The following is a 53,482-nucleotide window of genomic DNA, read 5'->3' as shown; positions in this document are numbered from 1 at the left end:
ATCACCGGCATGTTGGTCGTGATCTGTCGATCCACCGGGTAGCCTTCGATGGTCTGGGCGCTGCTGGCGAACACCAGGCGCCGGCAGCCGGCGTTGACGGCGGCCTCGAACAGGTAGGTGGTGGCGAGGATATTGTTGGGCAACAGTTGCTCGAAACTGGCGCTGGCATGGGGGATGCCGGCCAGGTGGACGACGACGTCGATGCCCGGCAGGAGACGGCCAATGGTCTGCGGGTCGTCAAGATCCAGGCGCACGAAGCGGTGGGGCGCCGGGATCTCGAAGTCCGGTTCGACGCGGTCGGTCAGGGTGAAGCGGTAGCGCTCCTGCGAGCCCTGGAAGAATACCTTGCCGATCCGGCCACAGGCGCCGGTCAGCAATACGTTGAGTCCATCCATGTCCAATCTCCGGTGGCTAGGTAATGCTGTGGCCCAGGCTAGGGGGTGCCGTTGCGTCCGTGCAGGCGAAAGCCCGGACGCAGGCTGAGGCGCTCGTAGTAGGCGTCTATGGCGGGGAAGTCCGGGTGCTCCATGGGGGTCATCTTCCAACGGTTGACCGAGAGCCCGAGGACGATGTCCGCCAGGCTCGGGTGCTCCCCGAGGACATAGGCTGCGGAGCGCTGCAGCTGTTGTTCGAGTATCGCCATCTTGGCGTTCCAGGCCTGCAGGCTGGCGTCGATGCGCCGAGAGTCCTGGTAGTCCGCATGCCGGCGCACCAGGCCCATGAAGGCGTAGCTCCAGGCCGGGTTGAGTTCGCAGGCCTGCCAGTCCATCCACTGTTCCACCAGGGCCCGGGCCCGTGGGGCGATCGGCAACAGGCCGCTGCCGGGGTGCAGGTTGGCCAGGTAGCGGCAGATGCTGTTGGACTCCCACAGGGCGCCGGCGTTATCGATCAGCACCGGAACCTGGGCATTGGGGTTGAGGGCGAGGAACTCGGGAGTGTGGGTCGATTGGAAGCCGCTGCCCCAATCTTCCTGTTGGTAGGAAAGGCCGAGCTCCTCGCAGGTCCACAAGACTTTTCTGACGTTGATGGACGAGGCTTTGCCGAGAATTCTGTAGGGGGTTCCCATGACGCTTCCTTGTTCGTGGCTCAGGCGGGCCATGGGAATCTATCAGTGTGCCCGGTCCTCGGCGATGGCCAATGTGCCTCCGGATGTTTGTCCGCGCTTCAGGCCGGGTCGGGCAAGGCCGAGGCCGGCAGGCCGAAGACCCGGTCGAACAGCCAGTTGAAGACGAAGGTGTAGCAAGGGATGAACAGGATCAGCGCCAGGTCCAGGAGAAAGGCCTGTACCAGGCTGATGCCCATCCACCAGGCAATCAGCGGGATCAGGAACACGATCAGGGTCAGTTGAAAGCCCACGGCGTGGGCGATGCGTCGCTTGACGGTGCGGGTGCGTGACAGCTGGCGGCTTTCCCAGCGTTCGAACAGGCTGGTGTAGATGAAGTTCCAGGTCACCGCGATGCTGGTGATCACCACCGCCAGCGGGCCGGTGCTGCTGGGCGAGGTGCCGGACAGCAGGGCCAGGCCGAGGGCCGAGAAGGTCATGCCGAACACCTCGAACAGGGATACGTAGAGCAGTTTGCGTTTCACGCCTTGCATGGGAATTCCTCGGTATTGAATGCAGGTGGCCAGGGCTGGGCTGGCACGGGGCGCGAAAGATAGCTTCAATGTGCATGACAGAAAAAGTCGGAAGCTTTCAGTTTTACTGATAGGTTGAGCCCATGAATTTTTCCAGCGACAGCATCCAGTTGTTTCTTGCCGTGCTTGAGCGCGGTTCCTTTTCTGCGGCGGCCCGCGCCCTGGGCAAGGTGCCCTCGGCGGTGAGCATGGGCATTGCCAACCTTGAGGCCGAACTGGGGTACGCCCTGTTCGATCGCCGTCATCGCGAGCCGGTGCCGACGCCCCTGGCCCTGTCGCTCGCGCCCCATGCCCGGCTGATTGCCGATCAGCTCAAGCAGTTGCAGGTGCATGCCATCGAGCTGTCCCTGGGGCTGGAGAGCACACTGTCGATCGCGGTGGTGGATGACATCGACAAGCAGCGGTTGCTGGCGGCCATCAAGCTGCTGGCCGAGCGCTATCCGTTGCTGGATGTGGAAGTGCTCAGCGCTCCTCAGGATGACGTGCTGCAACTGCTGCACAGCGGACGGGTCAGTGTCGGCGTGGCCTTCGCCGGCCTGAGCGTGAACGCCCTGGAATACTTCCAGTACGCCGGCAGCGAACGGATCATCGCCTGTATTTCACCCCGGCATCCGCTGTTTTTGGCCAGTGATGGGGCGCTGTATCTGGAGGAGTTGATCCGGGTTCGCCAGGTGGTGGTGGCCAGCCGCGACCTGCCCATCAGCGATACCCGGCCCCTGGTGGGCGAGTCGCTGTGGCGCACCGACAGCCTGGCCATGGCCCTGCACATGGTGGAGGCCGGGATCGGCTGGGGCAATTTCCCGCTGTCGGTGATCCAGCCGCTGCTGGCGGCAGGTCGCTTGCAGCGCCTGAAGTTCAAGAACCTCGACAACGGCCTGTCGCTGCCGGTGCATGCGGTGTGGCTCAAGAGCCGGCCGCTGCAGAAGGGCGCCCTGGCCCTGGTGCAACTGCTCAGTGGCGAAGATCCGGCGCTGGGGCCGCTGCCCGGCCCCGGGTTCTAGGCCAGGGCCTGCTGGCGCAACCAGCGCAGCAGCAGACCGGCCGCCGAGTCGTCGCTGATCGCTTGGGCCGAGAGCAGGTAGTAGGCACTGCCGTCGGCGACGAAGCCGAATGGGGCGCACAGCAGTCCGTCGCGCAGATCGTCGCGCACCAGTTGCCAGGGGGCGATGGCCAGCCCCAAGCCCGCCACCGCGGCTTGCAGGCTGAAATAGAAATGCTCGAAGACCTGCTCCGAAGACGCCTGAGGCCGCGGCATCGGGTGCAACTGCAGCCAGTGTTCCCAGGCTTGCGGCCGGGTTGCGCTGTGCAGGCGCGGGGCGTGGTCCGCGAGAACTGCCTGCTCGTTGGACTGCGGCGCCCAGTCAGGCTGTTTGTCCGGACGGCACACGGGGCCAATGGCTTCGTCGAACAGCCAGTGGGCCTGGGTCTGCTCGCTCCAGGCGAAATCATTGCGGCGGATCGCCAGGTCGATGCCGGCGTTGAACGAGAAGGGCCCGCCGCCAGCCAGCAACTGGATGGCTATGTCGGGGTGGGCGGCCTGGAACGCCGGCAGGCGCGGAATCAGCCAGCGCATCAGCAGGGTCGGTTCACAGGACAGCACCAGCGGTGCCCCGGGGGGCGGAGCCCGCAAGCGGCGGCTGGTGTTCTCGATCAGGTCCAGGGCCTGGGTCACGCTGTGCAGCAGTTCGGCCCCGGCCGAAGTGAGAAACACCCGGTGACTGCGTCGCTCGAACAGGGCAGTGCCCAGGTCGTCTTCCAGGCTGCGCACGGCGCGGCTGATGGCGCCGTGGGTCAGGTGCAGGGCTGCGCCGGCCAGGGTGAAGCTCTCCAGGCGAGCGGCCGCTTCGAAGCAGCGCAGGGCGCCTAGGGGCGGCAGGCGTCGGCGCGAGGTCTGTGAGTTTTTATCACCAAGAGTGTCAGTTTTCATCGTTGGCCTTACCCCGGAAGATCCCCATACAGTAGCGCCGGATTGTATAACCAAGGCGTTGGCAACGTGACAGAACTGTTAGTCGTAATCACCATTACCATTCTCGCGGTACTCAGCCCCGGGGCCGATTTTGCCCTGGTCACCCGTAACAGCCTGATGCTCTCGCGCCGTCACGGCGTGCTGACTGCAGTGGGGATCGGGCTCGGGGTCATGCTGCACATCGGCTACAGCCTGCTGGGGGTGGGGCTGCTGTTGCAGCAGTCGCCGCTGTGGTTCACCGGGCTGAAGCTGGCCGGGGCGCTGTATCTGATCTACCTGGGCATCCGCTTATTGCGCAGTCCCGCCCAGGGACCGCAGGACGTGGCGGGGTGTGGCCAGGTGTCGTCGTGGGCGGCCTTGCGCAGCGGTTTCCTGACCAATGCGCTGAATCCGAAGACGATGATCTTCGTCCTCAGCCTGTTCATGCAGGTGATCCAGCCGGGCACGGGGGTGGTGGTGCAGATCGGCTACGGGGCGATCATCGTCCTGGCCCACCTTCTGTGGTTCGTGGCCGTGGCGCTGTTTTTTTCGGCACCGGCCATTGCCGACCGGCTATTGGGCTACAAGCGCCGTATCGATCAGCTGTTCGGGGTGCTGTTGATCGGGTTCGGGCTGTTGCTCAGTGTGCTTGGCGTGCAGCCCTGATGCCTCAGGTGCTTTCCCGGATCCGCAGTTCGAACCCCATGTCCACCACGGGCTCGGTCACGCTGTTACCGGCCAGCAGGGTCAGCATCTGCTCGGCGGCGCGGCGGCCGATGGCTTCCCTGGGGGTGCTGATGCTGCTCAGGCGCGGCACCATGTGCTCCGAGGACGGCAGGTCGTTGAACCCCAGCACCGCCACTTGCTCCGGGATCTTGATCCCGCAGCGCATGGCTTCGAGCAAGGCGCCCTGGGCCAGGTCGTCGTTGCCGAAGAAGATGGCGTCCACTTGCGGCTGGCTTTGCATCAGTTGCAGGAACAGCTCGCCGCCCAGGCCGACGGAAGACGGGCGCGGGGTCAGCAGTTCCAGGTCGGGGTTGTACAGCCCGGCTTCCTGCAGGGCGCGGCGGAAGCCTTCGCCCCGCAGCAGGGTGCGCTGATCCAACTGCGCGCCGACGTAGGCCAGGTGCTTGCGGCCGCGGGAAATCAGGTGCCGGGCGGCAGTCTCGCCAGCGTTCAACTGGGAGAAACCCACGCAGTTGAGCCCGGCGCCGGAGTCCAGATCCATCATGTAGACGCAGGGAATGTTGTTGGCCTCGATCATCCGCCGGGAGCTTTCGGTACGGTCGAAACCGGTCAGCAGCAGCCCGCGCGGCTGGTAGGTCATGTAGTTGCGCAGCAGGTTTTCTTCTTCGTCCCGGGAATAGTGGTAGTTGCCGATCAGCACTTCGAAGCCCTTGGGCCGCAGGACCTGATGAATGGCTTCCAGGGTTTCGATGAACAGCAGGTTGGACAGCGACGGCACCAGCACCACCACCGACTGGCTCTGGGCCGAGGCCAGGGCGCGGGCGGCGGAGTTGACCACGTAGTTCAGCTCCTGCGCGGCCTTCTGCACTTTTTCCACCAGCTCGGTGGCCACGCTGCTGACGCCGCGCAGCGCCCGGGAGGCGGTGATCGGACTGACACCGGCCAGTCGCGCCACTTCGTTGAGGGTAGGGCGCCCCGTGGTACGGGAGCTTTTATCGTTTTTATGAGGGGTCATCAGACGGCTTGCCAAACAAAATTCAAGTCACTAAGGTAGCGCTGTCCTGAAACAGCTGCAATGCGTGAGCGAGGTGTGCCTGACCCTCGCTCTTTGGTTTGGCGGACTATATACGCGGCAACCCACAAAAATGACAAGAAGGCGTCGGCAGACACTGTTTTTGTACTAGAACTAGAACTAGCGAAGGTAGCGCTGTCTGCGCGCTGAGGTGTTACATGAGTCAACCAATTACCGCCCTGGTCATCATGGGTGTTGCCGGCTGTGGCAAATCCAGCGTCAGCCAGGCCCTGTGCCAGCGCAGCGGCGCCACGGCCATTGAAGGCGATACGTTCCACCCTGCCGCCAATATCGCCAAGATGAGTGCCGGCATTCCCCTCGACGACGACGACCGTGCCGGCTGGCTCGACAGCCTGTGCGAGGAGTTGCGCCGCACCCTGGCCGCCGGCCAGCGCCCGGTGCTGACCTGTTCGGCGTTGAAGCGCAAATACCGTGAACGCCTGCGCGCCGCCACCCCCGGCCTGGGTTTCATCTTTCTCGAACTGACGCCGGCAGTGGCCGCCGATCGCGTGGCACACCGGCCAGGGCATTTCATGCCTTCGACCCTGATCGACAGTCAGTTCGCCACCCTCGAATCCCCCGTGGGGGAGCCGCTCACCCTGGCCCTGGATGCCAGCACCCTGAGCGTCCAGCGCCTGGCCGAACTGGCCAATCAATGGTGGCTGGAGCATGGCCTTGAACCTTCGCGCTAAGCGTCGGTTCGAAATAGGTAGCGCTATCCCACTCGGCCCTTGTTTTTAACGCTTTAATAAAAACAACAAACCGGAGGCAATTCCATGTTTGGCATGTCCCAAGAGACCTATCTGCTGGTTGATGCAGTGGTCACCATCATCGGCCTGATCGTCTTGATCACCCGATTCAAGCTGCATCCCTTTATTGCCCTGACCATCGCCGCGGGCTTCCTCGGCCTGACCTCGGGCATGCCAGTGGACAAGATCATCAAGGCGTTCCAGGACGGCTTTGGTGGCGTGCTCGGTTTTGTCGGCATCATCCTGGCGCTGGGCACCATGCTCGGCAAGATGATGGCCGAGTCCGGCGGCGCCGATCAGATCGCCCAGACCCTGATCCGCTCGTTCGGCAAGGAGCGGGTGCAGTGGGCGATGATGTTCGCCGCCTTCCTGGTGGGCATCCCGCTGTTCTTCGAGATCGGCTTCGTGCTGCTGATTCCGCTGGTGTTCATCGTCGCCCGGCGCACCGGGGTGTCGCTGATCAAGATCGGCATTCCGCTCCTGGCCGGCCTGTCGGCGGTGCACGGCCTGGTGCCGCCGCATCCGGGGCCGCTGCTGGCCATCGGCGTGTTCGGCGCCGACATTGGTAAGACCATTCTCTACGGCCTGATCGTTGCCCTGCCGACCGCCATCATTGCCGGTCCGATCTACGGCACCTTCATTGCCAAGTACATCCCGGGCCACCCGTCCCAGGAGCTGGTGGACCAGCTGGCCCGTGAAAACACCTCGCAGAACCTGCCCAGCTTCAGCGTGACCTTGCTGACCGTGCTGCTGCCGGTGTTCCTGATGCTGCTCAAGACCTTCGCCGACGTGGCGCTGCCGGACGGGCATTTCTTCCGCATCTGGATGGACATGATCGGCCACCCGATCAGTGCCTTGCTCCTGGCCCTGCTGCTGTCGCTCTACACCTTCGGCTACAAGCAGGGCATCGGTTCCAAGCAGATCCTCGGCCTGCTCGACGCCAGCCTGGCGCCTACCGCGGCGATCATCCTGATCATCGGCGCCGGCGGCGGTTTCAAGCAGATGCTGGTGACCAGCGGCGTGGGTGACGTGATCGGCCACATGGCGGTCAACGCGCAGATCTCGCCGATCCTCCTGGCCTGGCTGGTGGCGGCGGTGATTCGCATCGCCACCGGCTCGGCCACCGTGGCGACCATTACCGGTGCGGGCATCGTGGTGCCGGTGGTGGGGATGATCCCCGGGGTCAACCGCGAGCTGCTGGTGCTGGCCACCGGTGCCGGCTCCTTGATCCTGTCCCACGTCAACGACGCCGGTTTCTGGCTGGTCAAGCAGTACTTCAACATGACCGTGGCCGAAACCTTCAAGACCTGGACGGCGATGGAAACCATCCTCTCGGTGGTGGGCCTGATCTTTATCCTGCTGTTGTCGTTGGTGGTTTAAACGGCGGGGTTGACCCCTGTCGCCGCTGTCGAGCCTGGGCGAGGCTGGGCAAAGGCCCGAAGCTGGATAGGCATCTGAATCGCCGCGAGTGCTACGCACTCGTTCGCAGCCTGCGGCAGCGGCTACAGTACAGCCACAAAAAAACCGCATCGCTGCGGTTTTTTTGTGGCTGAAAGGCTCTCAGCTTTTCTGCACCAGGCCATCGGCGCGGAACATGCTGCGAATGCCGCGCACCGCCTGGCGAATCCGGTCCTGGTTCTCGATCAGGGCGAAGCGCACGTGATCGTCGCCGTACTCACCGAAACCCACTCCCGGCGACACGCAGACCTTGGCCTCGGCCAGCAGCTTCTTGGCGAACTCCAGGGAGCCCAGGTGTGCATAGGCTTCGGGAATCTTGGCCCAGACATACATCGAGGCCTTGGGGTTCTCCACCATCCAGCCCAGCTCATGCAGGCCCTTGACCAGCACATTGCGTCGTTGCCGGTACTGCTCGGCGATGTCTTTCACGCACTGCTGGTCGCCTTCCAGGGCGGCGATCGCCGCCACTTGCAGCGGGGTGAAGGTGCCGTAGTCGTGGTAGCTCTTGATCCGCGCCAGGGCACTGACCAGCTCCGGGTTGCCGACCATGAAGCCGATGCGCCAGCCGGCCATGTTGTAGCTCTTGGACAGGGTGAAGAACTCCACCGCGATGTCCTTGGCCCCCGGCACCTGCATGATCGATGGGGCTTTCCAGCCGTCGTAGACGATGTCGGCGTAGGCCAGGTCGTGGATCACCAGCACGTCGTACTGCTTGGCCAGGGCGATCACTCGCTCGAAGAAATCCAGCTCCACGCATTGGGCAGTGGGGTTGGAGGGGAAGCCCAGGATCATCATCTTCGGCTTGGGGATCGAACCGCGAATGGCCCGCTCCAGTTCGGCGAAGAAGTCCACGCCGGGCACCAGTGGCACCGAGCGCACCTGGGCGCCGGCAATCACCGCGCCGTAGATGTGGATCGGGTAGCTGGGGTTGGGCACCAGCACGGTGTCGCCCTGGTCCAGGGTGGCCAGCATCAGGTGCGCCAGGCCTTCCTTGGAACCGATGGTGACGATGGCTTCGCTTTCCGGGTCGATGTCGACCTCGTAGCGATCCTTGTACCAGCGGGAAATCGCCCGGCGCAGCCGTGGAATGCCTTTGGAGGTGGAGTAGCCGTGGGTGTCCTCACGCTGGGCAACGGTCACCAGCTTTTCGACGATATGCGGCGGAGTCGCGCCGTCGGGGTTGCCCATGCTCAAGTCGATGATGTCTTCGCCGCGCCGACGCGCAGCCATCTTCAGCTCGGCAGTGATATTGAAAACGTAAGGGGGGAGACGATCGATGCGCGCAAAGCGGCGCGGCGAACCTTGTTCGGCCATTGTTGCCTCGAAAAGACGTAAGCGCCCGGAACCGTCCGAGCGACGTTGGCCACTGCGGTGGCCTGCGGGGCAGACGATAAGGGCGGCGCCGGCGGCTTGTCCAGAGGGGCGGAAAATTATTTTCGCAGCGTCGGGGGGATTTGCGGGGGGCGATGATTTGCCGCTATAACGTGCACGCTTTTTGCCTGCAAGGGCTGCGGCCCAGGTCGGCCAGGGCGATTTTCCAACGCTCGGCGGACCAGGACAGCCCTTCGAACCACCGCATCAAACGGGATGAATGATGGAGTTTACCAGCGGCTTCTTGCTGAGCCTTTCGCTGTGCCTGGACATTGGCGTGGCCAATATCGCGATGATCACCCTGGCCATGCAGCGCGGCTATTTCCAGGGCTTTTGCCTGGGCCTGGGGACCTGCGTCGGTGACCTGATCTATGCGCTGCTGGCGCTGGCCGGGATGACCGTGCTGCTGCAGTACGAAAGCGTGCGCTGGGTGCTGTGGATCGGCGGTTCGGCGCTGCTGGTGTATTTCGCCGCGAAGATGATTTACGCCGCGCTGCACCACAGCGCGGTACTGGCCACGGCCGGGGAGGCGGACAAGGGCTCGCCGCGCAAGGAGTTCCTGCGCGGGATCTTCCTGGCCATGTCCTCCCCCAGCGCGATCCTCTGGTTCGCCGCCGTGGGCGGCACCCTGATTGCCCGATCCGGGGGCGGCGGGATCGCCAATTCCGGGCTATTCCTCGCCGGATTCTTTTGTGCCGGGCTGCTCTGGACCCTGGGCCTGTGCCTGGCCGCGACCCAGGGCGGCAAGCTCCTGGGGGACAAGCTGCTGCGCTACTCCTACCTGGCATCTGCGGCGATCTTCTGCTATTTCGCGGTGTACGTGATCCTATCCGGCTACCAGGAGTTTATCGTCGGCGCCGGCGTGAGCGACCTTCCGGCACTCTGATCCAGGCCCTGACGATTGGCTTCTATACTGGATCCGAACCCATCATTTCTGCGGCAGGAGTGGCATTCATGGATGAGCAAAAACAGGGCGCAGGTCCCGAACCGCGCTTCGAAAGAGAGCGTTTTCTGCTGATCGCCGGCTTCAGCGAGCGGTTTACCCCTGGCACCGGCCAGGACATCGGCCAGCTGTGGCAGCGTTTCATCCCCCACATCGGCCGGGTGCCGGGGCAGGTGGATGAGGTGACCTACGGCGTCTGCTGCAACCCCGACGGCCAGGGCAGCTTCGAATACCTGGCGGGGGTCGAGATCAGCAAGCTCGACGATCTGCCCGAGCGTTATCGCTGGATCGAAGTGCAGCCGCAGAACTACGCGGTGTTCGAGCATGGCGGATCCCTGCAGGAGCTGCCCCAGACCTTCAACTACATCTGGAACACCTGGTTGCCCCAGTCCGGCCGCGAGGCCGCCAATGCGCCGGAGTTCGAGCGCTACAGCGCCGATTTCAACCCCGAGACCGGCAGCGGCGTGGTGGAGGTCTGGCTGCCGCTCAAAAGTGAATGATCCCCTCGGGGGCGCGGTCCGGCCCCCGATTTTCCCCGCCTGCCGCGCAATCTATACGCCGTCTTAATACCGCCCCCTGCAATCAGTGCCCGACCTTGATACGCCCTCACCTAACCTGCGTGGCGCAGAGGAGAGCGGCGCACGGCCAGTGGCCGACTCCCTGCCGGCGCCCGTTGCCGGGTGCCTGACCGGCTGCCTCCGGCGCCGCCATGGGCGGTGTCGGCGCGGCCTCAATGAATTAAGGGGAAAAGCCTTGCTGACACTGGAATTCATCTACGGCGCCAGCGGTTTTTGCGCCGTGCTGCTGTTTGTCTACCTGGGTTACGCGCTGATCCGTGCCGAGAAATTCTGATGACCGCACCCAACGCTACCCCGGCATTTTCATTCGCCCGTCCGGGCATTCTCGAGAAAGGAAACCAGCCATGTACGACCTGATCTTCGTGGGCCTGTCCCTGGGGTTCTTTGTACTGACGGCCCTGGTCATCGTCGCCATGGGCAAGATTTGAACGGAGCATCGACATGTTGAGTACTGTGCTGGAATACGCGGTGATCCTCGGGGTAATGACCGGGCTCGCCGTACTCATGGGCAAATGGCTGGCCCGGGTCTTCAGCGGCCGCGGTCACGCCTTGCCCGAGCGGGCCACCTACCGCCTGCTGGGGATCGACCCCGGCGAAACCATGGGCTGGGCCCGCTATGGCTCGGCGCTGTTGCTGTCCAACGCGGCGATGATGCTCCTGGGCTACCTGGTGCTGCGCCTGCAAAGCGTCATGCCCCTCAACCCCCTGGGGCTGGCAGCGCAGACCCCGGACCTGGCGTTCAACACCGCCGCGTCCTTTATCACCAACACCAACTGGCAGGCGTACTCCGGGGAAAGCAGCCTGTCGAACTTCAGCCAGATGGCGGTGATCACCTTCCTGATGTTCGTCGGCGCCACCGCCGGTGTTGTCGCCGCGGCCGGTTTCATTCGCGGCCTGAGCCGTTCCAGCTCGGCGGATATCGGCAACTACTGGGTCGACTTCACCCGCACCCTGTACCGGGTGATGCTGCCTTTGTGCCTGGTCATGGCCCTGGTCTATGTCTGGCAGGGCATGCCCCAGACCCTCAACTCCCAGGCCCTGGCCACCACCCTGGAAGGCGCCCAGCAGCAGTTGATCGTCGGCGCCGTGGCCAGCTTCGAGTCGATCAAGCACATCGGCACCAACGGTGGCGGCTTCTTCAGCATGAACGCCGCCCACCCGTTCGAGAACCCGACCCCGCTGACCAACGTCCTGCACATCCTCAGCATGTTGCTGATCCCTTCGGCGCTGACCTACGCCTTCGGCAGCATGCTGCTGCGGCGGCGTCAGGGCTGGGTGTTCTTCGGCACCTTCCTGGTGATGTTCGTCGGCTTCCTGGCCATCGTCTTCACCGCGGAGCAGGGCGGCAATCCGCTGCTGACCCAGGTCGGTGTCGACCAGCAACTGTCGGCGACCCAGAGCGGCGGCAACATGGAAGGCAAGGAGCTGCGCTTCGGCATCGCCGACACCGCGCTGTTCGTCACCACCACCACCGGCGCCACCACCGGTTCGGTGAACGCCATGCACGACTCGCTGACCCCCATGGGCGGCTTCGTGCCCCTGGCGCAGATGATGCTCAACTGCGTGTTCGGCGGTGACGGCGTGGGCTTTATCAACCTGATCCAGTACGCCCTGCTGACGGTGTTCCTGGTGGGCATGATGATCGGCCGCAGCCCGGAATTCCTCGGCAAGAAGATCGAGGCCCGGGAGATCAAGCTGGTGATGCTCTCGGTGCTCGCGCACCCGATCTGCATCTTGGGTTTCACCGCCCTGGCAGCGTTGTGGCCGGACACCCTGAACAGCCTCAACAACCTTGGCCCCCATGGTTTCAGCGAGGTGCTCTACGCCTACGCCTCGGGCACCGCCAACAACGGTTCGGCATTTGCCGGGCTCAACGCCAACACGCCGTTCTTCAACACCACCATCGGCCTGGCGATGCTCATGGGGCGCTTCTTCACCATGCTGCCGATGCTGGCCGTGGCCGGTTCCCTGGCGGCGAAAAAGAACATCCCGGCCGGTGCCGGCACCATTCCCACCGCCACGCCGCTGTTCATGTTCCTGGTGGTGTTCGTGGTGCTGGTGGTCGGTGGCCTGACTTTCCTGCCGGCCCTCGCGCTCGGCCCGCTGGTGGAGCAACTGCAGTTGCTGGCCGGCCAGACCTACAAGTAAGGGGTTGTGATGACTACGCAAATGCAAACCCAAGGCACCACTGTGGTGCTGTTCAAGGGCCTGTTGCGCCCGGTGCTGGTGGCGGCAGTGTTCTTCATGCTGCTGACCGGGCTGGCCTATCCGCTGGCGACCACGGTGCTGGCCAACCTGCTGTTCCCGTTCCAGGCCCAGGGCAGCCTGGTGCAGCGTGACGGCCTGGTGGTGGGCTCAAAGCTGATCGGCCAGTCCTTCAGTCGCCCGGAGTATTTCCAGGGTCGCCCGAGCATGACCCTGGGCAGCGATCCGCTGGACCCGAGCAAGAGCGTGCCCCAGCCCTACAACGCCGGGGCCAGTGGTGCCAGCAACCTGGGCCCCACCAGCCAGAAGCTGGTGGACAGCGTGACCGCGCGGGTCAGCGCCTACCGCCAGCTCAACGGCCTGGCGGCGGACATTCCGGTGCCGGTGGACGCGGTGACCGCTTCGGCTTCCGGCCTGGACCCGCACATCTCCCTGGCCAACGCCCAACTGCAACTGAACCGGGTGGCCCGCCTGCGCAACCTGCCGCTGGCCGAGCTGCAGGCGCTGCTGCAGGCCCACAGCGAAAGCCGCACCTTCGGCCTGCTGGGCGAGCCCCGGGTCAATGTGCTGCAACTCAATCTCGCGCTGGATGCCCTGGCACCCGTGCCTGCCTCGCCCCTTGCGGTCAGTGAGTAAGAGATACCGATCATGAGTAAGAACCCTCGTATAGCGTTGTTCGACCGTGGGCTGCTGTCCACGGCGTGCCTGGATGCGGTGAAGAAGCTGCTGCCCCAGGCGCAGTGGAAGAACCCGGTGATGTTCGTGGTCTACCTGGGCAGCATCCTCACCACCCTGCTGTGGTTCCAGTCCCTGGGCGGCGAGGGCGAGGCCTCCAGCGGCTTCATCCTCAGCATCACCCTGTGGCTGTGGTTCACCGTGCTGTTCGCCAACTTCGCCGAAGCCCTGGCCGAGGGCCGCAGCCGGGCCCAGGCCGCCAGCCTCAAGGGCATGAAGCGCCAGACCCTGGCCAAACTGTTGCAGCAGCCCAGGCATGGCGCCGCCTGGCTGCCGATGGCCGCCAGCGAGCTGCGCAAGGACATGGTGGTGCTGATCGAGGCCGGCGACCTGGTGCCTTTGGATGGCGAGGTCATCGAAGGCGTGGCCACGGTGGACGAGAGCGCCATTACCGGTGAATCGGCGCCGGTGATCCGCGAGGCCGGGGGCGACTTTTCCTCGGTCACCGGCGGCACCAAGGTGCTGTCCGACTGGCTGGTGGTGCGCATCAGCGTTAACCCCGGCGAGTCGTTCCTGGACCGCATGATCTCCATGGTGGAATCGGCCAAGCGCCAGAAAACCCCCAACGAGGTGGCCCTGACCATTCTCCTGGTGGGGCTGACCCTGCTGTTCCTGCTGGTGATCGTGACCCTGAGCCCGTACTCGATCTTCGCCGTGGCCATGAGCGGCACCGGCAGTGTGATCAGCGCCACGGTGATGGTGGCGTTGCTGGTGTGCCTGATCCCCACCACCATCGGCGGCCTGCTCTCGGCCATCGGCGTGGCGGGCATGAGCCGGATGATGTCGGCCAACGTCATCGCCACTTCCGGGCGCGCTGTGGAAGCCGCTGGTGACGTCGACGTGCTGCTGCTGGACAAGACCGGCACCATCACCCTGGGCAACCGTCAGGCCAGCGCCTTCCTGCCGGCCCCGGGAATCAAGGACAGCGAGCTGGCGGACGCCGCGCAACTGGCTTCCCTGGCCGACGAAACCCCGGAAGGCCGCAGCATCGTAGTGCTGGCCAAGCAGAAGTTCGACATCCGTGGCCGCGATATCGAGGCCCTGGGCGCCAGCTTCGTGCAGTTCAGCGCGCAGACCCGCATGAGTGGCGTCGACCTGCCGGAGGGGCGCAGCATCCGCAAGGGCGCGGCCGATGCCATTCGCCGGCACATCGAAGCCCTGGGGGGCAGCTTCCCGCCAGCCTTGCAGGCCAAGGTGGATGAAGTCTCGCGGCGCGGCAGCACGCCGCTGGTGGTCAGCGACGGCGCCCAGGCCCTGGGCGTGGTGGAACTCAAGGACGTGGTCAAGGGCGGGATGAAGGAGCGCTTTGCCGAACTGCGGCGCATGGGCATCAAGACCGTGATGATCACCGGCGACAACCGCCTGACCGCAGCGGCGATTGCCGTGGAGGCCGGGGTCGATGACTTCCTCGCCGAGGCCCGTCCCGAAGACAAGCTGCAACTGATCCGCGACTACCAGGCCAAGGGCAAGCTGGTGGCCATGACCGGCGACGGCACCAACGACGCCCCGGCCCTGGCCCAGGCCGACGTGGCCGTGGCGATGAACAGCGGCACCCAGGCGGCAAAGGAAGCCGGCAACATGGTCGACCTGGACAGCAACCCGACCAAGCTGATCGAGGTGGTGGAAGTCGGCAAGCAGATGCTCATGACCCGCGGCGCCCTGACCACCTTCAGCGTGGCCAACGACGTGGCCAAGTATTTTGCTATCGTACCGGCCGCGTTCGTCGCCACTTACCCGCAGTTGGCGGCGCTGAACGTGATGCACCTCAACAGCCCGAACTCGGCGATTCTCAGTGCGGTGATCTTCAACGCGCTGATCATCGTGTTCCTCATCCCCCTGGCGCTCAAGGGGGTGAAGTACCGATCCATCGGTGCGGCGGCCCTGCTTAACCGCAACCTGCTGATCTATGGCCTGGGCGGGGTGCTGGTGCCCTTTGCCGGGATCAAGCTGATCGACATGCTGCTGGCCGGGCTTGGCCTGGTCTGAGGCAAGGACTGACAATGCGGCGCTCCCCGGAGCGCCGCATTGTTCATTTAAGGAAGCTCATGACTGTGCTCGATGCGAGTTCCCCGCCCCGCGACGGGCGTCCCGACCCCGACGCGCTGCTGGAAAAGCTGCAGCAGGATGAACAGGCCGCCCAGCGCGGCAAGCTGCGGATCTATTTTGGTTCCAACGCCGGGGTCGGCAAGACCTGCGCCATGCTCACCGCCGCCCGCAGCGAAGTGGCCCTGGGCCGCGACGTGGTGGCCGGGGTGGTGGAAACCCATGGCCGGCGGGAAACCGCCGAGCTGCTGCAAGGCCTGGAAGTGCTGGAGCGTCACCGCCTGATGCACCGCGACTACGCCTTGCCCGAATTCGACCTGGACGCCGCCCTGGCGCGGCGTCCCGCGGTGCTGCTGGTGGACGAGCTGGCCCACAGCAACGTCCCCGGTTCGCGCCACCCCAAACGCTGGCAGGACGTGGAAGAACTGCTGCGGGCCGGGATCGATGTCTGGACCACCCTCAACGTCCAGCACCTGGAAAGCCTCAACGACATCGTCAGCGGCATCATCGGCATCCGCGTGCGCGAGACGGTGCCCGATCACCTGTTCGACGAAGCCCACGAAGTGCTGGTGATCGACCTGCCGCCGGATGACCTGCTGCGCCGCCTCAAGGACGGCAAGGTCTACATGGGGCCCCAGGCCGAGCGGGCTTCACGGCATTTCTTTCGCAAGGGCAACCTGTTGGCCCTGCGCGAACTGACCCTGCGCCGCACCGCCGACCGGGTCGATGCGCAGATGCGCGACTACCGCCGCGAACGCTCGATCAATGCCCTGTGGCCGGCCCGCGAGCGCCTGCTGGTGGGGGTGGCCGGTGATCCGGCGGACGAACGCCTGGTGCGTGAGGCCGCGCGCCTGGCGCAGAAGCTCGAAGCCGACTGGATGGTGGTGCACGTGGCCTCGGCGCAGCGCCGCGGCCACGGCTCCAGCCGTTATGCGGCGGCGATGAAGACCCTGGCCCTGGCCGCCGAGTTCGGCGCCGAAACCGCGACGCTGCCCGGCCTGGACGTGGCCGAGGCGCTGGTGGCCTGTGCCCGCGAGCACAATGCCAATCGCCTGGTGCTGGGCCATTACCCGCGCAAGGTCTGGCAGTTCTGGCACCAGTCGGTGAGCGACCGGATCAGCCGCCAGCATCCGGAGATCGATCAGATCGTGATCGCCAACGGCCCCTTGAGCCGACGCCCGGTGCCTGCGGACAAGCCCGAGGCCGGGCTGCCACCGAGCCGCGCGCCGGCCTACCTGTGGGCCAGCCTTGCCTGTTTTGCCGCCACCGCGGTGGCGGCGCTGCTGCTCCAGGTGTTCGACCCGGCCAACGTGGTCATGCTGTTCCTGCTCACCGTGGTGCTGGTGGCGCTGCGCTTTGGGCGCGGCCCGGGCGTCTGGGCGGCGATGCTGGCGGTGTTGTGCTTCGACTTCTTCTTCGTCCAGCCGGTGTGGTCGTTCACGGTCAACGACACCCAGTACTTCTTCACCTTCGCCCTGATGCTCGGCATTGCCCTGATCACCGGCCAGCTCACCGCGCGCCTGCGCCATCAGGCGCGCACCGCTGCCGAGGGCGAGCGCCGCGCCACTTCCCTGGCCGGGCTGGCCCGGGAGTTGTCGGCGGCGCTGACCGAGGAGCAGATCTGCGCCGTGGCCCTGCGCACCTTCAGCGGGGTGTTCGAGGCCCGGGTCGGGCTGGCGCTGCCGGACGCTGACAATCGCGTGCGCGCCCTGAGCGCCAATGTCCTGACCATCGACGAAAGCATCGCCCAGTGGGCCTATGACCACGCCCAGCCGGCGGGGCGCGGCACCGACACCCTGGCAGCCGCCAAGGGCTGCTACCTGCCGCTCAAGGCGCCGATGCGGGTGCGCGGGGTGCTGGTGCTGGAACTGGCGGATGCCGAACGCCTGGCCGAACCGGAGGAGCGGCGCCTGCTGGAGGCGTGCATGAGCCAGCTGGCGATTGCCCTGGAGCGCGTGCATTACGTCGAAGTGGCCCAGAGCACCGTGGTGCAGATGGAGGGCGAGCGCATGCGCAACACGTTGCTGGCGGCGATCTCCCACGACCTGCGCACGCCCCTGACCACCATCATCGGCGCCGCCGACGCCGCCTTGCCCCACGCCACCGAGGGCCCGCTCAAGCCCCTGCTGGCGGGTATCCACGATCAGGCCTCGTCCATGCAGCGCCTGATCGAGAACCTGCTGGACATGGCGCGCATGCAGGAGCGTGGCGTGCGCCTCAAGCGCCAGTGGAACTCCCTGGAGGAAATTGTCGGCAGCGCCCTGCGCCAGTTGCGCGAGCCGTTGGCCAAGCATCAGTTGCGGGTCGTCATGGCGCCGCAGTTGCCCCTGGTGGAAGTGGACGCGCTGCTGCTGGAACGGGTGCTGGTGAACCTGCTGGACAACGCCGCCAAGTACACTCCGGCCGGCACCCTGGTGCAGATCAGTGCCCGTCAGGTCGACCAGCAGATCATTTTGCAGGTCAGCGATTCCGGCCCCGGCTGCCCCAAGGGCAGTTCCCCGGACAGCCTGTTCGAAGCCTTCAGCCGCGGCCAGCAGGAGTCCGCCGTGGCCGGCATCGGCCTGGGCCTGGCCCTGGCCAAACGCATCGTCGAAGCCCATGGCGGGCGGATCGAGGCCCAGCCTCACGCCGACGCCGGGCTGAGTTTTGTCATCACCTTGCCGGCGGGACAACCGCCTTCCCTGGAAGCCCTATGAGCAGCCCACGCATCCTGATCGTCGAGGACGAAGCCAATATCCGCCGCTTTGTCGGCATTGCCCTGGAGGACGAAGGCTTCCAGGTGTTCGAGGCCGACAGCGTCAAGCGCGCGCTGATCCATGCCGCCAGCCGTCAGCCGGACCTGGTGATCGTCGACCTGGGCCTGCCGGACGGCGACGGTAAGCAACTGATCAGCGAGCTGCGCGGCTGGCTGGCGGTGCCGATCCTGGTGCTTTCGGCCCGGGATCGGGAAGACGAGAAAGTCGCCGCCCTGGACGCCGGGGCCGACGACTACCTGGTCAAGCCGTTCGGCGTGCCGGAGCTGCTGGCGCGGATTCGCGCGCAGTTGCGCCGTCATGGCCAGAGCGGCGCGGCAGCGGCCACCAGCAAGGTGAACTTCGGGGTGATCGAGGTCGACCTGGCGACCCATGAAGTGCGCCGTGAAGGGCAGTTGGTGCACCTGACGCCAATCGAATACCGCCTGCTCTGTGCGCTGATCCGCGGCCAGAGCCGGGTCCTGACCCATCGCCAGCTGCTGCTGGAGGTCTGGGGCCTGGATTACGTCGACCGCGCCCATTACCTGCGGGTGCACATGGCCCATCTACGGCAGAAGCTGGAGGCCGATCCGGCGCAGCCCCAGCATCTGATCACCGAGTTGCAGGTGGGTTATCGCCTGGTGGGGCTCTGATCCCGGCGCGTGGCGCCGCTCAGGGATTTCTCGCCGCGGCGCCGCTCATGCACAAAGTCGATGTACAGGGTGATGCAGCCGAAGGTGGCGATGCCGAACAGCAGAAAAAGGCCGATCTGGATGTTGCTCATGGGGAAGGTCCTGTGGGCAAGACGCGGCACGACCGGCTCGACAGGGCCGGCCAGCAGGCGTCGGGGAGCTGATAGATAATCCCTGGGCGGCCTGCTTGCCAGGGTTTATATGAAAGCTTTACGGCGTCCCCGATGATCCCTATGCCCTGCATACGCCAGGCTCGGCGCGGCGCCACTCTTGCTAGAATCCGCCACCCTTCACCGACTTCAGGTTGCCGCCCCATGACCGCTTCGAACCCGCTGATCCGCACCGTACTGCCCACCGACCTGGACCGTTGCTTCGCCATCGAAACCCTGGCCTACGAAGGCGACGAAGCCGCGACCCGGGAAAAGATCGCCACCCGCATCGCCACCTGGCCCGAGGGTTTTATCGTCGCCGAGGTGGACGGCGTGGTGGCCGGCTTCATCAACGCCGGCGCCACCTTCGAGGTGCAGATGGCCGATGAAGCCTTCAAGGAACTGATCGGCCACGACCCGGCCGGTTCCGAAGTGGTGATCATGTCGGTGGTGGTGCACCCGGACTTCCAGGGCCTGGGCCTGTCCCGGCAATTGCTGAACGCCTTCATCGCGCGCATGGGCCAGATGGGCAAGGCGCGTATCCACCTGATGTGCAAGGAACGCCACGTGGCGTTGTACCAGCGCTTCGGTTTTGTCTACGTCAAGGCTTCGGCGTCGGACCACGGCGGCATGGCCTGGCATGAGATGGTGCTGAGTCTTGCGCGCTGATGCAGTGAAACCGTCGGTTTGATGAAGAGAAACGCCGCGGATCTGGATCGTTCCTGGCCCACTCGGGTCACTCAGAACGCCAGCACCATCCGCCGCTCATAGCCGACCCGGCCCTTGCAGGCCTCGCCGTTCTCCACCCAGCCCAGCTTGCGGTACAGCCTGAGGGCTGGCTGGTTGTCGCCGTCCACCGCCAGGTTCAAGCCCTTGAGCCCGGGCCACTGTTGGCGCGCGGCGGCGGGAATGGCTTGCAGGCAGGCCTGGCCGAAGCCTTGACCCTGGAACCGCTGGTCCACTTGCAGGGCGTGCAGGCTGGCGCTGTCGGCGTCGGCCCAGGCCGGCAGGCAGGGCGGGCGCTTGAGCAGCACAAAGGCCACCGGCCGCTCGTCGCTGAGCAGGGCAAAGCCCTTGATCGCCCCCTGGGGCGCATTGACCAGGGAGTGCAGCGCGCCATGAATGTCCCCGCTAAACGCCTTCTGTCCGGGCCGCACTTCAAGCTCCAGCAAGCGCGCATGCTGGTGGCTGTCGAGCTGTTCATAAGGCACGAGGCGTGTGGTCACGGGCAGGGCGATCCGGTCGGGAGGAGGGGGCGGATTCTAGCGATTTTGTGCAACGGGTAAATTTTTTTCTGTGGCTTGTCGATTGCGCGAATGGCCAGGCGACTAAGGGTGAACCGAACAGCCAGGGCCCGGTGTGCCGGGGCTGTTCACCGCGGTTGATTTCACTCACGAGGAGTTTGGCCATGCTCAATCCATCCAACGAAGCGCAGGTGCGCAGCCTGATCGACCACTGGCAGCAAGCGGTGCTGGCCCGGGATATCGAGCGCATCGTCAGCTATTACGCCGATGACATCACCTCCTTCGATGCGGTCGGGGCCTTGCAGTTCAAGGGCAAGGCCGCCTATCGCGCGCACTGGGAGGCGTGCATGCAGGTTTGCCCCGGCCCGGGCATTTTCGAGTTCCACCAACTGCAGGTGCGGGCCGACGAAGACTTGGCCTTCGCCCACTGGCTGGCCCATTGCGGCGGCACCGACGCCGAGGGCGTGACCAAGGCCTGCTGGATGCGCGTCAGCGCCGCCTATCAACGTCGCGACGGCCAGTGGCAGGTGGTGCATGAGCACTGGTCGGCGCCGTTCGACATGCTCACCGGGACCACCCGGTTCGACCTGCAACCCTGAACAGCGAGCGGTTCGCCAAAGTGCAAAACAGCGACCATAGTTGCTCAGCCCGAGTCCGGAGGTGCCCATGAAATACCTATGCCTGGTCTACAGCGACGAGCGCTTGCTGCACAGCCTGCCCGACAGTCCCGAGGACGCCGAGTGCCTGGCCTATGCCGAGTCGGTGCAGGGCAGTGGGCGGATGCTCGCCGCCGAGGCGCTGCAATCGGTGCAGTGCGCCACCACGGTGCGCATGCGCGGCGGCAAGCTGTCGATCACCGACGGCCCGTTCGCCGAAACCAAGGAACAGCTGGCCGGTTTCTACCTGATCGAGGCCCGGGACCTGAATGAAGCGATCCAGGTCGCCGGGCATATTCCGGCCGCCCGGGTCGGCAGCGTCGAAGTGCGTCCGGTACGTGAATTGAAGCCCTGAACACCCCCTGAACAGGAGTTTTTCGATGACATTCCCAACCGCGGGCCGCAGGTCCGCCGAGCATGAATTGTCGATCAGCCGCTTGATCGACGCACCGCGCAATACGGTATTTCGCGCCTGGACCGAGCCGGCCTTGCTGGTCCAGTGGTGGGGGCCCCATGGCATGACCACCCCGGAGTGCGAAATGGACCTGTGGGTCGGCGGCCAGTTTCGTACCCTGATGCGCGCTCCGGACGGCAGCGAGTACCCGACCATGGGGGTGTTCCTGGAGATCGACGCCCCGTCGCGGCTGGTGTTTACCGATGCCTACCTGCCGGGCTGGATTCCTTCGGGCAAGCCGTTCATGACGGCGCAAGTGACCTTCGAGGAGCAGGGCAACAAGACCCTCTACACCGCCCGTGCCATGCACTGGAGCGAAGCCGACCGCAAGGCTCACGAAGCCATGGGCTTTCATGACGGTTGGGGGCAGAGCCTGGAGCGCCTGGTGGCGCTGGTGACCCAGGGCCTGCCGGACTGATGGCCGAGCAAGACCGGGAGGCGCTGGCGGGGCTGGTGGCGCAGGTCTATCGCGAGCAGTCGCGGCGGATCCTCGCCACCCTGATCCGCCTGCTGGGGGATTTCGACCTGGCCGAGGAGGCGCTGCACGAGGCTTTCTTCGTGGCTGTCGAACGCTGGCAGGCCGATGGCGTGCCCGACAACCCCCGGGCCTGGCTGGTGTCGGTCGGCCGCTTCAAGGCGATTGACGCCCTGCGCCGACGAGCGCGCTTCGCGGCCTCCCAGGCGGCGCTGCTCAGCCAGTTGGAACAGCTCGAACAGGACGACTGGAGCGTCGAGGATGTGCAGGATGACCGCCTGCGGCTGATCTTCACCTGCTGCCACCCGGCATTGGCGGCGGATGCCCAGGTGCCATTGACCCTGCGCGAGATCTGCGACCTGAGCACCGAGGAAATCGCCCGGGCCTTCCTGGTCACCCCGGCCACCATCGCCCAGCGCATCGTGCGCGCCAAGGCGAAGATCCGCGACGCCGGGATTCCCTATCAGGTGCCGCAACTGAGTGAGTTGCCCGAGCGCCTGGAGAGCGTGCTGCGGGTGATCTACCTGGTATTCAACGAGGGTTACTCGGCCTCCATGGGCGCCGAGCTGACCCGAGACGAGCTGACCCGCGAAGCCATTCGCCTGGGCTACCTGTTGCTGGAGCTGTTGCCCGAGGCGGAGGTGATGGGCCTGCTGGCGCTGATGCTGTTGCACGAGTCACGGCGCACGGCGCGGATCTCTGCCACTGGCGAGTTGATCCTGCTGGACCAGCAGGACCGTTCGTTGTGGCAGCAGGACTTGATCGCGGACGGTTGCGCCCTGGTGGAGCGCGGCCTGCGCAGCGGGCACGCGGGGCCTTATTGCCTGCAGGCAGCGATTGCCGCGGTGCATGCCGAAGCCGCGAGTGCGGAACAGACCGATTGGGCGCAGATCGTCGGTCTGTATGACATCCTGCTGCGTTTGCAGCCTTCGCCGGTGATCCGCCTCAACCGTGCCGTGGCCCTGGCCAAGCGCGATGGACCGGCTGCGGGGCTGGAGCAAGTGGAGGCCATCCTGCAGCGTGGCGACTTGCAGGATTACCACCTGGCCCATGCCGCGCGGGCCGATTTCTGCCGGCAACTGGGGCATATCGCCGCCGCGCGCGAGTCCTACCAGCACGCCTTGGCCCTGGCCCGGCAAGGCCCCGAGCGACGCTTTCTCGAACAGCGCCTGGCCGAGCTCGGCTCCCGCTAGAGGCTGGCGATTCAGGGCGCCTGGCGGGGGGCGGCCAGGAGCCGGTGAACGCGGTCATTGCAGCATCCGCGCCAGCAACCAGCTGCCCGCCGGACCCGGTGGGTGCAGGCGTGACCAGAGCGCGTCCACCGCCACGGTGCGTGGCCAGCCACGGACCTGCAGCTCCTGCAACCTGTCTGCGCCGAACCCTTCCACCAGCCAGCGCGGCAGGGGCGCCCAGCCAAAGCCGCCCTGGGCCATCTCCAGCAGCATCAGGTAGCTGGGGGCCGACCAGACCCGGCCCTGGCTCCGGCTCTCGTAAGGGTTGAGCACGGTCGCCAGGCGCAGTTCCCGGTGCTGGCGCAGGGCTTGTTCGTCGACCTGATCCCGCTCTGCCAGGGGATGGTTGCGCGACACGTAGAGCGACATTTCACCCCGTTCATCCAGGGTCTTGTGCTCCAGGTCCGCCGGGTAATCGTCCTGCTGCTCGGCAAAGGCGATGTGCGCCCGGCCGCTTTGCACCAGGGCGATCAGGTCTTCGCACTCGGCGATCAGGCATTCCAGCTCCAGGTCCGGATAACGCTGCTCGAAGGCGCTGAGGCAGCTTTCGAAACGATCCGACTGGTAGGTGTCGGACAGGGCAATGGTGAGTTTCGCCTCGACCCCTCGGGACAGTTGGCTGGCGGTCATTTCCAGGCGGCTGGTGGCGGCGAGAATCTCTTCGGCGCGCTGCAGCAGCACGTGCCCGGCCGGTGTCAGCCCGGGCTTGCGGCTGCTGCGATCGAACAGCTGGACATCCAGGTCGATCTCCAGGCTCGCCACCGCCGCGCTGATGGTGGACTGGCTCTTGCCCAGCTTGCGTGCGGCAGCGGAAAAGGAGCCCTGGGTGGCGGCCTGGACGAACGCCAGCAGCACTTCATGTGAGGCCATGAACTATCGCCTTGATCGATGGTTATTGATTATCAAGTATCGGCCTGCTCCTGGATGATCGCCAGCACCTTTACTTCAGGAGTACGGCAATGAGCCTGCCTAAATCCCTTACCGAACGTATTTTCCAGGCGGTCGCCTTTGAGCTGCTGGCGGTGTCGATCTGTACTCCGCTGCTGTCCTGGATCATGGACAAGCCCATGGTCGACATGGGCCTGGTGACCCTCGCCATCGGCCTTCTGGCCCTGGGCTGGAACGTGCTGTTCAACGGTCTGTTCGATCGTTTGCTCAAGCGTCTGGAGCTTGAACACACCGCCAGGACCCGGGTCCTGCATGCCTTGCTGTTCGAAGGCGGGCTGGTGGCCTTCTGTGTGCCGCTGATTGCCTGGTGGCTGGATATCAGCCTGTTGCAGGCCTTGCTCCTCGACATCGGCGTGTTGTTGTTCTTCCTGCCCTACACCTACCTCTACCACTGGGCCTACGACGTGCTGCGGGGCAAGTGGCTGCAAACGCGCCTGGCCCATTGAACGGGAGGGCGTCCCGGGATTGACCGCCTTCGGTGGCGGGCGGCGAAAATCTCCGGGGCGCCTATCATGGCGTAGACACCGGCGGCGACGCAGCAGACAAAACTGGACACTGTCCTGATGTTTTTCTGAAAATATGCGCCAGCAGGTTCGAGTCACTGAACCTGCCGCCCTCCCGACTATCTGAAGACCATGACTATTTCCCGCAACTGGATCATCTGCGAGCACTGCGATTCGCTGTACGAATCGGTGCCGCTCGGCAAGGGCCAGGCCGCCCAGTGCTCGCGCTGCGGCGCGCTGCTGGCCCGCGCCCGTCACCTGAGCGTGCAGCAGCTGTTCGCCCTGTCGATCACCGCCGGGGTGTTATTCGTCTTCGCCAACCTGTTTCCGGTGATCAAGATCAGCCTCGAAGGCCTGAGCAACGAGGCGACCCTCTGGCAATCGGTCGAGGCCCTGGCTCAGGGGCGCATCAGCCTGATCGCGGCGATCACCGGCCTGACCATCATTCTCGCGCCGTGCCTGCAGATCATCCTGCTGTGCTGGGTGCTGGGCTTTGCCAACGTCGGCCGTGCGGCGCCGGGCTTCAAGGCCTGCATGCGGGCCCTGGAGCACCTGCGCCCCTGGAGCATGCTCGAGGTGTGCCTGCTGGGCATCCTGGTGGCCATCGTCAAGCTGGCGGGGATGCTCGATGTGCATCCGGGGATGGGCCTGTGGGCCCTGGCGATGCTCACGGTGCTGATCATCCTGATCTCCGGCAAGGACATCCGCTACCTCTGGGATGACCTGGAGGGCCGCTACTGATGAGTGCGCCGCCCTACGCCCGGGATTACCAACTGATGCTGTGCCACACCTGCGGCCAGGTCTGCCAGGACTTCGAACACCGCTGCCCGCGCTGCGATGCCGTGGTGCATGCGCGCAAGCCCAACAGCCTGGCGCGTACCTGGGCCTTTCTGCTGGCCAGTCTGATCTTCTACATCCCGGCCAACCTGCTGCCGGTGATGCACACCAGCATCTTTGGCAGCGCCAGTGAAAACACCATCATGAGCGGCGTGGTGGAGTTCTGGAAACACGGCTCCTGGGACATTGCCCTGCTGATCTTCATTGCCAGCGTGGTGGTGCCCTGCAGCAAGTTCTTTGTCCTTGGCACCCTGTTGGTGACCTGCCAGCGCCGCAGCCTCTGGGCCCAGCGCGAGCGCGCCAAGCTGTACCGCTTCATCGAGCTGATCGGCTACTGGTCGATGCTCGACGTGCTGGTGGTGGCCCTGGTGGCGGCCCTGGTGCAGTTTCGTGCCCTGAGCTCCATCGATCCGCGCATGGGCATTCTGTTTTTTGGTTTGGTGGTGGTGCTGACGATGTTGGCCGCCATGAGTTTCGATCCCCGGCTTATCTGGGACGCAGAGGTTGAAGATGTCTGAGCATCCAGGTTCCAACGCAGCAAATCCTCGGCCCGCGCCTGGTGCTCCGGCGCTGCGCACGCGGCGCTTCAATGTCTCGCTGGTGTGGCTGGTGCCGATCGTCGCGGCCCTGGTGGGGTTGTCGATGGTGGTGCACAAGTCGCTGTCGGCGGGGCCGGAAATCACCATCAGCTTCCAGACCGCCGAAGGCCTGGAGGCCAACAAGACCCAGGTCAAGTACAAGAACGTGGTGATCGGCAAGGTGACCTCCATCGCCTTGAGCGACGACCGCAAGAAGGTGCTGGCCAAGGTCGAGCTGGATCAGTCCGCCGAGCCCTTTACCGCCGACGACTCGATGTTCTGGGTGGTGCGCCCTCGGATCGGCGCCAACGGCGTTTCCGGGGTCGACACTCTGCTCTCCGGAGCCTTTATCGGCGCCGACGCCGGCCGCTCGGAAAAGCGCAAGGACAGCTTCAAGGGCCTGGAGACCCCGCCGCCCATCACCTATGGGCAGAAGGGCAAGCGCTTCACCCTGCACACCGATGACCTGGGCTCGCTGGATATCGGTTCGCCGGTCTACTACCGGCGCATCGAAGTGGGGCAGGTGGTGTCCTACCAGTTGGCCAACAGCGGCAAGGGCGTGGACGTGAAGATCTTCGTCAACGCGCCCAACGACAAGTACGTCACCACCGACACCCGCTTCTGGAACGCCAGCGGCGTCGACGTGACCCTCGGCGCCAACGGCCTGAAGGTCAACACCGAGTCGGTGTCGTCGATCCTCGCCGGCGGCATTGCCTTCGTCGAACCCAAGTACAGCCCCAATGCCCAGCCGGCCGAAGAGAACGCCGAGTACACCCTGTTCGGCGACCAGGACACCGCCCTGGCCCCGCCGGACGGCGCGCCCTATTACATCCGCATGCGCTTCGACCAGGCCCTGCGCGGCCTGTCGCTCAATGCCCCGGTGGAGTTCCTCGGGGTGAACATCGGCAAGGTGGTGTCCATGGACCTGGACTACGACGAACAGCGCAAGTATTTCCCGACCCTGGTCGGCGCGGTGATCTATCCCGAGCGCCTGGGCAAGGCCCACGAAAAACTGGTGAAGCAGACCGGCGGCGAAGACGACGCGCGCTCGGCCAAGCTGATCGGCACCTTCGTCAAGAACGGCCTGCGGGCCCAGCCCCGCAGCGGCAACCTGCTGACCGGGCAGCTGTACATCTCCCTGGACTTTGTCGCCAACGCCAAGCCGGTGGCCTACGACGCGGCGGCGCGGCCGCTGGAGATCCCCACCATCCCGGGCAGCATGGACAAGTTGCAGGAGCAGTTGCAGGCCGTGGTCGACAAGATCAGCAAGCTGCCGATCGACTCGATTGCCGCCAACCTCGATGGCAGCCTCGCGCAGATGCAGAAGACCCTCAAGCAGGTCAATGGCGAGGTGCTGCCGCAGATGCGCGACACCCTGGAGCAATCGAAGAAGACGCTGGCCAGCGCCAACGAGAGCTTCTCCGAGGACTCGCCGCAGCGCCAGAAACTCAGCCAGGCCATGGAAGAAGTGCAGCGCACCGCGCGTTCGGTACGGGTGCTCAGCGACTTCCTCGGGCGTCATCCGGAAGCGCTGATCCGCGGGCGCCTCAAAGACAACCAACCGGATGCCTACCAGTCGCCATCCTCCTCTGTTCGCGAATCCGTACCGGAAGCCCAGCCATGAAAACCCGTGCCCTGTTGCTCTGCCTGACCCTGGGGCTGGCCGCCTGCAGTTCCGCGCCCACCCGTTACTACACCTTGCTGCCGCCAGTCGCCGAAGGCAGCGGCGCGGCCCGCGCTGACGGGCCGCAGTTCGAAATGTCCACGGTGCGCATTCCGGTGCAGGTGGACCAGCCGCAACTGGTGGTACGCCAGGACAGCGGCAGCCTGGCGATCCTCGAAACCCAGCGCTGGAGCGCACCGCTGGTGGACGAATTCCACGATGCCCTGGCCAGCCAGATGGAGCAGAAACTCGGCACCCGCAACCTAGAAGGGCTGCCCAAGCAGCCCGGGCGTCCGGTGCTGTCATTGCAGACCGATGTGCGGCGTTTCGAATCCTTGCCCGGTCGCTATGCGCTGATCGATGTGGTCTGGAGCCTGCGCCTGCGGGGCGAGGGCGGCCCGGCCCGCAGCCTGACCTGCAGCAGCCAGATCCGTCAGCCGGCGGGTATCGAACTGAACAGCCTGGTGCAGGCCCACCAGCAGGCCATCGCCCAGCTGGCCGGGCAGATCGCCGCCGCAGCGCAGCGCTGGACCTGTCCCTGAATCAGCCCTGTCGCCGCTGCCGCAGGCTGTGAACGGCTTGGGCGGTATTCCGACGCGGCAGAGGCCAGGATGCTGAGGCCGCTGCGGGTTTGGCGGGCGATCGCCAGGCAAGGCCCTGTGGGCCTTTTCGCAGCCTCGCCGGGGCTCGGCAGCGGCTACAAACCCTGTGTAGTCGCTGCCGCAGGCTGTGAACGGCTTGGGCGGCATTCCGATGCAGCAGAGGCCAGGATTTTGAGGCCGCTGTGGGTTTGGCGGGTGATCGTCAGGCAAGGCCCTGTGGGCCTTTTCGCAGCCTCGCCGGGGCTCGGCAGCGGCTACAAACCCTGTGTCGCCGCTGCCGCAGGCTGTGAACGGCTTGGGCGGTATTCCGATGCAGCAGAGGCCAGGATTTTGAGGCCGCTGCGGGTTTGGCGGGCGATCGCCAGGCAAGCCCTGTGGGCCCACGAGGGGCTCAGCGTCGTGCCAGGTGTTGCTGGGGCGCGAGGAAGGCGTCGTGGAAGTAGGCACGCAAGGCCTGCATCGCCGGGGTGAAGGTGCGTTCGCGATGCCAGGCCAGCCCCACGCTCATCGGCGTGACCGCGTCGCTCAGGCTCAGGGTCTCGATGCGCTTGCCCTCCAGGGACCAGGGCCGGTGCACCAGGTCCGAAAGAATCGCCACGCCGCTGCCGTTGGCCACCATGCTGCGCACCGCCTCCACCGAGCTGGTGCGCACCCGCACGTTGGGCTGCTGGCCGGCCTGTTCCCAATAGCGCATGGCGCTCTGTTCGGCTTCGTCGACGGTGAGCAGGATGAACGGCTCCTGGGCCACGTCCGCCAGGCTGATGCTGGTGCGTTCGCACAGCGGATGGTGGGCCGGCAGCCATAGCCGGCGCTCGGAGTTGAACAGGGTCTGCGAGACGATGTCCGGGTGGGTCAGGTTGGCGGTGAGCACCACCGCCATGTCGAAGCGGCCTTCCAGCAAGCCTTGTTCGATGGCCTGGCGTTCCTGTTCATGCAGCTCGATGGTGACGTCCGGGTGCCAGTGCTCCAGGCGCTGCAGGTGGTGCGGCAGGAAGTAGCCGATCACCGTGTAGCTGGCCGCCAGGTGCAGCACGCCGCTGGCCCGGTAGTCCGGCAACGGGCTGTTCAGGGCATCCTCGACGCTGCGCAGAATCACGTAGGCGCGGTTGAGAAAGTGCCGCCCGGCATCGGTCAGGTTCATGCCCTGGGCCGAGCGCACGAACAACTGCACGGCGAGCATGGCCTCCAGTTCCTTGATCGCCGTGGTCACCGCCGACTGCGAAATGTTCAAGTGAATCGCCGCCTGGGAGATCTGTCCGATCTCGGCGGTGGCCACGAAATAGCGCACCTGGCGCAAGGTCAACGACATGGCCCATTCCCCTCTTGTCCTGTAGGAGCCGGCTTGCCGGCCAAGGCCATCGAGCGAACGCCGATGCCATCACCTACAGCGCTGCTCGATAGCTTTATCTGTTTTTCAGAAGAAGCTCTATCTGATAATAGATCTTCCCAAGGGGTCAAGGCCGCTCTAATTTCTGTTGCACGAAGTCACAAGAGTTGGAGCAACAGTGATGCAGGCAGTGGATTTCAATTCGGACATGGGCGAGAGCTTCGGCCCCTGGACCATCGGCGATGGCGTCGACAACGAACTGATGGGCTTCATCAGTTCGGCCAACATCGCCACCGGCTTCCATGCCGGCGACCCCGGCACCATGCGCCGCACCATCGAGCAGGCCAAGCGCCAGGGGGTGGCCATCGGCGCTCACCCGGGGTTTCGCGACCTGGTGGGTTTCGGTCGCCGGCACATCAATGCCCCGGCCCAGGAGCTGGTGGACGACATGCTCTATCAGCTCGGCGCCCTGCGTGAGCTGGCCCGGGTGCAAGGCGTGAAGCTGCAACACATCAAGCCCCACGGCGCGCTCTACATGCATCTGGCCCGGGACGAGGAGGCGGCGCGGCTGCTGGTGGAAAACCTGCGCAAACTGGAGCCCGAGCTGCTGCTGTATTGCATGCCCAACTCGGTGATCTGGCACGTGGCCCGGGAACTGGGGCAGCCGGTGATCCGCGAGTTCTACGCCGACCGCGACTACGACCTCAGCGGCTCCATCGTGTTTACCCGCAATGTCCGTGCCCTGGACCCGACCGCGGTGGCGGCCAAGGTGCTGCGCGCCTGCCAGACCGGCCTGGTGCGCACCGTCGAAGGCGAGGAGTTGTTCCTCGAGTTCGATTCCATCTGCCTGCACAGCGACACCCCGGGCGCCCTGGATTTGGTCGAGGCCACCCGCACCGCGCTGGACCAGGCCGGCATCGAGGTGCGCGCACCGCGCTGAGCGCATCCAGAGCCAGCCATCGACAAGAAGCACCGCGCACAGATGCGGGCCTCACCCGGGTTTTGAATTTTTGCCTGCCTTTCTACAACTATTCCAAAAGGAACAGACATGGCCGAACACAGTGTTATCACCCCCTTGCCGGGCACCTTCTATCGCAAGGCCACCCCTGAATCGGCGCCTTTCGTCGAGGTCGGCGACCTCGTCAGCGCCGATACCGTGATCGGCCTGATCGAAGTCATGAAGCAGTTTTCCGAACTGACCGCCGGGAGCGCGGGCCAGGTCAGCGCCTTTGCGGTGCAGGACGGTGATCCGGTGGAACCGGGTCAGGTCGTCGCGACGCTCAAGCAGTGAGGGCCGGGGCATGACTCAAGCAATCAAGAAATTGCTGGTGGCCAACCGTGGCGAGATCGCCGTGCGCATCATTGGCGCGGCCAAGGCCCTGGGCATTCCCACGGTTGCCGCGTGCAGCGAGGCGGATGCCGACTCCATGGCCGCGCGCCTGGCCGATGAAGTGCAGATCATCGGCCCGGCCCGGGCCGACAAGAGCTACCTGAATATCCAGGCCCTGCTCGCGGCCTTGCAGGCCAGCGGTGCCAACGCGGTGCACCCGGGCTATGGCTTTCTTTCCGAGAACGCCGGTTTCGCCGAGGCAGTGGTCGAGGCCGGGGCGATTTTCGTCGGGCCCAGCGCCGAAACCATCCGCCGCATGGGGGACAAGGCCGAAGCCCGGCGCACCGCCCAGGCGGCCGGGGTGCCGGTGGTACCCGGTTCACCGGACGAGCTCTTTGACCTGGAGGCCGCGCTCAAGGCCGCTGACAGCGTGGGCTTCCCGCTGTTGATCAAGGCCAGTGCCGGTGGTGGCGGGCGCGGGATCCGCCTGGCCCAGGACGCTGCGCAATTGGCCGAGGAATTCCCGCGGGCGCAACGCGAAGCCCAGACCGCGTTCGGCAACGGCGCGGTGTACCTGGAGCGTTTCATCGGCCGTGCGCGGCATATCGAGGTCCAGGTTCTGGGCGATGGCCAGCACGCGGTGCACCTGTTCGAGCGCGAGTGCTCACTGCAACGGCGGCGGCAGAAGATCTTCGAGGAAGCGCCGTCGCCGGTGCTCAGCGCCGCGCAGCGTGAGCAGTTGTGCAGCAGCGCCGTGCGCCTGACCCAAGCCTTGGGCTATCAGGGCGCTGGCACCCTGGAATACCTGTATGACGACAGCACCGGCGAGTTCTTCTTTATCGAAATGAACACGCGGATCCAGGTCGAGCACCCGATCAGCGAGCTGATCACCGGCATCGACCTGGTCCAGGCCATGTTGCGCATTGCCGGGGGCGAGCCCCTGGGGTTGCGCCAGAGCGATATCCAGCTCAATGGCGCGGCCTTGCAGATGCGCCTGAACGCCGAAGACCCGGCGCGGGATTTCTTCCCCAGCCCGGGTCGGGTCGAGCAACTGGTCTGGCCGCAGGGGCCGGGAGTGCGGGTCGATAGCCACCTGTACCCGGGCTATGCTGTGCCGCCGTACTACGACTCGCTGCTGGCCAAGCTGATCGTCCACGGAGCCGATCGCGACCAGGCCCTGGCCCGGGCGCGTCTGGCCGTGGAGCAGACCACCCTGAGCGGCATGGCCAGTACCTTGTCGCTGCACCGTGAACTGCTGGCCGAACCCTGGTTGCAGCAGGCCGACTTTCACACCGGAACCCTGGAAACCTGGCTGGCCACGCGCCGCGCCGGAGGTGTCGCATGAGCCAGCCGATCCGCTACAGCTTTGGTGCCGACGAGCACCTGTTCGCCGAAGTCAGCGACAGCATGTCCCTGGAAGCCTTCTTCAAGGGCATGGCGGTGACCCGCGCCGTGGAGCGCCTGGAATTGGACGGGGTGCTGGATGTGTGCCTGGCCAATGCCTCGTTCCAGATCCGTTTCGACCCGGACCGCATCGCTCCGCAAGCCCTGCTGGAAGCGGTGCAGCAGGCCGAGGCCGGAGCGGTGGCCGAGCGCAGCCTGCACACGCGGATCATCGAGATCCCGGTGCTGTACAACGACCCCTGGACCCATGAAACCCTGATGCGCTTTCGCGACCGGCACCAGGACCCCAGCGCCACCGATCTTGAGTACGCGGCGCGGATCAACGGCCTGGCGGACGTCGAGGCCTTCATTGCCGCCCACAGCGGCGCGCCCTGGTTCGTCTCCATGGTGGGCTTCGTCGCCGGGTTGCCGTTCATGTTCCAGATGGTCGAGCGCCAGCGGCAGTTGCAGGTGCCCAAGTACCTGCGGCCGCGCACCGATACGCCCAAGCTGACCCTGGGCCACGGTGGCTGTTTCGGCTGCATCTACTCGGTGCGTGGCGCCGGTGGCTACCAGATGTTCGGCGTCACTCCGGCACCGATCTACGACCCGCAGCAGCAACTGGCCTACCTCAAGGCGCACATGGTGTTCTTCCGTCCGGGGGACATCGTGCAATTCAAGCCCATCGACCGCGAGGCCTATGACCGGGCGGTGGCCGAGGTCGAGGCCGGGCGCTTCGACCTGCGCATCCGCGAGGTGGAGTTTTCCCTGGATGCCTTTCTCGCCGATCCGGTCGGCTATCCCAAATCGCTGCAGGAGGTGCTGGCATGATCAAGGTCATCAAACCGGGCCTGGCCACATCGGTGCAGGACTTGGGTCGCGAAGGTTTCTATCACCTGGGGATTCCGCCGTCCGGGGCCCTGGACCAGTACGCCCTGAGCGCGGCCAACCAATTGGTGGGCAACCCGGCAGGCGCGGCGGGGCTGGAGTGCACGCTGCTCGGGCCGGAGCTTGAGTTCGGCGCCGACGCCCTGGTGGCGGTTTGCGGCGCCCACATGACGCCCAAGCTCGATGGTGTGGACATGCACCTGGACACCGCCTTTGCGGTCAAGGCCGGGCAAGTGCTGCGCTTCGACTTTCCCAAGGCTGGGGCCCGAGCCTATCTGGCGGTGGCCGGTGGCATCGATGTGCCGCTGGTGTTGGGCAGCCGCTCGACCTACGCCCTGGGCGCCCTGGGTGGCTTCCAGGGTCGGCGTCTGGCGGCCGGGGATGAGCTGCCGGTGGGCGTCGCCAGCGGCAAGGGGCGAGCCGGTGCCAGCTTGCCCATGGCGCTGCGCCAGTCCCTGGGCGGCGAGATCACCCTGCGGGTGGTGCCGGGCCTGTACTACGAACGCTTGAGCGACGCGGCCAAGGCCAGCTTCTTCGCCGAACCCTGGACCGTGGGCTCGGAAGCGGACCGCATCGGCTACCGCTTCAAGGGCGGCAGCGCCTTGAGCTTCCAGCCCCGGGAGCAGCCGTTCGGCGCCGGTTCCGATCCTTCGAACATCGTCGACAGCTGCTACCCGATCGGCTCGATCCAGGTGCCGGCGGGGCTGGAGCCCATTGTCCTGCACCGGGACGCGGTGTCCGGTGGCGGCTACGCCATGATCGGCACGGTGATCAGCGCCGACCTTGACCTGATCGGCCAGATGCAGCCCAACCAGAAGGCCCGCTTTGTCGCGGTGACCCTCGAAGAAGCGCTGGAGGCCCGGCGCTCCTACAAGAAAAAGCTCGGCTGTCTGAGCAAACTGTTTCCTTCCTGATTCTGCCCGCCGCATCGCGCGGGCCATGCCAAACGGTACGCCAACGCCGCACTTCGGTGCGGTGACGGCTGCCCGCGCTTCAACCCTTGATCGGTTCTGGAGTACACGCACATGGCAGCTTTATCGCAAGCGAATCAAACCGGGCAGACCCCGGCCAACGTGGCCCTACCCAGCGATGCACGCATGGGCCGGCTGTCCCTGACCATGGCCTGGTGGGCGGTGTGCAGCGCGATGTTCTACATCGTGGTCGGCGCCTCCCTGGCCTTGTCCTACGGCACCCGCAATGCCTTGATCGGCATGCTCCTGTCGGTGCTCAGCTATGGCCTGATCAACAGCGTGCTCAGCCGTTTCGCCATGCGCAGCGGGCTCTCGGTGGCGCTGTTCTCGCGGTTGCTGTTCGGCAGCACCGGGGCTTGCCTGGCGACCCTGATCTTTTTCTCCACGGCCATCTACTACGCGGTGTTCGAGGGCTCGGTGATCGCCGTGGCGCTCAACCACCTGTACCCGCAACTGCTGTACCCGCTGGCGGCGCTGGTGGTGGTGCTGTACAGCGTGCCGCTGATCCTGGGCAGCGTGCAGCACTGGCTGGACAAGCTCAACGGCGTGCTGTTGCCGGTGTACCTGGGGGGCTTGCTGTTCGCCGTGGGCCTGTCCATCAGCCGTTATGGCTACCAGCCGCAATGGCTGGATTTCGGCCCGGCCAATCCCAGCAGCACGGGCTGGTGGGATTGCTTCGTGGCCTACATGGGGGTGTGGATCCTGATGCTGTTCACCTTCGACTACGCGCGCTTCGGCAAGCCCGAAGATGCCGGCTACCACGGTCGCTGGAACTTCGGCATGCCGTTCTACGCGGTGACGTTCTTGCTCAACGGTGCGGCAGGGATCTACCTGGTGAGCAGCATTCCCCATGAGGGCGCCCTCAATGAAGTCTCGGTGGTGATGGCCATCCTGCAATTGATGGGGCTCTGGGGCCTGTTGTTCGTCTGGGCCACCCAGACCCGGATCAACACCGCCAACTACTACCTGGCGACCCTGAACATGCAGGCGTTCTTCGCCCGCTTCGGCTTGCGCGGTTCCTACCTGATGTGGGCGGTGGCCGTGGGCATCATCGTCTATGGCCTGATGCTGGCGGACGTGTTCGCCTACCTGCTCAAGGCCCTGGCCTATCAGGGGATCTTCGTGGTGGCCTGGGTGGGCGTGGCCCTGGCGCAGATCCTGCTGGGGCGTACCGACGGCGCGGCGCTCGATCGCGTGGCGGCCTTCAACCCGGTGGGGCTGATGGCCTGGTTCGGCGGCACGGCCCTGGGCCTGATGCTGATGTGGGCGGGGGGCGGCCTGGCGAGTTTTTCCGCGCCACTGACCGGGGTCCTGGCGTTTGCCTTGCAGGCCGGGCTCGCCGCTCGCTTGCAGCGCGGCCTGCCCGCCGCCGGCTGAGCGGGCGACGGCGCAGGCGCTGGCTGCTCAGAACAGTTGGGTGAACAGCCAGTACAGGCTGCCGGAGAGCAGGATCGCCGCCGGCAGGGTCAGGACCCAGGCCATGGCCAGGTTGCGGATGGTGCGCATCTGCAACCCTCCGCCATTGGCCACCATGGTCCCGGCCACCCCCGAGGACAGCACGTGGGTGGTCGATACCGGCAGGCCGAACAGGTCCGCCGCGCCGATGGTCAGCATCGCCACGGTTTCCGCCGAAGCGCCCTGGGCGTAGGTCAGGTGGGTCTTGCCGATCTTCTCGCCGACGGTCACGACGATGCGCTTCCAGCCGACCATGGTGCCCAGGCCGAGGGCGATGGCCACGGCGATCTTCACCCACAGCGGAATGAAGCGGGTGGCGTTGTCGATCTGCTGCTTGAACAGCTGCAGCTTGTCCCGGGTGTCCTGATCGAAGTGGCCGACCTGGTGCTTGTCCATCAGGCGGATCGCTTCGCTGGTCAGGTACATGTCGTTGCGCACGTTGCCCATGGCTTCGGCGGGCACCTTGGCCAGGGAGCCGTAGCCCTTCACTTCACTGCCGATGGCACCGGTCAGGGCGGCCAGGGCGGGGATCAGTTCCGGTGTCGCTTGCTTGCTGCGCATGTACTCCGAGAGCACCGCGCGAGGATCGGCCGGTGCCGGTTGCGGGGCGCTCTTGATCAGGGCTTGCTGGGTGACTTCGGCCACCGCGGCGAACTGCAGCGACTGGTCGGCGGGCATGGTGCGGTTCAGTGCGTAGGCCATGGGCAGGGTGCCCACCAGGATCAGCATGATCAGGCCCATGCCTTTCTGGCCGTCGTTGGAGCCGTGGGCGAAGGACACCCCGGTGCAGGTCAGGATCAGCAGGCCGCGAATCCACCAGGGCGGCGGCGCGTCGCCCTTGGGCGCCTTGTACAGGGCGCGGTTCTTGACGAACAGGCGCAGGGCCAACAGCAGCAGGGCGGCGAACACGAAGCCGATCAGTGGCGAGAACAACAGCGCGTAGCCGACCTTGGTGGCCTGGCTCCAGTCCACGCCGCTGGTGCCGTCGCGGCCGTGCATCAGTGCGTTGGCCACGCCGACGCCGATGATCGAGCCGATCAGGGTGTGGGACGAAGAGGCCGGCAGCCCCAGCCACCAGGTGCCGAGGTTCCACAGGATGGCGGCGATCAGCAGGGCGAAGATCATGGCGAAGCCGGCGGAGGAGCCCACTTGCAGGATCAGCTCCACCGGCAGCAGGGCGATGATGCCGAAGGCCACCGCGCCGCTGGACAGCAGCACCCCGAGGAAGTTGAACAGGCCGGACCAGACCACCGCGAACTGCGGCGGTAGGGAGTGGGTGTAGATCACCGTGGCCACGGCGTTGGCGGTGTCGTGGAAACCGTTGACGAACTCGAAGCCCAGGGCGATCAGCAGCGCCACGCCCAGCAGCAGGAACGGGGTCCAGGTGGTGACCGTGGTGCCCAGCTCGTGCATGTCGTGCACCAGGCTGTAGGCGGTGAACAGCAAGCCCATGGCCAGCACGGCGAAGAAGATCACCAGGGTGAAGGCACCGGGTTTTTTATCCAGTTGCGGTTTGATGTCGGGGCTGGGAGACGCGGCAGTCAGTGACGGGGTGGCCATTGCCGGACAATCCTGTTGCTGGAAAGGAGTGTCGCCCATGATCGTTGCCAAATGTTACAGGGAGACTGCCTCAGATCAGTGTTTGCGCAATTGAGCCGTTCCGTTGATCCGATCCCGCCCGCGCCGACATCCGTGCTCATCCCGCCATCCCGCTCATCCCGTAGGAGCCGGCTTGCCGGCGAAGAGGCCCTCAAGCCAAGCACCTGCCTTGGCGGACGCCTGCGCCGGCAAGCCGGCTCCTACAAGGCGGGGTCAGTAGTCCTGGCGCTTGCGGAAGGCCCAGCGCCCGGCGATCAGGGTGAAGGTGGCCACCAGCGCCACCAGGATCCAGAAGCCCTCCGGGTCGCCGGAAAACGGAATGCCGCCGACGTTCATGCCGAAGAAGCCGGCAATGATGTTGATCGGCAGCGCCAGCACCGTGACCACGGTCAGGGTGAACAGGGTGCGGTTGGTTTGTTCGTTGAGGTTGGCGGCAATCTCTTCCTGCAGCAGTTTGATCCGTTCGCCCAGGGCCGTGAGGTCGTTGATGATCAGGGCGAACTCTTCGGTGGATTTGCGCAGCTCCTTGACGTCGTCCTTCTGCAGCCATTGCGGCGGGCGGTTGAGCAGGCGCAGCAGCGAGCCCGGTTCTAGGGCCAGCAGGCGTTGCAGGCGCACCAGCACCCGGCGCATGGCCCCCAGTTCGGCACGGTTGCTGGAGACCCGGGCGGCCAGGAGCTGGTCCTCGATCTGGTCGACGCTGAGGCTGGTCTTGCGCACGATCTGGGTCAGCACCTCGCCCTGGTCGCGCAGCAGGTGCACCAGCAACTCCAGGGGCGAGCGAAAGCGTTCGCCGGCCTTGACCGAGGAGCGCAGCTTGTCCACCGAATGCAGGGGCTGCAGGCGGGCGCTGATGATCAGGTTGCTGCGCACGCAGACCCACAGGGTGGAGATGTCCGAGGACACCATGCTGCTGAAGTTGAACACCACGTCGTTGACCACCGCCAGCAGGGCCGAGTCCACGTGTTCGATGCGGGTCGAGCGCGAACCTTCGTGCAGGGCTTCGAAGAACTCCTCGGGCAGTTGCAGGTGGGCCTTCATCCAGCGCTCGCAGGCCGCGTGGGCCAGGTTCAGGTGCAGCCAGAGGAATTCATCACTGTCCTGGGGGTGTTGCAGGGCTTGCAGGGCCTTGGCGGAATCCAGTTCATGACCGCGTTCGCCGGGGCGAAAACTGAAACCGTAGAGCAGGCCAAACAGATCGGAATCGCGGTGAATCTGGTCGAGGCTGTGGTTCATGGGGGCTCGCAGGAGGGACAGTGCCTGGCGCGGGTTTTTCAGGTTCACTTGGGCCACATCATGGCAAGGCTCTTTGACAGTTTTGTGACGTTTGTACGTGCACAATCCGCGGCGCTCTACCGGTGGTCGGCGACGTTCAAGAATGCCGCGCGGATGCCGATCACGCTCACATGCAACACGCATTCGACCCGGTTCGAATGTGCCTGACAGGGAAGTTCGGACCTACGCAAGCCCTTGAGTGGGCCTGCTCTATCCCTGCCATGAGATCTTCTCGATGTTTTTGCAAAAATCCCTGAGAGCGCAAATTCTTGCCCTGCTGAGCGGTAGTCTGCTGGCGATGCTGTTGATCGCCCTGGCGTGTTTTCACTTGTTGTCCGGTGGCGTGCAGAGCTACCGCGAGCTGATCGACGGCCCGCTGCGCAGTTCACAGCTGATCGACGAGGCCAACCTGCAGTTCAAGAGCCAGGTGCAGGAGTGGAAGAACGTGCTGCTGCGGGGCAAACAGCCCCAGGAACTGAACAAGTACTGGCAGCAGTTCGAAGACCGCCAGCGCGATGTGCAGAACATCCTCGGCCAGTTGGCCCGGACGCCCGGGATGGAGGCTTCTCTCAAGAGTCGGGTGCAGCGTCTGGCGGATGAGCACCGGCAGTTGGGTTCGGCCTATCAGAAGGGCCGCGATGCCTACGTGGCTGGCGGTGCCGACCCGAGCGCCGGTGACGCCGCAGTGAAAGGCGTGGACCGGGCTACCAGCGAGCAGATGAGCGAGCTGGTGACCGAACTGCGCAAGAACGGCGAACAGCAATCCCGCGAGATCAGCACGGCGGCCGACCGCACGGTGTGGATGGGGATCCTGGTGATGCTGGTGTCCGGCCTGCTGATCGGCCTGCTCAGCCTGTGGCTGGTCAACCGCAGCCTGGTGGAGCCGATCCGCCAGTTGATCGACTACGTCGCCCAGCTCAGCCGTGGCCAGTTGGCCCAGCGGGTGGCCAGCGAGCGTCAGGACGAACTGGGCAAGCTGGCGGCCGCCGCCAACACCCTGCGCGACTTCCTGGCCCAGACCTTCAGCAGCCTGCAGCGCAGCGCCTCGGACCTGGACAGCTCCAGCGGCGAGCTCAATGCCATCGCCACGCTGATGTCCCAGGGCACCAACGAACAGTTCAGCCGCACCGATCAGGTGGCCACGGCGATGAACGAAATGTCCGCCACCGCCCAGGAAGTGGCACGCCACGCCGCCGACGCCGCGCGTGCCGCGGACGATGCCGACCAGTCGGCGCAGCAGGGCGAGCAGGTGATGCAGAGCACCATCCACAGCATCACCCAGATGCGTGGCGAGATCGCCAATACCGCGACCGTGATCCGTCGCCTGGAAGCCGACAGCGGGCGTATCGGCAAGGTGCTGGAAGTGATCCAGGGGATTGCCGAGCAGACCAACCTGCTGGCGCTCAATGCCGCCATCGAAGCGGCCCGGGCCGGTGAGGCCGGGCGCGGATTCGCCGTGGTTGCCGACGAGGTGCGCAGCCTGGCGCAACGCACCGCGGCGTCGATCATCGAGATCAACCAGATCATCCAGAGCGTGCAGACCGGCGCGGTGGACGCGGCCCTGGCCATCGAGAGCGGCCAGTCCCGCAGCGAGCAGAGCGTGCAGCAGGTGACCGAAGCCGGTGCCATGCTCGAACGCATCACCCAGGCCGTGGAGGCGATCCGCGACATGAACCGGCAGATCGCCACCGCCGCCGAAGAGCAGACCTCGGTGGCCGAGGACATTTCCCGCAACCTGACCGAGATCACGTCGATTGCCAGTACCAATCTGGACAATGTCCAGCGCACCGAGGCGGCGAGCCGTGACCTGCATGGTCTGTCGGGCCAGTTGAACGAGGTCACGTCGCGTCTGAGCGCCTGACGCCGATCATCCTGTATCGGCCTGCTTACCAGGCCGATACAGGATCACTCTCAAGTGGCGGGTGGCGCTGTCGATGACCGGGTATCTTTCCCCAATCAGGACCCACGCCATGGTCAGCATCACGTCGATTGCCATCAGCCAGACCCCGGTCACCCCGAGCAAGACGCGGATTGACGCCAGTGCCGGCGACAGCAGCGCCACCAGCACCGGCAACGCCACCGACGTCGGCGCAGCCGGCAAGGCACCGGCTGCGGGCGGCGCCGCGGCGGCCGGGGACAGCTCCGGCAGCGAAGACTCCAGCAGCGATACGGTGAAGGAGCTGCGCAAGCAGATCGCGCAGCTGCAAAAGCAGTTGCAGGAGCAGCAACAGCAGCTGCAAGCGGCGCAGACCAGCCAGGAAAGTGCCGACGCCAAGGCGGCAGCGGTGGCGGCGGCCCAGGCTCAGGTGGCCACTACCAGCGCGTCCCTGCAAACCGCGACGGCGGCCTTGCTCCAGGCGTTGCAGGAGTCGGAGAGCGGCTCCTCGGGCTCGCTGGTCATCACCAGCGCCTGAACTGTTCGTCCGCTACACGGCACAAGGCCGCGCCCCTTTTCGGGAGCGCGGCCTTGTGCCGTGTGGCGGGTTAGCGATCCTGCTTGTTACTCAGGACCTTGCCGGTCTTGGCGTCCAGGTCCACGTCCCACTCGATGCCTTTGCTGTCACGCAGTTCCACCTGGTAGACGTAGGCGCCGGTGGCGGTCTGCTCCAGCTCGGTGTCGGTGATGCTGGCGGCGGTGGTGCCGGGGTGCTGGGCCAGGGCGGCCTGGTTGAGTTGTTCCAGGTCCATGATGGCGCCGGACTTGAGCAGGCCCGGGATCAGGTCCGGACGGACATCGGCCTGGGCCAGGCCGGCGGTCAGGGTCAGGGCGGCAGCGGCGAACAGTGCAGAGAAACGGGTCATGGTGTTGATTCCTTGGCTTGATGGCTTTCGATGGGCACAGATTAGCCAGTGCAACTTAATTCACCCTTAATTCAGCGCCGTGTTTGCGTCGTTTGTTCAAGCCGCGGGCCGGGTGACCCCGGCAAGCTGGGCTCTCGCTTTTTAAGGAGACACCAAGAATGAAACGCATGCTGGCGTGGTTGTACGGTCCCTTGTTTCTTGGCGGATTCATCGCCGGTGGGGTGTATTGGATGAGTGGCGGGCAGGCTTGTGCCCTGGGTTTGCTGGTGCTGTTTGCCGCGGCGCTGCTGGTGTCGTTCCTGGCGGAGTGGGCGCTGCCTTACGAGCCGGCCTGGAACCGCTCCCAGGGCGACCGGCTGCGCGATGCCTTGCACGCGCTGGTCAATGAAAGCCTGAATGCGCTGGGGCTGCTGGCCTTGCCGGGGCTGGTGGCCGTGCTCGGTGGCGATGGCCTGTGGCCCCGGGACTGGCCGCTCTGGGGGCAGTTGCTGCTGGCGATAGTGATCGCCGACGGCGGGATCAGCCTGGCCCATTACGCCAGCCATCGCTGGGCCTGGCTGTGGCGCCTGCACGCGGTGCACCACAGTGTGCAGCGCCTGTACGGTTTCAACGGGCTGCTCAAGCACCCCCTGCACCAGATGCTGGAGGCCTCGGCGGGGTTGCTGCCGCTGGTGCTGCTGGGCATCCCGTTGCCGGTGGCGCAACTGCTGGCCCTGGCCATTGGCGTTGCCTTGCTGTTGCAGCATTCCAATGTCGATATGCGCATGGGGCCGCTGCGGCGGGTGTTTGCCTGGGCTCCGGTGCATCGCTTTCACCACATGAAGTATGGCCGCGCCGGCGATGTGAACTTCGGGCTGTTCTTCAACCTCTGGGACTGGCTGTTGGGCACCGGGTTCTATCGGGACGACTACGCGATGCGCCAGGGCGACCTGGGCATCGGCAGCCGCCCCGACTACCCGCTGGCGTATTGGCCGCAGTTGCTGGAACCGTTCAGGGTCCAGCGCTATGCCGCCGAGCCCAAGGTGCCTGCGGCGCTGCGCCGGCCGGTCAATCCAGCAGGCGAGGCCTGAGGGTTTTCAGGGCCTGGCCGGCGGTGACCCCGAACAGCGCTTTCAGGGTGCGGGAGAAGTGCGCGCTGTCGGCAAAGCCGGCGCCGTGGGCCGCCTGGGCCACGGGCTGGCCGTCGAGCAACAGGGCCATGGCCAGGCGCAGACGCCGCCACAGCACCAGGCGCCGCACCGGCACGCCCACGTCGCGGGCGAACAGGCGCTCCAGCTGGCTCAGAGACAGGTGGGCCCTGGCCGCCAGTTGCGCCGCCACCACCTTGCCTGCGAGCCCTGCATCCAGGGCCTGCAGGGCCCGCGCCACACGCCGGTCGGCCAGGGGCAGGCGCGGGCAGGCGCGCAGCGCCGCCTCCAGTGTGGGCAACGAGGGGCGCAGGTTGTGAACGCAAGCCAGCAGGTCCTCGGCGGCGATCGACAACGGCTCGGCATAGACCGTGAAGGCGTTGTCGGGCGCCTGGAGAATGGCATGCCGCTGCAGCGCCTGGATCATCAGGAAGTGTCCGCTGTGGCGCGTACCGTCGAGCTCCAGCGTCACCGGTTGCTCGGGGGCGATGATCAGTTGATGGGCGTAGTGGGCATGGGGCGCGGTGCGCCCCATGGCTCCCTGTATCAGGCCGAAGTCATGCCCCAGCCAGAGCTCGCCGCTCCAGTGCGAGGCAGACATTCAGTAACCGCCGGCCTCCAGCAGTTGGGCCACGCTGGCGTTGGCCGGACGCTTGAAGTACTTGAGCAGCTCGGCGCTGCGGTTGGTGAAGATACCGTCAACCCCGGCGTCCATGACCTTCTTGAAGTCCACCGGTTCGTCGAGGGTGTAGGCGTGTACCAGCAGGCCCTGATCGTGGGTGTACTGATTCATCCAGGGTTGCACCAGATCCGCGTAGCTTTGCTCGCCGCCCGCCGTCAGTGCCGTGGAGGGACCGGTGCCGATGGCGCCCTGGGCCTTGGCGTAGTCGATCCAGCGTTTGAATTCGCCGGGGTCCTTGGGTTGCTGCTTGGCGTAGAAGGCCGCCTTGTCGGTTTCGCCGCTGTTGGCGAAGGTGACGCTGGACGCCGGTTCGATGCTGCCGGGCCCGATCCACAACAGCAGCACCTTGGGCACCTGGGGCATTTCCTTGTGCAGCAGATCCAGGCTGTGTCTGTCGAAGGTCTGCAGCACCACCTTGCCTTTGCCCTGGCCCACGGCCAGCTCGCTCTTGGCCAGTTTTGAGCCCGCCGGGCTCAGCCAGCCGCGATCCTGGAGCTTTTCCTTGAGCTCGTGCTCGATGCCGGGGAACAGCTGCGGCTCCTTGGTTTCGATGTACAGCCCGGGCTTGTGCTGCGTGCTGCCTTGGGCGATGTCGATGATCTCGTCCAGGGTCAGGATCTTCAGGCCGGCAAAGCCCGGCCGGGCGCGATCCGGATGCGCCTGGTTGAACCAGCTGCCGGCGTCGAGGTGCTTGAGCTCGGCCATGGTGAAGGCGTTGGGCGGGCTGTCCTTGCGCTCGGGGAATTTCTGCGCCACGTCGGTGGTGCGTAGCAGGTTGTTGTCATGCAGGGCGAAGAGCACGCCGTCCTTGCTGCGCTGCAGGTCCAGTTCCAGATAGTCCGCCCCCAGATCCCGGGCCAGCCGGTAGGCCGCCGCAGTGGACTCTGGGGCATCGAACGAGGCGCCACGGTGGGCGATCACGGCTGGCTGGGGGATGCCCAGGCGCGCCGCCAGGGCATTCGGATCCGGCTGTTCAGCGGCCTGGGCCAGGCCGCAACCGAGCATCAGGCTCAACATCAGGGCGCAAGGGGTGAAGGTCGCTGGCATGCTCGAAATCCTTTCGTGGAGGCGGGGGCAAGGACCTATCTTTTAGCAACACAATGACGCTTGTGCTATCTCAAGGGCGACATAAATCCTTCTCATGCGCATCATTCAGGGTTTTTTCCGGCGCTTTGCAGTACTCTTGGGCGCGCAGTTTCCCCAGCAGAGGGAAGCCTGAAAACAGCCCTTTCCTTGCCTCGCGTGTAGACCATCGATCACCCAGTCCTGTGGGACTTACCGTGAGGTTTACCATGAGCATCACCTCTGAACTCATCTGCCAGGCCGCCGACCAGCTCAAGGGTTTTGTCGGTTTCAATCGCAAGACCGGCCGTTACATCGTGCGTTTCAGCGAAGACTCCTTCGGCATGGATGTGGCCGACGACGCCATAGTGCCGGCCAGCGAATTTGTCTGGGCGCCGGTGTCCGATCAGGCCATGAGCCTCAAGCGCGAGCAGATCCAGTTGTTGCTGGACCAGAACATCGACGATCGGATCAACATCAGCGAACCGCTACGGGTCTATATGCGCCGTAGCGATCTGCCGGAAATCCAGGCCGTGCGCAGCCTGCTGCCGACGGCTAAGGATTGATCCGGCGGCCGGCCTGAACCGCTGTGGGCCGCGGTTCAGGTCTGGGCTTGGGGGTCGAAGGCGTAGGCCCGTTCGACCTGGCCGACCCGGGTATGACAGGACTGGTACCAATCCTTGCGTCCGCGCTCGCGGATGGCGCTGTGTTCGGCGTGGTGCTTCCACGCCAGGATTGCCGCCTCACTGCTCCAGTAGGACACGGTGATCCCGAAACCGTCCGCGCCCCGAGCCGATTCGACCCCGAGAAAGCCCGGTTGCCGACGCGCCAGTTCCAGCATGCGCTCGGCGGCCTGATCGTACTCGGGGTCCGCGGCACCGCGTTGGGAGCTGAAGATCACGGCGTAGTAGGGCGGGGCGGGTGTCTGGCCGATCATCCTCGGGTCTCCAGGCAGGCATTGAGCAGGGCGCTGACCAGGGGTGGCGTGTGGCCCTTGAGGGCCGCGCGTTCGGGCTGGAACAGGGTGGCGACGAAAAATGGGTGATCGGCGAGCTCCACGGCGCGCAGATCTCCCAGGCGGTCGTGGCCGCTGGCGCGCAGGGCGCCAGCGAGCAGGGGCCCGGCAAAGTCCGGATTGACGCCGTAGCGGCAGCGATAGCCTTCCTCGATGTGCCGGGTGCCATAGGCCTTGGCGATCCGACTGCCGTCTTGCAGTTCGATGCGCTCACGGGCCTCCACCAGGGCGCAGCTCAAGGGGGTGAGCAGTGCGCGTTCGGCATCGGGGGCGATCTCGCCGTGTTCGGCATCGGTCCAGCCCAGCACGTTGCGCGCGTATTCCAGGACCGCATGCTGAAAGCCGCCGCAGGTGCCGAGGAAGGGGCGCTGTTGCTCCCGGGCCACGCGGATCGCCAGCAGGGCGCCATGGATATTCCGGTAGGGGCTGCCGGGCACGCACCAGATGGCGTCGAAGCCTTGCAACAGGTGCTCCTCAGTCAGCTCGGCAGTGGCCAGCCATTGCACGTCGAGGGTGATTGCGGCGTCGGCTGCGGCCTGATCCAGGGCCAGGGGAATGGCCTGGTGCGCGGTGATCAGTGGGTCGTGATCCCCCACCAGGGCGATGCGCAGGGTGGGGGGCGAGGCGGGTGCTTGCATGGGCTTCTCCGGTAGGGGCACTGACTTGTCGATTGCCTGGGGCCACTATAGATTGGCGTCCACGCAATCAATATTGGCGTTTACCCAAGTGATCAATGCAGCAGCGCACTATCAGCTGGACTACCCCGATCTGTCGCTGGTCCTGGCCCTGGTCCGTGGCGGCTCCCTGGCCCGTGCCGCGGCCCTGCTCAAGGTGGATGTTTCGACGGTGTTTCGTGCCGTGCGCCGCCTGGAGGCCGGGCTCGGTCAGCAACTGTTCGACAAGAGCCGTGCCGGCTACCTGCCTACCAGCCTGGCCCAGGCCCTAGCACTGCAGGCCGAACAGGCGGAACAGGCCCTGGAGGCGGCGCGGATCGGTGTGGCCCAGGGCGGCGAGGTGATCAGCGGCACGGTGCGCCTGACCTGTACCGATTCGGTGTTGCAGGGCCTGTTGCTGCCGGCCCTGGCGCAGTTCATGCCCAAGTACCCGGCGCTGGTCATCGAACTCTGCACTTCGAATGATTTCGCCAACCTCAACCGTCGCGATGCGGACATCGCCGTGCGCCTCACCGCGACGCCTCCGGAGCATCTGGTGGGGCGCTGCCTGGGGGCGGTGGCGTATCGGGTGTGCACCAGCCCGGCGTATCGGCACCGGGTGGATTGCACCGATCTGGCGCGGGTGGCCTGGATTGCCCCGGATGACTTTCTGCCGGATCACCCCACGGTGGTCTGGCGCCGTCAGCAGTGGCCCGGCGTGCAACCCAGTTATCGCTGCAACAGCATGCTGGCGGTGACCGAGCTGGTGCGGGCCGGCCTGGGGGTGGCGGCGTTGCCGGACTTTCTCCTGGGCGGTGGCGACCTGGAAGCCCTCGGCGAGCCCCTGGAGCATGCAACCGCCTTGTGGCTGTTGACCCGCCCGGACTGTCGGGCCCTGCGCTCGGTGGTGACGCTGTTCGATGAGCTGGGGCGTCATCTGCGCTGGCCCTGAACAGCTCAGGCCGCTGGTGGCTCCTTGCGGACGAAGTGCGCGTGCATCTCGCTGGTGAGGTTTTCGATGCGTTCGCTCAGTTGCTTGGTCATTTCCGTGAGGCGGGTGTTCTGCTCCAGCAGCTCCAGCAGTTGCCCGGTGGTTTGCGCGGCCTGGGCCTGGCGTTCGCTGTTGGCGATGGCCAGGGCCTCGCGGTGCTGGGCGTCGGCGTCGGACTGGGCCTTGTCGCGGGCGGCCTGGCGGGTCTGGGCCAGCAGGATCAGCGGCGCGGCGTAGGCCGCCTGCAGGCTGAAGGCCAGGTTGAGAAGAATGAAGGGATAGACGTCGAACTGAGTGACGCCACTGAGGTTGAGGGCGATCCAGATCACCACGATCAGGGTCTGTGCCCCGAGAAAGGTCGGGGTGCCGAAGAAACGGGCAAAGGCCTCGGCCTTCAAGGCGAAGGCATCGTTGCCGAAGGTGGGGGCCAGGTGGGCATGGGCGCGGTGAAAGCGCAGGTGATCGGTGACCGGAGTGGTTTCTTCGGGCGTGTTGCTGGAACTCATGATGGCCTCCGCCAGGCACTGGGACGTCAGGCCACTATAGTCCTCAAGGCTGTCCCGGACGTCATGATCGACGCCGGGAAACCCCTCCCTTACAGCGCATCGCGTTCGTTGGCGAACATGCTCACGGCTTGCACCGCGTCACTGGCCCCATCGCGAATCTGCAGGATCACGGTGCCGGCCTGATCCGCCAGTTGCACGCCCTTGGCCGCCCGTTCCCGGGTGCCGTCCATGCTCTTGATGGCTTGCAGGGTTTCGTTCTGGATCATGTCGATCATGCTGGCGATTTCCGCGGTCGAGCCGCTGGTGCGCGCCGCCAACTGGCGAACCTCATCGGCCACCACGGCGAAGCCGCGCCCCTGTTCTCCGGCCCGGGCGGCCTCGATGGCGGCATTGAGGGCCAGCAGGTTGGTCTGGTCGGCAATCCCGCGGATGGTGTTGACGATGGCGGTGATCTGTTCCGAACGTTCGCCCAGGCGGGCGATCAGGGTGGAGGAGTCCTCGATGTTATGGGCGATCTGGCGCATTTCGCTGGCGGCCTGCTGGATCACGCCGGTGCCTTGCTCGGCGACTTTCCGAGTCTGTACCGAGATGTGATAAGCCTGGCTCGCGCTATGGGCGTCATGCTCGTGTTTCTCCACCTGCTGGGTGACGTCGGCGGCGTACTTGACCACTTTGCACAGGCGTCCGCTGGCGTCGTAGACCGGGTTGTAGTTGGCTTCCAGCCACAGCGTGCGGCCGTGCTTGTCGATCCGTTCGAAGCGACCGTTGAAGAATTCGCCCTTGTTCAGGCGATTCCAGAAGTCCTGGTAGGCGCTGCTGTTGACCAGTTCGGGCTTGCAGAACATCCGGTGATGCTTGCCCTGGACCTGCGCCAGGCTGTAGCCCATGCGGCTGAGGAAATTGGCATTGGCGCTGATGATGCTGCCATCGAGGTTGAACTCGATCACGGCCATGGCCCGGTCGATGGCATCCAGCTTGTTGCGTGCCTCGGCCTCTTCCTGGATTCGAGTGGTGACATCCAGGGCGTACTTGACCACTTTGTACACCGTGCCCGAGGCGTCGCGGATAGGGTTGTAGCTGGCTTCCAGCCATAGGCTCTGCCCGGCACTGCCGACCCGTTCAAAGGTTCCGGACTGGAACTGACCTTCTCTGAGGCGTGCCCACAATTGCTGGTAGTCGCTGCTGCGGGCGTACTCCGGGGTGCAGAACAGGCGGTGGGACTGGCCGAGGACCTGGTCTTCGCGATAGCCCAGGGTCTTGAGGAAGTTGTGGTTGGCGCGCAATACGCAGCCTTGCAGATCGAACTCGATCACCGCCATCGAGCGGTCGATGGCCTCCAGCAGGCTCGATTGCTCGGCAACGGTCCGGTTCAGGGTGTCGATGGTCTTGTTGTGGCGGTTGAATAGCATGTGGGCAGGTGCTCTGTGGGAGAAACGTTGCGTCGATCCCTATTGAGTGCGCCGGTACGCCGAATGCTCCCCGGCGCTCGGCATTATCTGCTCAATGTCAGCGTTCCATGACTGACAGAAGATACATTCGCAGCGATGCAACGGGGACGCTTCAGGCGCGCGTCGGTGGCCGCGTCAAGGGAGACGTAGCGGCTGCGAATCGATTTAGTTGGATTGATTGGCTTCGGTGGCGGCAGTTGCGGTTGTGGGCATCCGTTGCAGCGAAGTGGCGGCATTATGATGGCAACTGCCTGGATAAATCCAAATAAACTTGTACAAAAATATTTTTTACTTCCTTTTTGTATAAGTTTTTTCGGTTTTATGCCAAATGCGATTGTGCTGCATAGCCGTTGGCATCGTTGCTGGCTATCCGGTTGCGTCCGGTTTTTTTCGCCTGGTACAGGGCCTGGTCCGCGGCATTGAGCCAGGTGGCCGGATCCTCGAAACCGGCATCGAAGGCGGCCAGACCAATACTCAGGCTGACATTCAGCTCGTTCACTTGCGGGTGCCGGTACTGGCTGAAGACCCGGCGCAGGCGCTCCATGATATCGAGCGCCTGCTGCTGGCTCATGCGCGGCAGGATCACGCAGAACTCGTCGCCACCGTAGCGGCCGGCCAGGTCATCGTGGCGCAGGTTGCGTCGTAGTTCGTTGCTCAAGTGGCGCAGCACGGTATCGCCAATGATGTGGCCGTAGGTGTCGTTGATCGCCTTGAAGTGGTCGATGTCGATCAGGGCGATGCAGGCGTGCATCTGCCGCTGCCGGCACTTGTGGAACTTGATGTGCAGCAGGTCCTTCCAGGAACCGTGGTTGAGCAGGCCGGTGAGGCTGTCGGTGCGGCTCAGGGCGCTCAGGGCGCGCTTGTGTTCGGACAGTTTGATCGCCAGGCGATAGCAGACCATGCCCACCGCCAGGGGATAGAGGGTCAGCATGGGCAGGCAGGCATAGATCTGCAGCGGGCTGATGTGGGTGGTGACGTGTGGCCCGAACAGCGCCCAGGACAGCAGCACCCCGGTGCATTGGGCCAGACTGCCGCGAATGAACAGACGCAGGCCACCAGCGGCCACGTTGTTCATGGCCATCATCGAGAGGATGGTGACCGCCGGCAGCGGGTTGAACTGCATGGTCGCGGCCCAGAAACCGCCCAGCAGCGAGTCATACAGCAGATTGCGCCGCTCTGCCCGGTAGGGAAACGCCGAACGGGCGGACAGTTGATAGGCCAGGTGGGGCCAGATCAGGCCGTTGAACAACAGCAGGCCCCATATCCAGTCGGGCAGTGCCAGGGGAGCGAGTGCCGCGAGGACACTGATGCCGCCGATGCCCAGGCCGATGATCCTTGGCCAATAGATGCGTCGGGCAAATGACAGCCCTTTGCCGCGTTGGTTTTCCATAAATTCCTGCACCAGGTTTTGCACTGAAACACTTTGTGGTGTTTTTGCGGCCTTGCCGTTTATCGGATCAGTCTGGTGAATATTGTCATTTATTCCACAAGGAATAATCAGTGTCCTTCGAAGCCATTTCACAGTGGCCGGGGCAGGGCATACCGGTCGATCGCGCTGAATCAGGCCTGGTAGTGGCTGAGAAACATGTCCAGTGCCGACTCGATGACCCGGGTCTGCAGGTCCGCTGCCAGGGGCGGTTGGCCCAGGGTGATCTGCGGCCAGAACGCGAAGCTCTTGAGCAGCCCGTGCATCTGTTGGGCAGCGAATTCCGGGTCCAGCGGCTTGAGGCGGCCGTCGGCCAGGGCGCCGCGGATCCACAGGGTCAGGCCTTCCTCCCGTTCGCCGAGCCGCGCCACCATGTCCTGAGCCCGCTCGGGGGAGTGGATGGTGGCAGCAATGGCCACTCGGGCCAGGTCGAGGAAGTTGTCGTCGGCCAGCAGTTGCAGCTTGGCCCGCAACAGGGCTTCCAGTTGCTCGCGCAGGGGCCGGTCGTGGCGATAGACGACGTCCGCTTGGGCGCTGATGCTGGCCCAGAGCTTGTGCAGGATCTCGGCGAACAACTCCTCCTTGCTCGGAAAGTGGTTGTACACCGTGCGCTTGGATACTCCGGCCGTGGCGGCAATCTTGTCCATGCTGGTGATGTCGAAGCCGCTGGCGCGGAATTCGCTGATCGCCGCCTGGATGATGGCATTGCGTTTAAGGTCGGTGAGGCGCTTCGGAGCTGTCATAAGTTGGGTTCGATCAGGGTGGGCGGCTAAATCAATCGGCAGTCTACTTCGTCTTAATCCTGTTGCAATGTAGAAACTACACTGTGTAGTGTAGTTATCCTTCAAAACGATGATTGGTGGCTGATGCTTGCGTGCCTTGGCCAGTAGATCGTCCCGTAGAACCACCTCGGAACCTTGCCGCGTTCCACGGAGTCCTTTCAATCATGGCCAATGTCTCGTCCAGCCTAACCCGCGCGTCTGGTCAGCCAACCTCTCGTCAGGAGCAGGGCGCCTTTCGCAACCATGCACCGGTGCGACGTGCCGGTTTCGGCAAGACCCTGCAGATCTTCTGGAACATGCTGTTCCACAAACCGCGCAACACCCGCCCAGCAGGGGCGATTCCGGTGCAGGAACTGACCCGCGAGCAATTGCTGGCAGCGCCTAATCACAGCGTGTTTCGCCTGGGCCACTCCACCGTGCTGCTGAAGATGCGCGACAAGTTCTGGATCACCGACCCGGTGTTTGCCGAGCGGGCATCACCGGTGCAATGGGCCGGGCCAAAGCGCTTTCATCAGCCGCCCATCAGCCTGGAGGCGCTGCCGGAGATCGAGGCGGTGATCCTGTCCCACGATCATTACGACCACCTGGACCACCAGACGGTGCTGACCCTGGCGGACAAGACCCGGCACTTCCTGACCCCGCTGGGCGTGGGCGACACCCTGATCAAATGGGGGGTACCGGCGAGCAAGGTGCGGCAGCTGGATTGGTGGCAGGGATGCGACGTCGATGGCATACGTTTTGTCGCCACGCCGTCGCAGCATTTTTCCGGTCGTGGCCTGTTCGATGGCAACCGCACCCTGTGGGCCTCCTGGGTGATGATCGATGGCCCGACACGGATCTTCTTCAGCGGTGACACGGGGTATTTCGACGGCTTCAAGCGCATCGGCCAGCAGTACGGTCCCTTTGACCTGACACTGATGGAAACCGGGGCCTACAACGTCGAATGGCCCCACGTGCACATGCAGCCGGAGCAAACCCTGCAAGCCCATATCGATCTGCGTGGCCGCTGGCTCCTGCCGATCCATAACGGCACCTTCGACCTGGCCATGCATGCCTGGCACGAACCCTTCGACCGTATCCTGGCCCTGGCCTGGGAACGCAGCATCAGCATCACCACGCCGCAGATGGGCGAAGCCTTCAGCCTGACGCAGCCTCAGCGGGGCAGCACCTGGTGGCTGGAGGTGGATGGCGTGCTGGAGCAGATGGGCATCGAGTCCGCGTGAACCAGGACTGGCCACGAAGGTGGCCAGTTACCCGATTCATCTGGTTTCGACCCTGGCGCTGAGCGCCGGTCTGGTGTCGGCCGCTGCCCGGGGCCGTCGATCATTCGATCATGGCGTAGTCAGGGCGCTCCATCGGATTGGGGGTCGCTCCACGGATGTTCATGCCGCGGCCGGGGGTGAAGCCGGGGAAGAACACCAGGCCTTGCGCCTCAAGGCAGAAGGCCAGGGCCAGCCGGGTGACGTCACGCACCTCGTAGCCGGCCTCAAAGCGCTGAATGGCTTGCACCGAGACGCTGGACTCGCGGGACAGCCGGTCCATGTCCCAGCCCAGCATGTCGCGGGCCTGAGCACAGTGCTGCGGAGTGAACTGATAAAGGGCGATACGTTCCAGGGTTATTTTCATCGCTAGAGAGGCCATGGTTTTCTCCGGGAGGTTAGGCAATGCGTTGGCTTGATACTGGTTATTTGTACAGTGGTTTTGCTTGCTGATCAAACTCAATTACGGCCAACCCCCGAGCCATTGGTCACAAGGTTTTACCTGGGAACGCAGCCTCCTGATTCAGGTAGGTGCTGGGGGATTGCCCCAATACCCGGCGGAACATGGTGGAGAACGCCCCGGGGCTGTCGTAGCCGAAGTCCAGGGCGATGCGGGTGACCGGCTCGGCTGCAGCCAGCCGGGCCAGGGCCAGGACCACGCAGGCCCGTTGTCGCCATTGAATGAAGCTCATGCCCGTCTGCCGGCGAAAGCTGCGGTTGAAGGTGCGCAAGCTGATATGCAGCTGTCCTGCCCAGTGTTCCGGGGATTGGTGAATATCCGGGCGAGCGAGGAAGGCCTGGCACAGCTCCAGCAGTGCACCGGCGGCCGGCAGAGGGATATGCAGCGGCAGCGGGCGACTGCGCTGCAACTCAAGCAGAAGGAGGTCGATCAGCAATCCGTCCCTGCCGTGCTGCGGGTATTCCAGGGGAAGTTCCACCGCCTCTAGAAGCAACTGGCGCAACAGGGGCGAGACGCTGATCACCTGGCAGTCGCTGCTGTCCAGCGGCGCTGCTGCGGGTTCGATGTACAGACTGCGGGTGCTGACCCCGAGCATCAGCACCTCATGTTCCACCCCGGGCGGGATCCAGACTGCCCGCTGCGGCGGCACCACCCAGTTCCCCTGGGCCGTGCCCACCTGCATCACGCCGGTGGCGCCATACAACAGTTGCGCCCGGCGATGACTGTGGCGCGGCAGGCGCTGGCCGTCGGCATAGTCGGTGCCGATGGCCACGACCGGACGCGGTGTCCGATCCAGTGAGTTGATGGAGATGTTGCGCATGCGACGAGGTTCCTGGCTGGCGTAAACGCAAACAT

The 53,482-nt window shown here is 65.1% G+C and carries 57 protein-coding genes and 3 pseudogenes (1 of these 60 cut by a window edge); 36 read left to right on the top strand and 24 right to left on the bottom strand.

Annotated elements, in window-relative coordinates; translation table 11 throughout:
* The 3 genes from PST29_RS22790 to PST29_RS22780 all read right to left on the bottom strand — a co-directional run.
* Window positions 1–395, bottom strand: partial view of an NAD-dependent epimerase/dehydratase family protein gene (locus PST29_RS22790; protein WP_060844409.1) — the 5' portion only. 349 nt of this gene lie to the left of the window's left edge; only the first 395 of its 744 coding nucleotides appear in the window; its start codon is at window positions 393–395; the stop codon falls past the left edge of the window.
* Window positions 396–433: 38 nt separating this feature from the next.
* Entirely contained in the window at window positions 434–1,066 is a 633-nt protein-coding gene (locus tag PST29_RS22785; RefSeq protein ID WP_060844408.1) for a glutathione S-transferase family protein, read from the bottom strand.
* A 98-nt stretch (window positions 1,067–1,164) separates the two neighbouring features.
* Entirely contained in the window at window positions 1,165–1,596 is a 432-nt protein-coding gene (locus PST29_RS22780; protein ID WP_060844407.1) for a PACE efflux transporter, read from the bottom strand.
* Window positions 1,597–1,718: 122 nt separating this feature from the next.
* Here PST29_RS22780 and PST29_RS22775 point away from each other — a divergent pair, with 122 nt between their 5' ends.
* Window positions 1,719–2,636 carry a LysR family transcriptional regulator gene (locus tag PST29_RS22775; protein WP_060844406.1) on the top strand — a complete coding sequence of 306 codons (918 nt, stop codon included), beginning with the start codon at window positions 1,719–1,721 and terminating at the stop codon, window positions 2,634–2,636.
* On the opposite strand, the gene PST29_RS22770 is transcribed toward PST29_RS22775, so the two are convergent.
* A complete protein-coding gene (locus tag PST29_RS22770; protein WP_060844405.1) occupies window positions 2,633–3,562 on the bottom strand; it encodes a LysR family transcriptional regulator in 930 nt (309 codons plus the stop codon). The two genes, PST29_RS22775 and PST29_RS22770, sit on opposite strands and share 4 nt — an antisense overlap.
* Before the next feature lie 66 nt (window positions 3,563–3,628).
* Between PST29_RS22770 and PST29_RS22765 the strand changes: the two genes are divergently transcribed.
* Window positions 3,629–4,246: a LysE family transporter gene (locus PST29_RS22765; protein ID WP_060844404.1), complete on the top strand. Its 618-nt coding sequence runs from the start codon at window positions 3,629–3,631 to the stop codon at window positions 4,244–4,246.
* Window positions 4,247–4,250: 4 nt separating this feature from the next.
* On the opposite strand, the gene PST29_RS22760 is transcribed toward PST29_RS22765, so the two are convergent.
* Window positions 4,251–5,282, bottom strand: a complete 1,032-nt coding sequence (locus tag PST29_RS22760; protein ID WP_060844403.1) for a LacI family DNA-binding transcriptional regulator — start codon at window positions 5,280–5,282, stop codon at window positions 4,251–4,253.
* A gap of 215 nt (window positions 5,283–5,497) precedes the next feature.
* On the opposite strand from PST29_RS22760, the gene PST29_RS22755 reads away from it, so the two are divergent.
* Window positions 5,498–6,031 carry a gluconokinase gene (locus PST29_RS22755; RefSeq protein WP_060840650.1) on the top strand — a complete coding sequence of 178 codons (534 nt, stop codon included), beginning with the start codon at window positions 5,498–5,500 and terminating at the stop codon, window positions 6,029–6,031.
* A gap of 84 nt (window positions 6,032–6,115) precedes the next feature.
* Window positions 6,116–7,468, top strand: coding sequence for a GntP family permease (locus PST29_RS22750; protein ID WP_047305702.1), 1,353 nt, complete (start codon window positions 6,116–6,118; stop codon window positions 7,466–7,468).
* Window positions 7,469–7,648: 180 nt separating this feature from the next.
* Here PST29_RS22750 and alaC read toward each other — a convergent pair whose 3' ends face one another.
* The gene (alaC, locus tag PST29_RS22745) at window positions 7,649–8,860 is read right to left on the bottom strand and encodes an alanine transaminase (RefSeq protein ID WP_060840648.1); all 1,212 of its coding nucleotides are present in this window, start codon (window positions 8,858–8,860) and stop codon (window positions 7,649–7,651) included.
* 280 nt (window positions 8,861–9,140) lie between these two features.
* Between alaC and PST29_RS22740 the strand changes: the two genes are divergently transcribed.
* The 9 genes from PST29_RS22740 to PST29_RS22705 all read left to right on the top strand — a co-directional run bounded on the left by PST29_RS22740 (window position 9,141) and on the right by PST29_RS22705 (window position 18,806).
* Window positions 9,141–9,803 (top strand): LysE family translocator, encoded by a 663-nt coding sequence (locus PST29_RS22740; protein WP_060842003.1) that lies wholly within the window; start codon window positions 9,141–9,143, stop codon window positions 9,801–9,803.
* A 68-nt stretch (window positions 9,804–9,871) separates the two neighbouring features.
* Window positions 9,872–10,360, top strand: coding sequence for a GyrI-like domain-containing protein (locus PST29_RS22735; protein ID WP_060840647.1), 489 nt, complete (start codon window positions 9,872–9,874; stop codon window positions 10,358–10,360).
* A gap of 253 nt (window positions 10,361–10,613) precedes the next feature.
* Entirely contained in the window at window positions 10,614–10,712 is a 99-nt protein-coding gene (gene kdpF / locus PST29_RS22730) for a K(+)-transporting ATPase subunit F (RefSeq protein WP_016968152.1), read from the top strand.
* The gene (locus tag PST29_RS32290; RefSeq protein ID WP_162884082.1) at window positions 10,696–10,866 is read left to right on the top strand and encodes a hypothetical protein; all 171 of its coding nucleotides are present in this window, start codon (window positions 10,696–10,698) and stop codon (window positions 10,864–10,866) included. Before kdpF ends, PST29_RS32290 begins: the two co-directional genes overlap by 17 nt.
* 13 nt (window positions 10,867–10,879) lie before the next feature.
* Window positions 10,880–12,586 carry a potassium-transporting ATPase subunit KdpA gene (gene kdpA / locus PST29_RS22725; RefSeq protein WP_060840646.1) on the top strand — a complete coding sequence of 569 codons (1,707 nt, stop codon included), beginning with the start codon at window positions 10,880–10,882 and terminating at the stop codon, window positions 12,584–12,586.
* Window positions 12,587–12,595: 9 nt separating this feature from the next.
* Window positions 12,596–13,279: a potassium-transporting ATPase subunit KdpC gene (kdpC, locus tag PST29_RS22720; RefSeq protein ID WP_060844402.1), complete on the top strand. Its 684-nt coding sequence runs from the start codon at window positions 12,596–12,598 to the stop codon at window positions 13,277–13,279.
* A gap of 12 nt (window positions 13,280–13,291) precedes the next feature.
* Window positions 13,292–15,364: a potassium-transporting ATPase subunit KdpB gene (gene kdpB, locus PST29_RS22715; protein ID WP_060840644.1), complete on the top strand. Its 2,073-nt coding sequence runs from the start codon at window positions 13,292–13,294 to the stop codon at window positions 15,362–15,364.
* A gap of 59 nt (window positions 15,365–15,423) precedes the next feature.
* Window positions 15,424–18,117 (top strand): sensor histidine kinase, encoded by a 2,694-nt coding sequence (locus PST29_RS22710; protein WP_060840643.1) that lies wholly within the window; start codon window positions 15,424–15,426, stop codon window positions 18,115–18,117.
* On the top strand, window positions 18,114–18,806 hold the full coding sequence (locus tag PST29_RS22705) for a response regulator (protein ID WP_060840642.1): 693 nt from the start codon (window positions 18,114–18,116) through the stop codon (window positions 18,804–18,806). Before PST29_RS22710 ends, PST29_RS22705 begins: the two co-directional genes overlap by 4 nt.
* Here PST29_RS22705 and PST29_RS32285 read toward each other — a convergent pair.
* Complete coding sequence (locus tag PST29_RS32285; protein ID WP_164990749.1) at window positions 18,785–18,937, bottom strand: hypothetical protein; 153 nt, start codon at window positions 18,935–18,937, stop codon at window positions 18,785–18,787. The genes PST29_RS22705 and PST29_RS32285 overlap by 22 nt on opposite strands.
* Before the next feature lie 222 nt (window positions 18,938–19,159).
* Here PST29_RS32285 and PST29_RS22700 point away from each other — a divergent pair, with 222 nt between their 5' ends.
* Complete coding sequence (locus tag PST29_RS22700) at window positions 19,160–19,663, top strand: GNAT family N-acetyltransferase (RefSeq protein WP_060840641.1); 504 nt, start codon at window positions 19,160–19,162, stop codon at window positions 19,661–19,663.
* 71 nt (window positions 19,664–19,734) lie between these two features.
* Here the strand turns inward: PST29_RS22700 and PST29_RS22695 are convergent, their stop codons facing one another.
* On the bottom strand, window positions 19,735–20,220 hold the full coding sequence (locus tag PST29_RS22695; RefSeq protein ID WP_060844401.1) for a GNAT family N-acetyltransferase: 486 nt from the start codon (window positions 20,218–20,220) through the stop codon (window positions 19,735–19,737).
* Window positions 20,221–20,402: 182 nt separating this feature from the next.
* Here PST29_RS22695 and PST29_RS22690 point away from each other — a divergent pair, with 182 nt between their 5' ends.
* The 4 genes from PST29_RS22690 to PST29_RS22675 all read left to right on the top strand — a co-directional run bounded on the left by PST29_RS22690 (window position 20,403) and on the right by PST29_RS22675 (window position 23,016).
* Window positions 20,403–20,837, top strand: coding sequence for a YybH family protein (locus PST29_RS22690; protein ID WP_060844400.1), 435 nt, complete (start codon window positions 20,403–20,405; stop codon window positions 20,835–20,837).
* 67 nt (window positions 20,838–20,904) lie between these two features.
* On the top strand, window positions 20,905–21,249 hold the full coding sequence (locus PST29_RS22685) for a YciI family protein (protein ID WP_060840638.1): 345 nt from the start codon (window positions 20,905–20,907) through the stop codon (window positions 21,247–21,249).
* A 25-nt stretch (window positions 21,250–21,274) separates the two neighbouring features.
* Window positions 21,275–21,766: an SRPBCC family protein gene (locus tag PST29_RS22680; RefSeq protein WP_060840637.1), complete on the top strand. Its 492-nt coding sequence runs from the start codon at window positions 21,275–21,277 to the stop codon at window positions 21,764–21,766.
* Window positions 21,766–23,016, top strand: coding sequence for an RNA polymerase sigma factor (locus tag PST29_RS22675; protein WP_060844399.1), 1,251 nt, complete (start codon window positions 21,766–21,768; stop codon window positions 23,014–23,016). The genes PST29_RS22680 and PST29_RS22675 overlap by 1 nt, the downstream gene beginning before the upstream one ends.
* 54 nt (window positions 23,017–23,070) lie before the next feature.
* On the opposite strand, the gene PST29_RS22670 is transcribed toward PST29_RS22675, so the two are convergent.
* Window positions 23,071–23,925 carry a LysR family transcriptional regulator gene (locus PST29_RS22670; RefSeq protein WP_060844398.1) on the bottom strand — a complete coding sequence of 285 codons (855 nt, stop codon included), beginning with the start codon at window positions 23,923–23,925 and terminating at the stop codon, window positions 23,071–23,073.
* An 89-nt stretch (window positions 23,926–24,014) separates the two neighbouring features.
* On the opposite strand from PST29_RS22670, the gene PST29_RS22665 reads away from it, so the two are divergent.
* The 5 genes from PST29_RS22665 to PST29_RS22645 all read left to right on the top strand — a co-directional run bounded on the left by PST29_RS22665 (window position 24,015) and on the right by PST29_RS22645 (window position 28,126).
* Window positions 24,015–24,449 carry a multidrug/biocide efflux PACE transporter gene (locus tag PST29_RS22665; protein ID WP_060840634.1) on the top strand — a complete coding sequence of 145 codons (435 nt, stop codon included), beginning with the start codon at window positions 24,015–24,017 and terminating at the stop codon, window positions 24,447–24,449.
* 189 nt (window positions 24,450–24,638) lie between these two features.
* Window positions 24,639–25,247 (top strand): paraquat-inducible protein A, encoded by a 609-nt coding sequence (locus PST29_RS22660; RefSeq protein WP_060840633.1) that lies wholly within the window; start codon window positions 24,639–24,641, stop codon window positions 25,245–25,247.
* On the top strand, window positions 25,247–25,861 hold the full coding sequence (locus PST29_RS22655) for a paraquat-inducible protein A (RefSeq protein ID WP_060840632.1): 615 nt from the start codon (window positions 25,247–25,249) through the stop codon (window positions 25,859–25,861). Before PST29_RS22660 ends, PST29_RS22655 begins: the two co-directional genes overlap by 1 nt.
* Window positions 25,854–27,545, top strand: coding sequence for a PqiB family protein (locus tag PST29_RS22650; protein WP_060840631.1), 1,692 nt, complete (start codon window positions 25,854–25,856; stop codon window positions 27,543–27,545). The genes PST29_RS22655 and PST29_RS22650 overlap by 8 nt, the downstream gene beginning before the upstream one ends.
* The gene (locus tag PST29_RS22645; protein ID WP_060844397.1) at window positions 27,542–28,126 is read left to right on the top strand and encodes a PqiC family protein; all 585 of its coding nucleotides are present in this window, start codon (window positions 27,542–27,544) and stop codon (window positions 28,124–28,126) included. Before PST29_RS22650 ends, PST29_RS22645 begins: the two co-directional genes overlap by 4 nt.
* A gap of 451 nt (window positions 28,127–28,577) precedes the next feature.
* Here the strand turns inward: PST29_RS22645 and PST29_RS22640 are convergent, their stop codons facing one another.
* The gene (locus PST29_RS22640) at window positions 28,578–29,495 is read right to left on the bottom strand and encodes a LysR family transcriptional regulator (RefSeq protein ID WP_060840629.1); all 918 of its coding nucleotides are present in this window, start codon (window positions 29,493–29,495) and stop codon (window positions 28,578–28,580) included.
* A 199-nt stretch (window positions 29,496–29,694) separates the two neighbouring features.
* Between PST29_RS22640 and PST29_RS22635 the strand changes: the two genes are divergently transcribed.
* The 6 genes from PST29_RS22635 (at window position 29,695) to PST29_RS22610 (ending at window position 35,462) form a co-directional block, all read left to right on the top strand.
* Window positions 29,695–30,453 carry a 5-oxoprolinase subunit PxpA gene (locus PST29_RS22635; RefSeq protein WP_060844396.1) on the top strand — a complete coding sequence of 253 codons (759 nt, stop codon included), beginning with the start codon at window positions 29,695–29,697 and terminating at the stop codon, window positions 30,451–30,453.
* A 108-nt stretch (window positions 30,454–30,561) separates the two neighbouring features.
* Window positions 30,562–30,804: an acetyl-CoA carboxylase gene (locus PST29_RS22630; protein WP_060840627.1), complete on the top strand. Its 243-nt coding sequence runs from the start codon at window positions 30,562–30,564 to the stop codon at window positions 30,802–30,804.
* Window positions 30,805–30,814: 10 nt separating this feature from the next.
* On the top strand, window positions 30,815–32,188 hold the full coding sequence (locus tag PST29_RS22625; RefSeq protein ID WP_060844395.1) for an acetyl-CoA carboxylase biotin carboxylase subunit: 1,374 nt from the start codon (window positions 30,815–30,817) through the stop codon (window positions 32,186–32,188).
* Window positions 32,185–33,057 (top strand): 5-oxoprolinase subunit B family protein, encoded by an 873-nt coding sequence (locus tag PST29_RS22620; RefSeq protein ID WP_060840625.1) that lies wholly within the window; start codon window positions 32,185–32,187, stop codon window positions 33,055–33,057. The genes PST29_RS22625 and PST29_RS22620 overlap by 4 nt, the downstream gene beginning before the upstream one ends.
* The gene (locus PST29_RS22615) at window positions 33,054–34,028 is read left to right on the top strand and encodes a biotin-dependent carboxyltransferase family protein (RefSeq protein WP_060844394.1); all 975 of its coding nucleotides are present in this window, start codon (window positions 33,054–33,056) and stop codon (window positions 34,026–34,028) included. Before PST29_RS22620 ends, PST29_RS22615 begins: the two co-directional genes overlap by 4 nt.
* Before the next feature lie 111 nt (window positions 34,029–34,139).
* Entirely contained in the window at window positions 34,140–35,462 is a 1,323-nt protein-coding gene (locus PST29_RS22610) for a purine-cytosine permease family protein (protein ID WP_060844393.1), read from the top strand.
* A 27-nt stretch (window positions 35,463–35,489) separates the two neighbouring features.
* On the opposite strand, the gene PST29_RS22605 is transcribed toward PST29_RS22610, so the two are convergent.
* Together PST29_RS22605 and PST29_RS22600 are read right to left on the bottom strand one after the other, a co-directional pair.
* Complete coding sequence (locus PST29_RS22605) at window positions 35,490–37,100, bottom strand: inorganic phosphate transporter (protein ID WP_060840622.1); 1,611 nt, start codon at window positions 37,098–37,100, stop codon at window positions 35,490–35,492.
* Window positions 37,101–37,352: 252 nt separating this feature from the next.
* Window positions 37,353–38,375 carry a transporter gene (locus PST29_RS22600; protein ID WP_060842002.1) on the bottom strand — a complete coding sequence of 341 codons (1,023 nt, stop codon included), beginning with the start codon at window positions 38,373–38,375 and terminating at the stop codon, window positions 37,353–37,355.
* Window positions 38,376–38,649: 274 nt separating this feature from the next.
* On the opposite strand from PST29_RS22600, the pseudogene PST29_RS32865 reads away from it, so the two are divergent.
* The 3 genes and pseudogenes from PST29_RS32865 to PST29_RS22590 all read left to right on the top strand — a co-directional run.
* Window positions 38,650–39,342, top strand: a pseudogene (locus PST29_RS32865) (methyl-accepting chemotaxis protein); the annotation flags it as partial.
* Between the two features lie 165 nt (window positions 39,343–39,507).
* Entirely contained in the window at window positions 39,508–40,275 is a 768-nt protein-coding gene (locus PST29_RS32860) for a methyl-accepting chemotaxis protein (RefSeq protein ID WP_442963173.1), read from the top strand.
* 109 nt (window positions 40,276–40,384) lie between these two features.
* Window positions 40,385–40,828 (top strand): hypothetical protein, encoded by a 444-nt coding sequence (locus PST29_RS22590; protein WP_060844392.1) that lies wholly within the window; start codon window positions 40,385–40,387, stop codon window positions 40,826–40,828.
* A 70-nt stretch (window positions 40,829–40,898) separates the two neighbouring features.
* Here PST29_RS22590 and PST29_RS22585 read toward each other — a convergent pair whose 3' ends face one another.
* Window positions 40,899–41,216 (bottom strand): PepSY domain-containing protein, encoded by a 318-nt coding sequence (locus tag PST29_RS22585; RefSeq protein WP_060840619.1) that lies wholly within the window; start codon window positions 41,214–41,216, stop codon window positions 40,899–40,901.
* Window positions 41,217–41,374: 158 nt separating this feature from the next.
* Here PST29_RS22585 and PST29_RS22580 point away from each other — a divergent pair, with 158 nt between their 5' ends.
* Entirely contained in the window at window positions 41,375–42,286 is a 912-nt protein-coding gene (locus PST29_RS22580) for a sterol desaturase family protein (RefSeq protein WP_060840618.1), read from the top strand.
* On the opposite strand, the gene PST29_RS22575 is transcribed toward PST29_RS22580, so the two are convergent.
* Complete coding sequence (locus tag PST29_RS22575) at window positions 42,264–42,944, bottom strand: helix-turn-helix domain-containing protein (protein WP_060844391.1); 681 nt, start codon at window positions 42,942–42,944, stop codon at window positions 42,264–42,266. The two genes, PST29_RS22580 and PST29_RS22575, sit on opposite strands and share 23 nt — an antisense overlap.
* Window positions 42,945–44,072 carry a glycerophosphodiester phosphodiesterase gene (locus PST29_RS22570; protein ID WP_060840616.1) on the bottom strand — a complete coding sequence of 376 codons (1,128 nt, stop codon included), beginning with the start codon at window positions 44,070–44,072 and terminating at the stop codon, window positions 42,945–42,947.
* Between the two features lie 245 nt (window positions 44,073–44,317).
* On the opposite strand from PST29_RS22570, the gene PST29_RS22565 reads away from it, so the two are divergent.
* Complete coding sequence (locus tag PST29_RS22565; protein ID WP_060844390.1) at window positions 44,318–44,653, top strand: DUF2025 family protein; 336 nt, start codon at window positions 44,318–44,320, stop codon at window positions 44,651–44,653.
* 35 nt (window positions 44,654–44,688) lie between these two features.
* Here the strand turns inward: PST29_RS22565 and PST29_RS22560 are convergent, their stop codons facing one another.
* Together PST29_RS22560 and PST29_RS22555 are read right to left on the bottom strand one after the other, a co-directional pair.
* Window positions 44,689–45,024 carry an antibiotic biosynthesis monooxygenase family protein gene (locus PST29_RS22560; RefSeq protein WP_060844389.1) on the bottom strand — a complete coding sequence of 112 codons (336 nt, stop codon included), beginning with the start codon at window positions 45,022–45,024 and terminating at the stop codon, window positions 44,689–44,691.
* A complete protein-coding gene (locus PST29_RS22555; protein WP_060840614.1) occupies window positions 45,021–45,740 on the bottom strand; it encodes a CTP synthase C-terminal region-related (seleno)protein in 720 nt (239 codons plus the stop codon). The genes PST29_RS22560 and PST29_RS22555 overlap by 4 nt, the downstream gene beginning before the upstream one ends.
* Here PST29_RS22555 and PST29_RS22550 point away from each other — a divergent pair.
* On the top strand, window positions 45,739–46,707 hold the full coding sequence (locus PST29_RS22550; RefSeq protein WP_173655914.1) for a LysR family transcriptional regulator: 969 nt from the start codon (window positions 45,739–45,741) through the stop codon (window positions 46,705–46,707). The genes PST29_RS22555 and PST29_RS22550 overlap by 2 nt on opposite strands.
* Before the next feature lie 5 nt (window positions 46,708–46,712).
* Here the strand turns inward: PST29_RS22550 and PST29_RS22545 are convergent, their stop codons facing one another.
* The 5 genes and pseudogenes from PST29_RS22545 to PST29_RS22530 form a co-directional block, all read right to left on the bottom strand.
* The gene (locus tag PST29_RS22545; protein ID WP_060840613.1) at window positions 46,713–47,252 is read right to left on the bottom strand and encodes a DUF1003 domain-containing protein; all 540 of its coding nucleotides are present in this window, start codon (window positions 47,250–47,252) and stop codon (window positions 46,713–46,715) included.
* 89 nt (window positions 47,253–47,341) lie between these two features.
* A pseudogene (locus tag PST29_RS32855) lies at window positions 47,342–47,782 on the bottom strand (methyl-accepting chemotaxis protein); the annotation flags it as partial.
* Between the two features lie 108 nt (window positions 47,783–47,890).
* Window positions 47,891–48,571, bottom strand: a pseudogene (locus PST29_RS32850) (PAS domain-containing protein); the annotation flags it as partial.
* A 448-nt stretch (window positions 48,572–49,019) separates the two neighbouring features.
* Window positions 49,020–50,090 carry a diguanylate cyclase gene (locus PST29_RS22535; protein ID WP_060844388.1) on the bottom strand — a complete coding sequence of 357 codons (1,071 nt, stop codon included), beginning with the start codon at window positions 50,088–50,090 and terminating at the stop codon, window positions 49,020–49,022.
* A 170-nt stretch (window positions 50,091–50,260) separates the two neighbouring features.
* The gene (locus PST29_RS22530) at window positions 50,261–50,869 is read right to left on the bottom strand and encodes a TetR/AcrR family transcriptional regulator (protein WP_060844387.1); all 609 of its coding nucleotides are present in this window, start codon (window positions 50,867–50,869) and stop codon (window positions 50,261–50,263) included.
* A 203-nt stretch (window positions 50,870–51,072) separates the two neighbouring features.
* On the opposite strand from PST29_RS22530, the gene PST29_RS22525 reads away from it, so the two are divergent.
* Window positions 51,073–52,131: an MBL fold metallo-hydrolase gene (locus PST29_RS22525; RefSeq protein ID WP_060844386.1), complete on the top strand. Its 1,059-nt coding sequence runs from the start codon at window positions 51,073–51,075 to the stop codon at window positions 52,129–52,131.
* A gap of 100 nt (window positions 52,132–52,231) precedes the next feature.
* Here PST29_RS22525 and PST29_RS22520 read toward each other — a convergent pair whose 3' ends face one another.
* Window positions 52,232–52,549 (bottom strand): XRE family transcriptional regulator, encoded by a 318-nt coding sequence (locus PST29_RS22520; RefSeq protein WP_060840609.1) that lies wholly within the window; start codon window positions 52,547–52,549, stop codon window positions 52,232–52,234.
* A gap of 106 nt (window positions 52,550–52,655) precedes the next feature.
* Entirely contained in the window at window positions 52,656–53,447 is a 792-nt protein-coding gene (locus tag PST29_RS22515; RefSeq protein ID WP_060844385.1) for an AraC family transcriptional regulator, read from the bottom strand.
* Window positions 53,448–53,482: the final 35 nt, after the last annotated feature.

It is taken from the genome of Pseudomonas sp. St29 (assembly GCF_001547915.1).
GTDB lineage: Bacteria > Pseudomonadota > Gammaproteobacteria > Pseudomonadales > Pseudomonadaceae > Aquipseudomonas.
Note: the sequence above shows the minus strand (reverse complement) of the source record. Positions and strands in the feature narration are given on the sequence as shown.

Excerpts from the sequence above, each read along its gene's own strand:
- PST29_RS22785 (WP_060844408.1), bottom strand. The coding sequence starts at position 1,066 with ATGGGAACCCCCTACAGAATTCTCGGCAAAGCCTCGTCCATCAACGTC.
- PST29_RS22780 (WP_060844407.1), bottom strand. The coding sequence starts at position 1,596 with ATGCAAGGCGTGAAACGCAAACTGCTCTACGTATCCCTGTTCGAGGTG.
- PST29_RS22775 (WP_060844406.1), top strand. The coding sequence starts at position 1,719 with ATGAATTTTTCCAGCGACAGCATCCAGTTGTTTCTTGCCGTGCTTGAG.
- PST29_RS22770 (WP_060844405.1), bottom strand. The coding sequence starts at position 3,562 with ATGAAAACTGACACTCTTGGTGATAAAAACTCACAGACCTCGCGCCGA.
- PST29_RS22760 (WP_060844403.1), bottom strand. The coding sequence starts at position 5,282 with ATGACCCCTCATAAAAACGATAAAAGCTCCCGTACCACGGGGCGCCCT.
- PST29_RS22755 (WP_060840650.1), top strand. The coding sequence starts at position 5,498 with ATGAGTCAACCAATTACCGCCCTGGTCATCATGGGTGTTGCCGGCTGT.
- PST29_RS22750 (WP_047305702.1), top strand. The coding sequence starts at position 6,116 with ATGTTTGGCATGTCCCAAGAGACCTATCTGCTGGTTGATGCAGTGGTC.
- alaC (WP_060840648.1), bottom strand. The coding sequence starts at position 8,860 with ATGGCCGAACAAGGTTCGCCGCGCCGCTTTGCGCGCATCGATCGTCTC.
- PST29_RS22740 (WP_060842003.1), top strand. The coding sequence starts at position 9,141 with ATGGAGTTTACCAGCGGCTTCTTGCTGAGCCTTTCGCTGTGCCTGGAC.
- PST29_RS22735 (WP_060840647.1), top strand. The coding sequence starts at position 9,872 with ATGGATGAGCAAAAACAGGGCGCAGGTCCCGAACCGCGCTTCGAAAGA.
- kdpA (WP_060840646.1), top strand. The coding sequence starts at position 10,880 with ATGTTGAGTACTGTGCTGGAATACGCGGTGATCCTCGGGGTAATGACC.
- kdpC (WP_060844402.1), top strand. The coding sequence starts at position 12,596 with ATGACTACGCAAATGCAAACCCAAGGCACCACTGTGGTGCTGTTCAAG.
- kdpB (WP_060840644.1), top strand. The coding sequence starts at position 13,292 with ATGAGTAAGAACCCTCGTATAGCGTTGTTCGACCGTGGGCTGCTGTCC.
- PST29_RS22710 (WP_060840643.1), top strand. The coding sequence starts at position 15,424 with ATGACTGTGCTCGATGCGAGTTCCCCGCCCCGCGACGGGCGTCCCGAC.
- PST29_RS22705 (WP_060840642.1), top strand. The coding sequence starts at position 18,114 with ATGAGCAGCCCACGCATCCTGATCGTCGAGGACGAAGCCAATATCCGC.
- PST29_RS32285 (WP_164990749.1), bottom strand. The coding sequence starts at position 18,937 with ATGAGCAACATCCAGATCGGCCTTTTTCTGCTGTTCGGCATCGCCACC.
- PST29_RS22700 (WP_060840641.1), top strand. The coding sequence starts at position 19,160 with ATGACCGCTTCGAACCCGCTGATCCGCACCGTACTGCCCACCGACCTG.
- PST29_RS22690 (WP_060844400.1), top strand. The coding sequence starts at position 20,403 with ATGCTCAATCCATCCAACGAAGCGCAGGTGCGCAGCCTGATCGACCAC.
- PST29_RS22685 (WP_060840638.1), top strand. The coding sequence starts at position 20,905 with ATGAAATACCTATGCCTGGTCTACAGCGACGAGCGCTTGCTGCACAGC.
- PST29_RS22680 (WP_060840637.1), top strand. The coding sequence starts at position 21,275 with ATGACATTCCCAACCGCGGGCCGCAGGTCCGCCGAGCATGAATTGTCG.
- PST29_RS22675 (WP_060844399.1), top strand. The coding sequence starts at position 21,766 with ATGGCCGAGCAAGACCGGGAGGCGCTGGCGGGGCTGGTGGCGCAGGTC.
- PST29_RS22670 (WP_060844398.1), bottom strand. The coding sequence starts at position 23,925 with ATGGCCTCACATGAAGTGCTGCTGGCGTTCGTCCAGGCCGCCACCCAG.
- PST29_RS22665 (WP_060840634.1), top strand. The coding sequence starts at position 24,015 with ATGAGCCTGCCTAAATCCCTTACCGAACGTATTTTCCAGGCGGTCGCC.
- PST29_RS22660 (WP_060840633.1), top strand. The coding sequence starts at position 24,639 with ATGACTATTTCCCGCAACTGGATCATCTGCGAGCACTGCGATTCGCTG.
- PST29_RS22655 (WP_060840632.1), top strand. The coding sequence starts at position 25,247 with ATGAGTGCGCCGCCCTACGCCCGGGATTACCAACTGATGCTGTGCCAC.
- PST29_RS22650 (WP_060840631.1), top strand. The coding sequence starts at position 25,854 with ATGTCTGAGCATCCAGGTTCCAACGCAGCAAATCCTCGGCCCGCGCCT.
- PST29_RS22645 (WP_060844397.1), top strand. The coding sequence starts at position 27,542 with ATGAAAACCCGTGCCCTGTTGCTCTGCCTGACCCTGGGGCTGGCCGCC.
- PST29_RS22640 (WP_060840629.1), bottom strand. The coding sequence starts at position 29,495 with ATGTCGTTGACCTTGCGCCAGGTGCGCTATTTCGTGGCCACCGCCGAG.
- PST29_RS22635 (WP_060844396.1), top strand. The coding sequence starts at position 29,695 with ATGCAGGCAGTGGATTTCAATTCGGACATGGGCGAGAGCTTCGGCCCC.
- PST29_RS22630 (WP_060840627.1), top strand. The coding sequence starts at position 30,562 with ATGGCCGAACACAGTGTTATCACCCCCTTGCCGGGCACCTTCTATCGC.
- PST29_RS22625 (WP_060844395.1), top strand. The coding sequence starts at position 30,815 with ATGACTCAAGCAATCAAGAAATTGCTGGTGGCCAACCGTGGCGAGATC.
- PST29_RS22620 (WP_060840625.1), top strand. The coding sequence starts at position 32,185 with ATGAGCCAGCCGATCCGCTACAGCTTTGGTGCCGACGAGCACCTGTTC.
- PST29_RS22615 (WP_060844394.1), top strand. The coding sequence starts at position 33,054 with ATGATCAAGGTCATCAAACCGGGCCTGGCCACATCGGTGCAGGACTTG.
- PST29_RS22610 (WP_060844393.1), top strand. The coding sequence starts at position 34,140 with ATGGCAGCTTTATCGCAAGCGAATCAAACCGGGCAGACCCCGGCCAAC.
- PST29_RS22605 (WP_060840622.1), bottom strand. The coding sequence starts at position 37,100 with ATGGCCACCCCGTCACTGACTGCCGCGTCTCCCAGCCCCGACATCAAA.
- PST29_RS22600 (WP_060842002.1), bottom strand. The coding sequence starts at position 38,375 with ATGAACCACAGCCTCGACCAGATTCACCGCGATTCCGATCTGTTTGGC.
- PST29_RS32860 (WP_442963173.1), top strand. The coding sequence starts at position 39,508 with ATGTCCCAGGGCACCAACGAACAGTTCAGCCGCACCGATCAGGTGGCC.
- PST29_RS22590 (WP_060844392.1), top strand. The coding sequence starts at position 40,385 with ATGGTCAGCATCACGTCGATTGCCATCAGCCAGACCCCGGTCACCCCG.
- PST29_RS22585 (WP_060840619.1), bottom strand. The coding sequence starts at position 41,216 with ATGACCCGTTTCTCTGCACTGTTCGCCGCTGCCGCCCTGACCCTGACC.
- PST29_RS22580 (WP_060840618.1), top strand. The coding sequence starts at position 41,375 with ATGAAACGCATGCTGGCGTGGTTGTACGGTCCCTTGTTTCTTGGCGGA.
- PST29_RS22575 (WP_060844391.1), bottom strand. The coding sequence starts at position 42,944 with ATGTCTGCCTCGCACTGGAGCGGCGAGCTCTGGCTGGGGCATGACTTC.
- PST29_RS22570 (WP_060840616.1), bottom strand. The coding sequence starts at position 44,072 with ATGCCAGCGACCTTCACCCCTTGCGCCCTGATGTTGAGCCTGATGCTC.
- PST29_RS22565 (WP_060844390.1), top strand. The coding sequence starts at position 44,318 with ATGAGCATCACCTCTGAACTCATCTGCCAGGCCGCCGACCAGCTCAAG.
- PST29_RS22560 (WP_060844389.1), bottom strand. The coding sequence starts at position 45,024 with ATGATCGGCCAGACACCCGCCCCGCCCTACTACGCCGTGATCTTCAGC.
- PST29_RS22550 (WP_173655914.1), top strand. The coding sequence starts at position 45,739 with ATGGGCTTCTCCGGTAGGGGCACTGACTTGTCGATTGCCTGGGGCCAC.
- PST29_RS22555 (WP_060840614.1), bottom strand. The coding sequence starts at position 45,740 with ATGCAAGCACCCGCCTCGCCCCCCACCCTGCGCATCGCCCTGGTGGGG.
- PST29_RS22545 (WP_060840613.1), bottom strand. The coding sequence starts at position 47,252 with ATGAGTTCCAGCAACACGCCCGAAGAAACCACTCCGGTCACCGATCAC.
- PST29_RS22535 (WP_060844388.1), bottom strand. The coding sequence starts at position 50,090 with ATGGAAAACCAACGCGGCAAAGGGCTGTCATTTGCCCGACGCATCTAT.
- PST29_RS22530 (WP_060844387.1), bottom strand. The coding sequence starts at position 50,869 with ATGACAGCTCCGAAGCGCCTCACCGACCTTAAACGCAATGCCATCATC.
- PST29_RS22525 (WP_060844386.1), top strand. The coding sequence starts at position 51,073 with ATGGCCAATGTCTCGTCCAGCCTAACCCGCGCGTCTGGTCAGCCAACC.
- PST29_RS22520 (WP_060840609.1), bottom strand. The coding sequence starts at position 52,549 with ATGGCCTCTCTAGCGATGAAAATAACCCTGGAACGTATCGCCCTTTAT.
- PST29_RS22515 (WP_060844385.1), bottom strand. The coding sequence starts at position 53,447 with ATGCGCAACATCTCCATCAACTCACTGGATCGGACACCGCGTCCGGTC.